The organism is Salinirussus salinus (genome assembly GCF_009831455.1).
GTDB classification, from domain to species: Archaea; Halobacteriota; Halobacteria; order Halobacteriales; family Haloarculaceae; genus Salinirussus; species Salinirussus salinus.
The window spans coordinates 272054-326110 of the sequence record NZ_WOWO01000003.1 but is presented as its reverse complement, the minus strand read 5'-3'; the positions used below and the strand labels follow the sequence as shown (position 1 = coordinate 326110).

The window sequence follows — 54057 nt, the reverse complement described above, 5'->3', positions numbered from 1 at the left end:
GGCAGGTCGCCGTCGCCGAGGTGGACGCCGTCGGCCTCGGCCGCGACGGCGATGTCGACGCGGTCGTTGACGATGAGGGGGACGCCCGCGGCACGGGTCTGCTCGCGGACCTCGCGGGCGACCGCCAGCCGCTCGCGGGCGGGCGTGTCCTTCTCGCGGACCTGGACGACGTCGACACCACCCTCGATGGCTGCCGCGACCACCTCGGGGGTCGACCGTCCCTCGGAGAGGGAGGCCTGCGTGACCAGATACGTGTCGAACTCCATACCCCGGCCTCGGCCGCTCGGAGCTTACGAGTGCCGGTCCCTGGTCAGCGGACGACCGTGACGGGCACCGGCGAGTGGCGGACGACCGACTCCGCGACGTTGCCGACGAACAGCCGGTCGGCCAGCGAGCCGCCGTGGCTCCCGACCACGACCACGTCGTACGCTCCGGCCCGGTCGAGGATCGTCCGCGCGGGGTGGCCGGCGGCGGCCTCGGTTGTCACCTCGGCGTCACACTCGGCGGCGACCGCCCGGACGCGCTCGAGCACCGGCTCGGCGTGTTCCTCGATGGAGCGGTCGGGGTCCTCCGAGAGGGCGATCGCCGTCGCCTCCCCGAACATCGCCGAGGGGACGCCCACGACAGTCAGCACCGTCACCTCGGCGTCGGGGTGTGCATCGAGCGCGTATCTGAGCGCCTGTTCGGCCACCTCGGAGCCGTCGACCGCGACGAGAACGCGCGAGACCATGTCCCGGCTACGCTGCCGGCCGACAAGTATGACACGACAGCACACGGTGGCCGGCGACGATGGCGGAACACCAACATACATTCGGCGGGAACCGGAGAAGCCGGTATGGTCGAGCCGCTGATCGTCGTCGGGCTCGGGGTTGCGGTGTTCGTCGGCTTCAACATCGGCGGCTCCTCGACCGGCGTGGCCTTCGGGCCGGCGGTCGGGAGCCGGATCGTCAGGAAGGTCACCGCGGGCGCGCTGTTCACCCTCTTTGCCTTCCTCGGGGCCTGGACGGTCGGGCGCAACGTCATCGAGACGATGAGCAGCGGGATCGTCGACGCGGCAGTGTTCACACCCGAAGCCAGCGTTGGCGTCCTCTTCTTTACGGGGCTCTCGCTGCTGGTCTCGAACATCTACGGCGTGCCCGCCTCGACGTCGATGACCGCCGTCGGCGCCATCGTCGGGCTCGGACTGGCGACCGGGACGCTCAACGCCGCGCTGATGTTCACCATCCTCTCGGCGTGGGTCGTCGCCCCGCTGCTGGCCTTCGGTGTCGGCGTCGTCGTCGGCCGGTATCTCTACCCGTATCTCGACGCGAAATTCGCCTTCGGACGCCTGGAAAACCCGCTGGTCGGCATCGACACGGACGGCCGGCTCCCCCGACCCCGGCTCGACGCCGACGTCGCCCCGCGTGACCTGCTCGGCTCCGCGCTGGTGGTCGCCATCGCCTGCTACATGGGCTTCAGCGCCGGCGCCTCCAACGCCGCCAACGCGGTCGCGCCGCTGGTCGGCAACGGGAGCGTCGAGGCCGACCCCGCCATCCTGCTGGCGGTCGCCTCGATCGGCCTCGGCGGGTTCACCATCGCCCGCCGGACGCTCGCGACCGTCGGCGACGACATCACCGACCTCCCGATCCTCGCAGCACTGATCGTCTCGACGGTCGGCGCGACGATCATCACTGTTCTCTCCTACCTCGGGATCCCCGCCAGTCTCGCGGTGAGCACGACCTGCTGCATCATCGGGCTGGGGTGGGGACGGGCCAGCCGCGCCCGGACGCTGGTCGAGATAGCGACGCCCGCCGAGTCCCCGGCGGGGACCGGCGCGGGTGCCGGCAGCGCCGGGGACGCCGGCGGCGGTGGCGGCGGGGCGGGCGCCGAGTCCCCCGAGTTCAGTACGGGCGCGCTGTCGGCGCCCCCGGGCACCGACCCCGAGGAGGGAGGTGCCGGCCCGACCGTCGGCGACCTCGCCGAGGGCGAGGTGCCCGAGGAGCCCGGCGCGGAGGTCGCACCGATCGGCGAGGAGCGCCCGGAGGAGTTGCCCGCCGAGAGCCTCTTCGACCCCGCGGCGACCGCCCGGATCGTCAGCCTCTGGGTGATCACGCCGGCGCTGTCGGTCACCGGTGCCTACCTGCTGTTCTCGCTCATCGCGTGAGCCGGCCCCGGCGGGTCACTGCTGGAGGACGGCCTCCAGCGGCCGGACGGCGTCGGCGGGCGGCCGGTCGAAGGCGTCGGGGTGGAGACACCACCCCAGAAATTCCAGGGTGTCGACCAGCCGCGGCCCCGGCCGGTTCACGTAGTGGTGGCCGTCGACGACGTAGACCCGCCCCTCCTCGACGGCGGTCAGGTCGTCCCACCCCTCGCGGTCGGTGAGCGCGGGCAGGTCCCGGACGGTCTGGTCGAGTCCGAACCCGCAGGGGGCGGCGACGAGCACCTCGGGGTCGTACGCGCGGACGTCGGCCCACTCGCGGGGCCGCGAGCGCGCGCCGTGGTCGGCCATCCCGTACGCGCCGCCCGCCAGGTCGACCATCCCCGGCACCCAGTGGCCCGCGACCATGGCGGGGTCGAGCCAGTCAAGCACCGCCGTCCGGGGCCGCTCTGCGCCCGCCGCCCGCTCCTCCACGCGGTCGACCCGCTGCTGGAGGTCGGCGACGAGTTCGGCCGCCCGCTCCTCCCGGTCCAGGGCGGCACCGACCCGCTCGATGTCGGCGAAGACGTCCGCCAGGCTGTGAGGGTCGGTCGTCAGCACCTCGCAGTCGAGCCCGAGGTCCTCGACGGCCTCCCGGACCCGGACCTCGTCGACGGCACAGACGTCACAGATCCCCTGGGAGATGACCAGGTCCGGGTCGAGCTCCGCGAGCGTCTCGCGGTCGATCTCGTAGACGCCGCCCGAGTCCTCGGCGTCCTGGACCTGGCGGTCGATCTCGGCGCTGGTGGCCTCGGGGTCGACCCGCGAGCGGTTGACCGCCGGCTTCTCGTTGGCCGCGGGCGGGTAGTCACACTCGTGGGAGACGCCGACGGGCTCGACCCCCAGGGCGTAGACGGTCTCGGTCGCGGAGGGCAGCAGGGAGACGACGCGCATACTCCTCGTAGGTGGGCCAGCGGCAAAAAGACGGGCCTCCAGCGCCCACAGCGGTCAGCAGATCGGCTTGGGGTCGAAGCCCATCGCCTCCAGCCGGTCGACGTAGGCGTCGTAGGCGGCGTCGACGACCGCGCCCGCCGCCCCGGCAGCCTCCTCGGCCGCCTCGCCGTCGAGGCCGAGGTCGGCGGCGGTGTCGAGCAGGTCGTCGGCCACCCCGCGGAGGTCCCGGAACAGGTCCGCGCGGGCGGTGTCGGCCTCGTTGACGAAGAAGCTCACACACTGCAGGAACACCCGGTCGAGCACGAGCCCGAGGCCGACCAGCCCCGCGCCGGCCCGGCCGGCGTCGGTGTCGGCGGCGAGCGAGACGAAGGGGCTGTCGCCGGGGAGCGCGGCGTCCAGCGACTCGGCGACGCGGTCGGCGGCGGCGCCGAGGTCCTCGGCGGCCGCCGCGAGCGCGTCGGCGACCGACCCGCCCGCGTCCGCCGCCCAGTCCGACAGCGTCGCTCGCGCGCTCGCCAGGGCGGCGCCGGCCGCCGAAAGCACCGCCGGCGTCTCCAGGCGGGCCTCCGTCAGCGCGAGCAGGCTCTTCTCGGAGCCGAGCCGGTCAAGCGCCGTGGCGTGGCTCTCGCGCACGCGCTCGGTGACGTCCATACACCCACGTAGCGCGTCCCGGACTAAATACGTCCGCCCGCCCGGACCCGCCGCGTCCGCCAGCGTCGGCCGCGCGGGTGCGGGACCGGCCCCGGGCGGCCTGGAGCCGCCGTTTATGTCCCTCGCGGGCATAGAGCGGGTATGAGCGACCCAGACGTGCCCGACACGCCGGAGCCGCCAGCGGAGCCCGACAGCGTCGAGCCGGCGGCGCTGGCGGAGGCGCTCGCGGCCGGCGAGCCGGTCCGGCTGCTCGACGTGCGCGACCGCGACGAGGTCGACCAGTGGCGCATCGAGGGGCCCGGCGTGGCCTTCACCCAGGTTCCCTACGCGAAGTTCATGGCCGCCCAAGTACGGGACGAGGTCGGCGACCTCGCGGCCGAGGTCGGGGGCGAGGGGCCTGTCACCGTCGTCTGTGGCCGGGGCGAGGCCAGCGACTACGTCGCGGGCGTGCTGACCGCGGCGGGCGTCGAGGCGCGCAACCTCGCCGGCGGGATGGACGCCTGGGGCCGGGTCCACCTCTCCCGGGTCGTCCGCGAGGAGCCCACGGTCGTCCAGTACGAGCGGCCGGCGACGGGCTGTCTGAGCTACGCGGTTCTCGACGGCGGCGAGGCGCTGCTGGTCGACCCGCTGCTCGCTGGCGTCGACGCCTACCGGAAGGACCTGGCCGAGCGCGGCGCCGAACTCGCCGCCGTCTTCGACACGCACCTCCACGCCGACCACCTCAGCGGGCTGCGCGAGGTGACGCCCGGGGGCGGCGACGCGGGGCCCGCGGGGAGCGCCAGCGACCCACCCAGACGGCTCCTGCCGGCGGGCATCGACCGCCGCGAGGTGACATACGGCGGCGAGGTGCTGGGCGACGGCGAGACCGTCGACGTCGGGGAGGCGGCCGTCGAGGCGGTCGCGCTGCCCGGCCACACGACGGAGATGACCGGGCTCGTGGTCGGGGACGTGTTGCTCGCCGGCGACTCCCTCTTTCTGGACAGCGTCGCCCGGCCGGACCTCCAGGAGGGCGTCGACCCGCGCGACCAGGCCGAACAGCTCTACGAGACCCTCCACGAGCGGCTGCCCGCGGCCGGCGAGGACCCGCTGGTCGCACCCGGCCACCGGCGACCGGAGACCGAACTGGTCGAGGGGACGTACACAGCCCGCCTCTCGGCGCTTCGCGAGCGGGTCGAGGCGCTCGGGCTGGACCGGGCGGCCTTCGTCGAGCACGTGCTGACCGACGCACCCCGGCCGGCCAACGTCGAGCGCATCCTCGCGATCAACCGTGGGGCGGAGACGCTCGGTTCCGGCGGCGACAGCGAGGGCGCCGGAGACGCCAGCGGCGAGGACGCCGGCGACAGCGAGGCGTGGGTCGAGCTGGAGCTCGGGCCGAACAACTGCGCTGTCTAGAGGGGTTAGAAGGGGAGGCGGTCGCGGATCCGGTCGAAGATGTCGGGTTCTTCCTCCTCGGAGTCGGCGGGGCCGACGGCGGCCTCGTCGGGGAGGATCACCGTCCGGTTGTCGCTCTCGCGGGCCTCGATGAGTCCGTCGTCTTTGAGCTCGCCGAGCGCCTCCTCCAGGGTGTCGATGTCCTCGTCGACGTGCGAGCGGAGTTCGAAGACGGTCATCCCCTCCTCGCGGCGGTCGGCGAGGGCGTCCAGCACCGCCACCTCCGTCCCGTCGCGGTCACGGTGCTCCGGCTTCGCTCGCATGTCCGGGTGTAAGGCCGTGACGGGTCTTATACTGTGCGCTCGTGGCGGCCGGCAGCGACCGACCGACGCCGGCCGGCAGCGCCGTCATCGACCCAAGCAGTACGCTTATGTGCGGCAGGCAGCCATCTCGTGACAATGAGTCTCAAGTGTTCCCTGTTCGGGCACGCGTTCGGCGACGGCGAGGTCGAACGCGAGCGCGAGGAGCAGGGGAGCGAGGTGGTCATCACCATCCGCGAGACCGAGACGTGCACCCGGTGTGGCGCCGAGCGCGTCGTCTCAGAGAACAAGGAGGTCACGACGCTGGAGACCCCCTCGGACATCGTCGGCGACGACCTCGCGGATGCGGACGGAACGACGACAGCGGCGGCAGAGGAGATGGAATCCGACCCCGACACCGCCGGCGGCGGGACCGACAGTCAGACGGGAACGGCAGCCGCGGGCGCCGAGGGCGGAGTCGCGTCGGGCGGCGTTTCGGGCGGGGACGCGGGAGCCGGGCCGTCGCCCGAACCGGGCCCGGCGTCCGACCCGGACCCCGACGAGGACGACGGCGTCATCCTCGACGCGGACGACGAGGAGCCCGACGAGGGACGTGCGCCCGGCGAATGGCCCGAGGAAGGCGAAGACGACACCGACGACGCGGGGACGGACGGACCCGCGGACGCGGTCCCGGAGTGGCCCGAAGAGGACGACGACGGGGACGAGGAGGACTGGGCCCCGGAGACCGACAGCGAGACTCCCACGGAGGTCGAGCCGACCAGCACGGCCGTGACGGTGCCCGAGGGGACCTTCCACTGTCCGGAGTGTGACTTCTCGACGCCGGTCGAGGACTCCTCGCTGCGGGCGGGCGATTTCTGCCCGGAGTGTCACCGCGGGTCACTGGAACACCGGACCTGACCCGGCCCGGCCTGCCCCGGTCTGACCTGCCCTGAACTGGCCCGCTGTCGTCGCCGGCGTGCGGGGTCGGGTAGCCGCATGTGGCGCCGGTTTCGGGGGGAGCGAAGCGTCGACGGCTGGCCGCGGGTGTGGCACGCACACACCCGCGGGCGCGTCCACGAAAGAGGTAAGACGCGCCCTCGCAAATGCCCGGCCATGCGCGAGTACAAGATGCGGCGCGGGGAGCACCTCGAGGACCGCGTCGAGGACATGGAGGCGTTCGTCGAGGAGTACTTCGGCGAGGTGACCGACGAGACCGAGTACAAAGACGGAACGTTGCTGGTCGTCGACGAGCCCGACAACCCCGTCTTCACCCGGGTCGTCGCCGGCGCCGTCGAGTACGGCAGCAAGAAGGACAAGCTCGCGCTCGACATCGAGGAGCGCCCCGCCGAGGAGGTCATCGCCGAGGGTCACGTCGACGCCGCGGAGGACGCGGTCTCGGCGAAAAACGAGTTCCTCAAGGAGGCCACCGGTCGGGACGCCAAGGCCCGCCGGGACTCGATGAAACGCGACGTCGAGGACGACGCCGAGACCCCCGACAACGTCTGAGGTGCTCCCTCCGCGGTCACCGCCCGCGGGCTACCGACTTGCGCGTTTGCGTTCCGCTCTCTCCGGACGTTGGCTCTGTTGAAACGCCGGGCAGACGAGAGCACGGCGTGCTGGCTACAGAGGGTCTGTTCGGCAGGGGTCGAGTGGTTCAATCACTACGTTCCGGAGCGGGATCCGGGCGGGCGTGGGCTACTGGCACGATACGGCCCGGTTCACTTACCCGACGCCCTAGATCAGCCGCTCGCCCGACACTCACGAGCGCAGGGGTGTCGGTGTTCCCGCCCGTGGTCGTCGGTGTGACCGGGCTGTCGATGGGTAGGTTGTCGGTCACTCGAAAGCGTCTGCAACGTACCTGTCCTCGATGTCGTCCAGCGGGGTAGACATGTGCTGGACGTGGTGCATGCCTGAGATGACACCCATCACGGAGTGGATGAAAGCGTAGAGCACCAGCCCATGCACCATCGTGAAGACCACGAGACCGATGTTCACCAGCGAGAACCCGAGAAAGAAGTTGGCCGCAAAGACGCGACCGAGCCTCCGCAGCATGTCAGGCCCCTCCCTTTCCCGCGATGGCTTCAACCCCGAGGTCGTCGCCGGCCTCCACGGAGTCGCCCCGCTCGGCCCGGGTTTTGTCCCGGCCGACGGCGGTCCTCTCGGGGGTACACACCGCCCCGTCGTGGGCGACTGGCCAGTCCGGCCGGAAGGGCGGGTCTTCGGCGGCTCCGGCCAGCCGGGTATTTCTGCCGACAACTCCACCGGCGGCGAGCGACCGATACTGACCGTCTTGGTCGGGCTGGAGCGTCGCCGGTTCGACGGTCGCATGAGTCGCCGGAATCGACTCCGCGAGCATTGTGGCGTCGAGGTCGGAACGGCCTGCGAGCGCGCCTGTCAGCCCGAAACGACAGGCGTCCCGGGGTTCACCTCTGTGGAGGGCAGAGTTCATACCTTGACCTTCGACGCTCCAGTATAAAATCCTGGAGCGGTGTTTCAGGGCCCGCAAAGCCACACCGGCGTGAGAAGACGTGGATGTCGTCTTCCTGTTTCTCGCTCCGAAGCACCCCTGCCGGGTTTAACACCTGCTCTACCGATTGCCGGGTGTGAACACGACTGAAGCTACCATAGCCGTACTATTTCTGTTGGGAGCTGTCTCTCCGGTCGTTCGTGGTTCCTCAAGCCAGGTAGCAGTCTGAACAGCGAGTGGCGGGGGTGAGAGGGACGCGACCTCCATCTCGCACAGACACCATCCACCTGACGACTGTCTGTCGAAATTGCCGTGACCGATACAGAGGCTGAATGCAGCACCGAGGAAAGCAACTATTTGCGGGGACCGAGTAGCCGTTATCCCCAAACAGAAAGCGTTCTTGTCATCCTAATATCAAAAAAAGATGGTACAGATACTAACGGTCACCTACAGAGTAGATCGGAGGAACAGCTAATATATTTCCAGACAGATCATACGCATGAACGAAACGATTCAGCGACGAGTGAATGCACGTTGGAAGAACGTGGTCATCTTCATTGCCGCGATGTTGGTAGGAATAATGGCGTATACTGGGGAGCTCGTTTACACTCCCATCGTACTCGCGCTGTTGCTGATCGCGGTCGGAATCGGTAGGTACGGTTCGGAGTAGTACTCAGCGGACCCTCACAGTAGGTATTTTGCGGTACGGGCTCTGTATACAGTGGTGCCATGACTGTCACCGGACTTTTGTTAGAGCGAAATCGGTGGATAGTTGAGCTCTCTCCATCGCTACTGTGCGAACTGTACCCAAAGGTCTAGAAAACGGTAGCAATTCCACTGGAGATCGGAGCTATCTGCGCGCTGAATACGCGCCCTCTATTCAGCGGCATCGTAGCTGGCTACCGACACACTGTCAAAAAGAGCGTGCTGGATGTGGAGGGTGCATGCAGCGGGTCGTCGAGATTCGAGTTCCAGGGTGGTATGTTCAACCCGGAGGGAGGGGGTTCAGATAGGCAGCCAGACGGACCAGTGCCTGTCCAGGGTCGGCGATAACGAGGTCACGTTCGTGATACCGGTCGTAGAAATATAAGCCGGCCGGGAGGACCCCGAGGCCGATCAAGAACCCAGTGGAGGCGACTATGCCGGGCAGTTCGATCCCGAGAACGTACACGCCAAGCGCAGGAATAGTTGTCACCACGGCGCCGATCCCGACTGCGTACGACGCCCGAACGACTTCGAATACAGGAGCGTGTTTCGGGAGACCGCGGTACGTCACGTCCGCTGAGTCCGGGTCTGTTCCTTCGCTCATCAATCACCGGATGTAACTGTAGTAGAATATGATTGTCGGACAGTTTCACACCGCAAGACTTGACCGACCCCTCTATCGGTCCCCTCACACACCCGCACTCTCTATTCAGCACGGCCGCTGAGACCTGTCACAAAGGCCCGCAACGGCACCCGGAAGTTCAGTCCTCCAGCCCGAGGTCCTCGGCCATCGAGTTGCCCGCGCGGGGAACGCCCTTGACGGTAACCGTCTCGCCGGTCATGAACGCGGCGGCGGGGCTGGCGAGGAACTGGACGACGTCGGCGATGTCCTCGGCGTAGCCGATCCGGCGGTCGACCCGCTCGCGGGGGGGCATCTCGTCGGCGTCGATCCCCAGCGTCTCCGCGACGCCGGGGGTCTGGATCAGCCCCGGCGCGACGCAGTTGACCGCGATCTCCTCTTCGGCCCACTCGACGGCCAGCGTCTCGGTCAGGTCGATGATCGCCGCCTTCGAGGCGCCGTAGTGGCTCTCGCCCGGGCAGGGGTGCTGGCCGTTCACGCTGGAGATGTTGATGACGTCGCCGCCCCCGTTCTCGCGCATGTACTCGCCGGCCGCCTGCGTGCAGTGGCGGGTGCCGTGGAGGTTGAGGTCGACGATGGCCTTCCAGCCGTTCTCGCTTATCTCCTCGAAGTCGGCGACGAACTCCCCGCCGGCGTTGTTCACGAGCAGGTCGACGCCGCCGAACTCCTCGACGGTCGCGTCGACGAACTCCTCGACGGCGTCGGCGTCCCGGACGTTACACTCCATGGCGAAGGCGGTCCCGCCCTCCTCCTCGATGGCCTCGGCGACGGGGTCGACCCGCTCCTGTGCCCGCGAGCAGATGGCGACGTTCGCGCCCGCCTCGGCGAGGCGTTCGGCGATCCCCTTCCCGATCCCCTGGCTTGCCCCCGTGACGATCGCGTTCCGGCCGTCGACGCTGAATCTCGACATGGGATCGACTGCCGGGCGCGGGACCGTATGTCTGTCGGGATCGGCGTGAAGAGAAACCGCCGGAGGTAGGGTTGCGGTCCGGAGCTACCGCCCGAGACGCTCGCGGCTGATCTGGACGCCGGCGGGCGTGATGATGAGCTGGTCGTCGTCCTTCTGGACGATGTCGCCGCCGACCTCGCGGGCGACCTGCTTGAGCTCGTCCGTGATGTGTTCCATCGTCCGGTCCTGGGTGGTGTGGCGGGTGATGTCCGCGATGACGACGTCACCGTCGTAGACGGCGTCCTTGATGTCCACGACGTCGGATTTGTCGCCGATGTCGGCGATGTGGACCAGCGTGTCCGCGCCCACGTCGGCCAGTTCGACGTCCCCGGCATCGAGCGTGACGTAGTCCTCGGTCCCGCGGGCCCCCCCGTTCTCGCCGAGGATCTTGCTCATAAGTCCCATACCGTGTGCCCCGGTCGCTGCCCGCTTAGGCTTTACGTCAGACACGCGCCTGCTGGCCAGTAACCCGCCACGTTCCGGCACGGATCCGGCGGGAACGCGACACCGTCACCCGCGGGCGCCTCACGCCGTCGGTCGGGTTCGGCGCCGGAGCCGCGCGAGCGTCAGCCCCACGAGCGAGCCGACAGTCGCGAAGCCGGCAAGCGTCAGAAACAGCGCGGTCGGGTCGGCAAAGGCCAGCAGCGCGCCGGCGATGCCGCCGCCGAGGGCGCCGACGCCGAACACGCCAAGGTAGGTGAAGCCATACGAGAGCCCGCGCGTGCCGGCCGGAGTGTACTCCGCGACCGTCGCCTGGTACATCGGCTGGACGACGAAGAGGAAGATACCGAGGACGGGGCCAAAGAGCAACAGCGGTCCCAGACCCATCGACGAGACGGGGACGAACAGCACTGCGAGGACGGCGAGGACCGCGAACGCCCCCGACAGCCCGTACTCGACGGGGATCCGGTCGCTGAGTTTCCCGCCGGCGTACTGCCCGACCACACCCATCAGCAGCAGCCCGGAGTAGAAGTAGTCGCCCGGGCTCAGGGTGCGCGAGCCCTCCGCGGAGACCCCCAGCAGCTCGCGCACCGGGCCGGGCAGAAGCGAGCCGACCGGCACCGGCTCGAAGCCGGGCAGGCCGCGCAGGAGTTCGGGCAGGAATGTCAGCACGCCCCGGTAGTACAGCCCCGAGCACATGACGACGACGAACACGAGCACGAACACGCCGGCGAACAGCCGTTTCGACTCGGCGAGAAACTCCCCCAGCGAGTCGACGCCGGCGTCGGCTTTCGATCCGCCAGCGTCGTCGGCGTCGCCCGTTTCCTGGCCCCCGTCAGCCACGGGTTCAACGGCGGCGGTCTCGTCGAAGTCCGCGCGGGCGGCGTAGAGGGCCGCCAGCAGCGCGGGCGCGCCGAGCACGAGCGCGACGGTCCGCCAGTCGACGACCACGAGCATGAGCGCGGCCACCAGCGGGCCCAGGCCGATCCCGAGGTTGCCCGCGATGCCGTGGTAGGCCAGGCCGGTGCCCCGCTCGCGGACGCCCTTGCTGATCAGCGAGAGGCCGGCGGGGTGGTAGACGCTGGCTGCGACGCCCCAGACCACCAGCGCGAGTCCGATGACCAGCATGTTCGGGGCGAGGCCGAGCAACAGGTAGGACAGGCCCATCCCGGCGAGGCAGGCGCTGATCAGCCGCCGGGAGCCCAGCCGGTCGACGAGCACCCCGCCCGGCAGTGCCCCGACGCCGAACAGGCCGTAGCTGACGGTCACCATGGCGCCGACGGTGGCGGTGTTGACCGGCAGCTGCGCGACGCCCAGCGAGATGACCTCGAACTGGTCGATCCAGGCGACCACGAAGATCGGGATGGCGAGCTCGTAGGTGTGGACCGCCCCGTGGGCGAGCATCACCAGCGCGGTGATCGCGCGGTCGTTCGCGTTCACTACCCCACCGTCGACGCGGCGAGCCCTTGATTTCGTCGTTCCCGTTTCTGACAGGCAGGCGGAACGTCGACGGCGGAGCGCAGGCGACGGACGGTCCGACCGCGCCGGGCCCGCGCGCCAGGGCGGCCGGCTTTTTGTCCGGCGCGGCCAACCATGCCACATGACGTTCAGCATCTGCGTCCGCGAGCCCTACGAGGACGAGGACGGCGAGCAGCAGACCCGCTACGGCGTGGCCGTCACGACCCGGCTCCCGTCCGTCGGGACGCTCTGCCCGTTCGCCAACGAGCACGGCGCGGTCGCGACCCAGAGTTTCGTCAACGTCTCGCTGGGTCGGCGCGGCGTCGAGTACCTGGCGGACGGGCTGGCCGTCGAGGACGCCCTCCAGTCGCTCCTGAACGCTGACGAGGAGGCCAGCCAGCGCCAGCTCCACGGCGTGGACAGCGACGGGGAGTTCGCCTTCTCCGGCGCCGAGTGCAGGGACTGGTTCGGCCACACCGTCGGCGACGGCTACACCGTCGCGGGTAACCTCCTGACCGGCGAGAGCGTCGTCGAGGAGACCGCGGCAGCCTACGAGGACAGCCGCGACGAGGACCGGCCGCTCGCGACCCGGCTGGTCGACGCGCTCGAAGCCGGCCACGCGGAGGGCGGGGACAAGCGCGAGGACCTGCACGTACAGAGCGCGGCGCTGCTGGTCCGGCGGACCGACGACCGCGGCCCCGAGGAGCGGCCCTTCTACGACGACCTCCGGGTCGACGCCACGGAGACACCGGTCGCGGACCTGCGAGAGACCTACGACCTGGCCCGCGAGGGCTACGAGATGGCGATGGAGCGGGCGGAAGAGCGCGAAGAGGGTGCAGAACCGGAGGAAAGCGGGGGCGACGGGAACTAAACGGTCAGCTCGAAGAGGTCGTCGCCGACGTGGTGCAGCGACTCGACGACCCGGCCCTCCTCGCCGAGCATGTCGGCGCCGTCAGTCAGCGCCCGGCCGACCGCGAGCACCTTCCCGTGGCTCTCCTCGTCGACGACGACCAGGTCCCCTTCGGCGATGGACTCGTCGGCGGCGACGATGCCGGGGCGCATGGCGTCGGCGCCGTCGGAGACGAACTGGACGGCGCCGGCGTCGACGGTGACGGTCCGCTTCTCGGGGGGGTGTCGGTTCGCGCCCTTGACCGTCAGGAACGGGTCGCCCGCGAAGTAACAGACCAGCGGCTCGCCGTCGACGAGGACGACCTCCCAGTCGGCGTCCTCGAGTTCGACCTTCTCGAAGGAGTCCGCCTCGAGGTCGACCCCGAGCTGGTCGGCGAGCGCCTCGCGGATCTCCCGGACGGCGTCCGAGCGGAGGTGGTGGCGCGATTTGACGTCCATACCGACGGGTGGCGCGGGCGGCGGATAAACGGCTCGTTCGCACGCGCACCCGGTGTGTTACCCGGGAGTGCTACCACCACCGGAGCGCTCCGGACGCGGGGCGGTGTCGCGGGCGCTCCGGGCGCCGGCAGGTCGCCGTCCCCGCCGGTTCCAACAAACCCATATACCGGCTGTTCGTAGCCGCAGTCATGTGGCGCTCGGGGTCGGACCGGACGGAGGTGACCTGCATCGCGTGCGGGGAATCCGTCCCCCGCTCGAAGGCACGCGAGTACGACAAGGACGGCAACCGGTGGGAGCGCCGCGGCAAGGAGTTCGAGTATCTCTGCAAGGAGTGTTACGGCGAGTACTGCCACCAGCCACGCCAGGGGCTGGAGGAGACGCTCACCGAGGCCGGCGCCGGCGAGGCCGACCGCGAGGAGTTTCTGGCGGCGTACACCGAACTCAGCGACGGGGCCGAGACCGGCGAACGCGAGCGGTAGGGAGGCGCGACCGCAGGGAGCGCCTCCGAAACGCGAGCGGCGACGGCAGGAGCCGCTCGCTTTCACGAGGCCCTCGCTGCGCTCGGACCTCGCCACGCCGACACCACTAACTGCCGGCTCCGCCTACCGGGTGACATGAGCGACACCGAGCAGGAAGAGCGCGACGACCAGGCGGCGGCCGGGACCATCGAGGGGCAGGGGCCGGTCGAGATAGACCCCGAGCTCGCCCGCCACATCGAGAACAAGCGCGAGGAACTCTTCGAGAAGTTCTCCATCCCGGACGGCTTCCCGGCGGAGGTTCTCGAGGAGGCGAAGGCCCGTACCGAGGAGGTCGGCGCGGAGATCGAGGCGGAGGTCGACGACCGGGAGGACCTGCGCGAGCTGACGACGTGGACGACCGACCCCGTCGACGCCCAGGATTTCGACGACGCCATCTCCGTCGAGCGCCGCGACGGGGAGTACGTCCTCTGGGTCCACATCGCGGACGTGACCCACTACGTGACCCCCGACACGGCGATGTGGGAGTCGGCCGTCGAGCGCGCCAATACCGTGTACCTGCCGGCCTACACCGTCCACATGCTCCCGCCGGTGCTGGCGGAGACGGTCTGTTCGCTCGTTCCAAACGAGGACCGGCTGGCACACACCGTGGAGATGCACCTCGACGAGGAGGACCTGGGCTACGAGTCCATCGACATCTACAAGTCCGTCATCAGAAGCGACGCGCGGCTGACCTACACGGAGGCCGAACGGCTGCTGGACGAGCCCGACACCGCGGGCGACCTGCTGGAAGACGAGTCGGTCGACCTGGCGGAGAAGACCGAACTGGTCTGGGAGCTGGCCGACCGGATGCACGAGCAGCGCAAGGAGGAGGGCTCTCTGGTGTTGAACCCCAAGCGGGACCGCGCGCACACCATCATCGAGGAGTGCATGCTGAAGGCCAACAAGGCGGTCACCCACGAGCTGATGTGGGACCGGGGGGTCGAGGCGATGTACCGGGTCCACCCCCAGCCGAGCCCCGAGGAGTGGGACGAGGCCCTCCAGGAGATCCAGGAGCTCGACGGCGTCTCGATCCCGGGCAGCGCCTGGGACGACCCCCGGAAGGCCGTCAACGCCACGCTCGAACAGGCCCCCGAGCGCCAGCTCGACAGCATCCAGTGGGCGGTGATGAAGGTGATGCCCCGCGCCCAGTACATGAACGACCCCTTCGGCGGCCACCACGCCCTGAACTTCGAGATCTACGGCCACTTCACCTCCCCAATCCGGCGGCTCTCGGACCTGATCAACCACTGGATCGTCCACACCAACGAGGTACCCGAGGACCTGGTGGCGCTGTGTGACCGGGCCAGCGACCGCCAGAAAGACGCCGAGCAGTGCGAGCGCGAGTACAAGCAGTTCCTCGAGGAGGTCGGACTCGACCCCGCGGCCGTGAACAACCGCGGGATCGAGGTCGTCGAGGAGTAGGGAGACCGCAGGGAGCGCAGCGACCGAGGCCTCCAATATGCGAGCGGCGACGGCAGGAGCCGCGAGCAGAGAGACGCCGAACGGAGTGAGGCGTCTCCAATAGCGAACGGCGAGCGTAGCGAGCCGTGAGCAGCGAGGGGGAGCGGAGTGAACCGCTCGCGTACCGCGCATGGGGGGCGTGAGCCCGAGGAGAGGTGAGGCCGGGGGTCGGGCCGGCGTTTATTACGCGGGCTCACGAACTGGTCTGGACATGTCACACCACGCGGAGGGGAGCCGATGAGCTACGAGCGGTCGGTCTCGGCCTCGCCCCACGAACTGGAGCCCGAAACCGTCTGGAACGTCCGGATGCCGGAGATCCGCGTCGGGGCGCGCGCCGTCGAGGAGCTTGGCCACCAGCTGCGGTCGCTGGGGGTCGGGGCCGGCGACCGGGGGCTGGTCGTCACCGACGGAACGCTCGTCGGCCTGGGCCACGCCGACCGGGTCACCGATGCCATCGAGGACGCGGGCTTCGACATCGACGTCTACGACGGGTGCACGCGCGAGCCATCGCTCGCGGACGTGGAGACGTGTCTCGCGTTCGTGCGCGAGGAAGGGGGCGCCGGCGACGGGGACGAGGGCGGAGACGGAGGCGGTGGGGGCGGCGGCTACGACTTCTACGTCGGACTGGGCGGGGGCAGTTGCATGGACACCGCGAAGGCGACGCGGGCGGTCGTGGCCAACGGCGGGTCGCCGCTCGATTACGTCGCGGAGCCGACCGGCGCGGGCGAAGACCTGACAGAGAGCGGCCCGCCGCTCGTGTTGTTGCCGACCACGGCGGGGACCGGCTCGGAGATCTCCCCGGTGGCGATCCTCTCCGTCGAGGAGAAAGAGATCAAGGAGGGGATCTCCAGCCCCAACGTCCGCGCGGACGCCGCCGTGCTGGACCCGACGCTGACCACGTCACTACCGCCCGACATCACCGCCCGGACCGCGATGGACGCGCTGGGCCACGCGATGGAGGGGTACACGACTCACGCCTTCGACGACCTGCTGCGGCCAGCGGACCCGGCGGACCGGCCGGTCTACGCCGGCCGGACCGGCTTCACCGAGCTGTTCAGCGAGCGCGCCATCGAGTTGCTCTCGGGCAACGTCCGGCGGGCGGTCAACAACGGCGACGACCTCGAGGCACGGACGGCGATGCTGAAGGGGGCGCTGTACGGCGCCATCGCGGGGCTGACCGCGGGGGCGAGCCTCTGTCACGCGATGGCCTACCCCGTCGGAAACAGGCATCACACCTACCACGGCGAGACCATCGCCGTCCTGACGCCGGCGAGCACGCTCGGCTACAACGTGGCCAGCGACCCCGAGCGGTTCGCGGCACTGGCGGAGCTGCTGGGTGCGAACACCGACGGGCTGGGGACCCGCGCGGCCGCCGACCGGGCCCGCGAGGAGTTCCTCCGGCTCCAGCAGGACCTGGGTGTCCTCCCGAGCGGGCTGCACGACCTCGCGGGCATCACGGAGGACGAGGTGAGGTGGCTGGCCGAGCAGACCGTCGACACCCAGCAGCGGCTGCTCCGGTGTAACCCCCGGCCCGTGACCGCCGACGACGTGGCGGCGGTCTTCCGGGACGCGTTACACAACTGGGAGTGAACCGGGAGGCGGGAGCCGGACACCGGCGTTCAGCCCGGCACCTTTATACGAAGTCCGGCCCCGATCCGTACAAGCCACGGTGCTGATATGATCCAGCAAGACTCCCTCGCCCGCCTCACTCTCGACACCCTGCCGTTTAACATCGCGGTGCTGGACCGGGAGGGGACGATCCTCTTCACCAACCGCGCGTGGCGGGAGTTCGCCGGGATCGGTGGACAGCCGGGGGAGATGGTCGGGACCAACTACTTCGACTCGATGGACGTCTCGACCGACGAGGACGCCGCGCGGGCGCTGGCGGGGCTGGAGGCGGTCATCGAGGGCGAGCAGGACGTCTTCACGCTGGAGTACCCCTGTCACTCCGAGGCGGAGAAACACTGGTTTCTGATGCGGGCAGCCGCACTGCCCGAGCACGAGACCGGCAGCGTCGTCGTCGCGCACATCGACATCACCCAGCGGAAGCTGGCGGAGCTGCGGGCCCGCGAGAAGCGCCGCGAACTCGAGCACCTGATGTCCCGGATCGACGGGCTGGTACACGCCGTCACGGAGGCAGTCCTGCAGGCAAACTCCAGAGAGGAGACCGAGCGGGCGGTCTGCGAGCGGCTGGCCGAGGTCGACGCCTACACCGGCGCCTGGGTCGGCCGGGTCGACCTGCGGACCGAGACGCTGGTGCCGGCGGCGGTCGGTGACGGCGTCGCCCTCCCGGAGAACGCGACCGCCGACCTCGATGGGTCCGACCCCGCGGTCCGGGCCGTCAGGACCGGAGACCTCCAGGTCGCCGACGCCCCGGACGGGGACGGACTGGCCGCCGTCCACCGCTGTGCGCTTTCCTCGGGGGGCGCGCTCGCGGCCTTCCCGCTCGTCTACGGCGACACCGAGTACGGTGTTCTGGTCGTCTACGCCGAGGACCCGAACGTCTTCGACGAGCGCGAACTCGCGGTGTTGCGGGTGCTGGCACAGTTCGCGTCGACGGCGATAAACGCCATCGAGGGCCGGCGCATCCTCGCGACCGACCGCGTCATCGAGATGGAGGTGTCGATGGCCGCCGACGAGCTCTTTTTCGGCGACGTCGCCCGCCGGCTGGACTGCACGCTTTCCTACGAGGGGACGCTGTACGAGGACGACGGCTCGGTCGTGATGCTGTTCGTGGCCGAGACCGCCGAGCCCGAGCGGGTGGTCGCGGCCGCCGAGTCGGCCGACCGCGTCGGGAACGCCAGCCACGTCAGCGACGGCGAGTCGGGCAGCGTCTTCGAGTTCGTCGTCGACTCCCCGCCGGTCGTCTCGGCGCTGGCCGAGCGCGGGGCCGAAACCGACGCCATCACGGCCAGCCCGACGGGCGTGCGGGTCACGCTCGAACTGCCCGCCAGCGCGGACCCGCGGACGGTCGTCGAACACCTGGCCGAGCGGTACCCCTCGACGGAGCTGGTCGCCCGCCGGGAACACGAGCGGCCCGAACAGACCAAACGGGATCTGGTCGCGGATATCGAGGAGTCGCTGACCGCCCGCCAGGAACTCGCCATCCGGAAGGCGTATCTCGGGGGCTTTTTCGACTGGCCGCGTGACGTCTCCGGGGAGGAGCTGGCCGAGTCGATGGACATCTCGCCGTCGACCTACCACCAGCACCTTCGGACCGCCGAGCGGAAGGTGCTCGCGGCGGTGTTCGAGGAGTAGGGAGGCCTGAGCGTAGCGAAGGCCTCCAGAACGCGAACGGCGACCAGCGGGAGCCGTGAGCAGGGAGACGCCGAACGGAGTGAGGCGTCTCCAAAAGCGAGCGGCGACGTCAGGAGCCGCGAGTAGGCAGACACCGAGCGTAGCGAGGTGTCTCCAGCATACGAACCCAAAAGCCCGCACTCAGGGCCACAGCCCGCGCTTTTCGTGGGCGTCCACGATCCGGGAGAGCGCGACGATGTACGTCGCGTCGCGCCAGGTGACCCCGCGGTCGTCGACTTCCCGGCGTACGTCGTTCCAGGCGTCGAGCATCTCGGCTTCGAGTTCCTCGTTGACCCGCTGGCGCGACCACGACCGGCGGTTGATGTCCTGGAGCCACTCGAAGTAGCTGACCGTCACGCCGCCGGCGTTCGCCAGGATATCGGGGACGACGGGAATCCCGCGCTCGGCCAGGACCGCGTCGGCGCCGAACGTGATGGGGCCGTTCGCCCCCTCGACGACCATGTCCGCGCGGACGTCGTCGACGTTGGCCTCGGTGATCACGTTGCCGACGGCCGCGGGGACCAGCAGGTCGACGTCCAGCTCAAGGATGTCGGCGTTGGTGAGCGTCTGCTCGCCGTAGTCGGTCACGGCCCCGGGCACCTCGTCGTGCAGCGGGATCGACGCCGTCTCGAGGCCGTCGGGGTCGTAGGCCGCGCCGTTGACGTCGCTGACGGCGACGACGTCGGCCCCCCACTCGTCGAGCAGGCGGGCGGCGTTGCCGCCGACGCTTCCGTAGCCCTGAACGGCGACGGTGGTGTCCGCGAGCGAGCGGTCCAGATACTCGCAGAGTTCGCGGCTGACGATGGCGACGCTCCGGCCCGGCGCCTCCTCGCGGCCCTCGCTGCCGCCGATGACCGGCGGCTTGCCCGTGACGACGCCGGGGATCGTCTCCGCCTCCTGGACGCTGTAGGCGTCCATGATCCAGGCCATCGTCTGGGCGTCGGTACCCATGTCCGGCGCGGGGATGTCGGTCATCGGCCCGATGAGGTTCCGGATCTCGTTGGCGAAGCGGCGGGTCAGCCGCTCCATCTCGGCGTCGCTGAGCTCCTTGGGGTCGACGACGACCCCGCCCTTCGCGCCGCCGAAGGGCAGGTCCATCACGGCACACTTCCAGGTCATCCACATCGCCAGCCCGATCGACTCCTCGCGGGTGACGTCGGGGTGGTACCGCAGCCCGCCCTTGTACGGGCCGCGGACGCCGTCGTGGTGGGCGCGGTACCCCCGGTACATCTCGACGGTCCCGTCGTCACGTTCCAGCGGGATCGTCACCTCGTGGACCGACGCCGGGTAGTTGAGTCGCCCGACGACGTTCGGGTCGGCGTCAATGAGCGAGGCAGCCTTGTTGAGCTGGCGGCGGGCGGTTTCGAGCGCGGATTCGGGCTCGTCAGCGACCTCGGCGTCCGTGCTCGCCGCTGTAGCGGTGTTCTCTGAAGCCATACTGTCTTGTCCGGCTACTCGAGCGATTTCGCCCGGTTCTGGTACTCCCCACCACAGTCGCAGGTGCCGGGGTGCGAGCGCGATTCGACGATGTCGCCACAGCGGAGACACTCGTATGTCGACAGCTCTTCGGGGTCGCCGTCGACGTCCATGCCATGCGGCATACCCGGACGGTGTCCCGCCTCGTGTAAATATTAATCGTAATAGGAATATAACCACATACTAGTCACACCGCGCCGGCCACGCGGCCCCGGCACAGCGACGTCACCGGACCGGGGTGGACGGAGACACCGCGGTGGTGATACACTCCATGTCACGATATCAAATCAGGTCCGGGGGACGAGACTGGCTTCGGAGCGACGTCGAAGACGGCAGCGTAGCCGGAGCTGGCTGCGGGGAAATCGGGGGAAAATCGGTCGGAGAGCGCCGAGAGCGGTTACTTCCCGCGGCCCTTGTTGCCGTGGACGCTGGGGCGGGTGTGTTCGGTGCCCTTGCCCCGCGAGCCCATGCCGCGGTTCTGCTTGCCGGCGCTGGTGAGCCCGCGCAGGGCCCGGCCGGAGTGGTCGTCGTCGCAGATCCACGAGAGGTCGTCGTCGTTCTCGATGGCGGGGTGGTTCGGGTCGACCAGGATGACCTCGTGCCACTTCTGGCGGCCGTCCTGGCCGACGGAGTAGCTGTTGAGCACCCGGAGGTTGGGGTAGACCCGGGCACACCGCTCCTCGGCGACGCGCTGGATGTTCTTCCGGCGGGTGATCCGGGTCACGCCCTGGCGCTTGGAGCGGCGGCCGGCCGTGAACCGTTGCTTGCGCGCACCGCCCTTCCGGACGGAGACGCGCGCGACGACCACGCCCTGTTTGGCCTTGTAGCCGAGCGACCGGGCCCGGTCCAGCCGGGTGGGGCGGTCGATGCGGACGACCGACCCCTGGTCGCGCCACTCCTGCTGTCGTTGCCACTGCAGTTCAGCGAGTTTGCCGTCGTCCGGGTCCTGCCAGGCTTCCCGGATGTGCGAGTATGCGCTGCGTGTCATGGTTGGCGTGCGGGCCTTGCGTGGTTCAACCCGGCGGCGGTCGCCGCCTCCACGAGACCGGAGGCCTCGCCGGTCACATCCCGACCTGCACAGGCAGGTGCCCGCTGGCGCCCGCGTCCCAGCGAGTTACCCTCCCTTCCCCGCTTTCGGGCAAAAGGGCTTCGGACTGTGTTCGCGAACGCTGTGCCCGCCGGCGCAGATTCGATATCGCGGCATGTGGTTTATCGCTACCGACGCCCCCGCGAGCAGGGAATAGCCGAAGTGAGTGAAATCGACCGCTTCAGGCCTCAAAGGCCCGGACCGAGGAGAAGTCGTCAGCAGCGAGTGCATCGGCCAGCGCCGCGGCGTCGACCTCGCCCAGCCGGGAAGGGTGTTTGCGCTGGAAGTAACCGACGATGTTCGCGACGTCGCGTTCGAGGAGTTCGTCGCTGTTCTCGTGGTCTGTGGGGACGGCCTGGGGCCAGTCGAAGACCGTGACCCCCTCTCTGTTGACGAAGACGTTGTACTCGCTCATGTCCGCGTGGACGTAACCGGCGTCGTATGCGGCGGCCATCTCCTCCAGAACGAGGTCCAGCACGGGGACGGCCTGGCCGGGCTCGAGGGCGGCGTTTGCCAGCTCCACGCCCTCGATCCGCTCCATCACGACGGCGTGGCGGTTATGGTCGACCGGCCGGGGGACCGACACCTCGGGGTAGACCGTCTCCAGCGCGTCGTACTCCCGCTCGGCGGCCTTGCGGGCGGTGTACAGCCAGGAGACGTGCTCGCGGTCGGCCGTGTACTCCCGCTCGCGCATCACCTCCCGGAAGTTGGTGTACCCCTCCCGGTGGAATTTGAGTGCGAGCGGCTTGTACGACCGGACCTCGTAGACGTCGCTCTCCTTGCCCACGCCCAGGGGGGCGCCGACGCCCTCGATGGTCTCGCGCTCGGCGAAGGTGTGGAGAGCGAGCGCGTCGTACCCCTCGAAGGTGAGCCGGAAGCCCTCATACTGGATGGTCTTGCGCTCGACCAGCCCGCGGCGCTCACACCGGTCCAGCCGGTAGTCGACGTCCTCGGCGGTGAGCCGGGAAAAGTTCGGCAGCTTCTCGCGGGCGACCCACTCCGAGAAGCGCATCCCCTGCTCGACCCCCGACAGCAGGTGGAAGTCCTCGGGCTCCAGCTCCGCCATCTCGCCCGCGACGTTCTCGACCATACCCGCCGTTTGCGACGGATTCGTATAAGCACGGCGCGTGGCGGGGTCGCGCACTCATAAATCGTATGTCGCGATACAGAACGCGAGCGGCCGGCGTCGCCGCGGCCGGCGGCGGCGTCCGGGCGGCCGCGTATCGCAGTTGGTATGTCGCTCAGTGTTCTGCGGTGGCATACGATGGGACACGTAAGCGTGATCGGCGTCGGAAACATGGGCGGAGCGTTCGTGACCGGGCTGGCAAGCGCCGGCCAGTACACCGTGACAGCGGTGGACGCGGACCCGGAGGCGCTGGCGGCAGTCGAGTCGGCGGCCGAGGAGACGACGACCGACCTCGCAGCGGCCCGGGAGGCGGACCTGGTGGTGCTGGCGGTCAAGCCGAGCGTGGTCGACGCGGTTCTGGAGGACTTAGAGTTGCGGCCGGAGCAGACGCTGCTCACCTTCGCGGCCGGGGTCGCCCGGGAGTACGTCGCGGCCCGGACAGACGCGACGGTGGTCCGCGTGATGCCCAACCTGGCAGCCGAGACCGGCCACATGGCGGCCGCCGTCGCGGGGCCGGTGACCGACGAGGTCCGGGCGCTGCTGGACGCCGTCGGTGAGTTCGTCGAGGTCGAGGAGTCGCTGATGGACACCGCCACGGCGGTCAACGGCTCCGGGCCGGCCTTTGTGTTCTACCTGGTCGAGGCGATGAAACAGGCGGGGGTCGACGGGGGACTCGACCCCGAAGAGGCCGAGCTGCTCGCGGCACAGACGTTCCGCGGGGCCGCCGAGACGGTGCTCCGGGACGACCGGTCGGTCGACGAGCTGATCGACGCGGTCTGCTCGCCCAACGGGACCACCATCGAGGGGATGGAGCTGCTGTGGGACAGCGACGTCCAGACGGAGTTCGCCGGCGCGGTCGAGGCCGCGGCCCGGCGCTCGCGGGAACTCGCGGAGGGGTTCGAGGATGAGTGAGGGGGCCGCAGCGGTCGAGTCGGTGCCCGAGCCGGTCGAGACCGCGGCCCGCGAGCGGGCGGCCGCCGCCGGACGGGTGGTGGTCAAGGCCGGCACGAACTCGCTGACCGACGGCGACTCCAAGCTCGACAGGGTGAAACTCGACAAGCTGGTCACCGACGTGATGGACCTGCGCGAGCGCGGCATCGAGGTCCTGCTGGTCTCCTCGGGCGCGGTCGGGGCGGGCCGGGGGCGGATCGACGAGCCGACCGACTCGGTGGTCGCCAGCCAGGCGCTGTCGACGGTCGGCCAGAGCGACCTGATGGCCGGCTACACCGCCAGCTTCGGCCGGTACGACCAGCGGGTCGCCCAGATGCTGCTGACCGAGGACGACCTGGAGACCCCCGAGCGGTTCCAGAACGTCCGCAACACGGTCGAGACGCTGTTCGAGTGGGGGGTCGTGCCGGTCGTCAACGAGAACGACGCCGTCGCGACCGACGAGATACGGATCGGCGACAACGACATGCTCTCGGCCTCGGTGGCCATCGGCGTCGACGCCGACCTGCTGGTGACGCTCACCGACGTCGGGGGCGTCTACACCAGCAACCCGAAGGAGGACCCGGACGCGGAGCTGATCACCGCGGTCGGCGACAACTACGACGCGGTCCAGCGAGCGGTCGGCGGGGACACCGACGCCGAGTTCGGCGGCATCCAGACGAAGGTGGAGGGGGCCAGAGACGTCAGCCAGAGCGGCGTCCCGGCAGTGATCGCCAGCTCCCAGGAGCGGGACGTACTGGAGCGGATCGTTGCGTCCAAGCCCGTCGGGACGGTATTCGTCCCCAAGGAGAGTGAGAGCGATGAATGACACCGACACCGAAACACAGGTCGACGCGGCCCAGCAGGCCGCGCTCAGGCTGGCCAACGTCGACGAGACCGCCCGCAACGAGGCGCTCCGGGCGGTCGCCGACGCGCTCCGGGCCAACGAGGAGGCGGTCCTGGCGGCCAACGAAGAGGACGTCGCGGAGGCCGAGACGCTGCTCGCCGAGGGCGAGTACACTCAGGCGCTGGTCGACCGGCTGAAACTCGACGGCGAGAAGCTCGAGGGGATCGCCGAGATGGTCGAGAGCGTCGCCGACCAGGCCGACCCGCTCGACCGCACCCTCACTGCGCGCCGGCTGGACGACGGGCTCGAGCTCTACCGGGTCTCGGTCCCCATCGGCGTCGTCGGAACCATCTTCGAGTCCCGGCCGGACGCGCTGGTCCAGATCGCCGCGCTCGCGCTGAAGTCGGGCAACGCGGTCATCCTCAAGGGTGGCAGCGAGGCCAGCGAGACGAACCGGGAGCTCTACCGGACCGTCGTCGAGGCGGTCGCGACGGTCGAGGCCATCCCCGAGGGGTGGGCACAGCTCATCGAGGCCCACGAGGCCGTCGACAGGGTGCTCGAGATGGACGACGCCGTCGACCTGGTGATGCCCCGTGGCTCCTCGGAGTTTGTCAGCTACGTCCAGGACAACACCCAGATCCCGGTGCTTGGACACACCGAGGGGGTCTGTCACGTCTACGTCGACGAGGCCGCCGACCTCGAGCTTGCCGGCGACGTGGCCCTCGACGCGAAGGTCCAGTACCCGGCGGTCTGCAACGCCGTCGAGACCCTGCTGGTCCACGAGGCCGTCGCCGAGGAGTTCCTCCCCGCTGTCGTCGACCGCTACGAGGCCGCCGGGGTGACCCTCCGGGGGGACGCGGCCACCCGCGAGGTCGTCGATATCGACCCCGTCACCGACGACGACTGGGCGACCGAGTACGGCGACCTCGAACTCGCCATCGGCGTCGTCGGTGACGTCTACGAGGCCATCGACCACGTCAACACCTACGGCTCGAAGCACACCGAGTCGGTCCTGACGGAGGACAGCGAGCGCGCCCGGGCGTTCATGCAGGGGGTCGACGCGGCGAGCGTCTTCCACAACGCCTCGACGCGGTTCGCCGACGGCTACCGGTACGGGCTGGGTGCCGAGGTCGGCATCTCCACCGGCAAGGTCCACGCCCGCGGCCCGGTCGGCCTGGAGGGGCTGACCACCGACAAGTACTATCTCGAGGGCGACGGCCAGTGTGTGGCGACCTACGCCGGCGCCGACGCCCGCGAGTTCATCCACGAGGAGTTCGACGGCGAGTGGGTGCCCGGCCGGCTCCAGCGGGACCGGTAGCCCGCCGGCCGGCGCCGGCGACGCACCCGGGTGTGACTTCCCCGGCGGGATAGCGCCGCTCCCCGCGTGGCCGCGCAGTCGCCACGGCCCTCAGCCGCCGTAGGAGCCGCTCACCGGACCGCTGAAGACGCCGTAGAGGAACTTGAAGTACCAGAGCACGAGCAGGAGCACCGGCAGCCCCATGACGGTGACGAGGTTGAGCGCGAGGGGGGAGACGACCGCCGCCCGGACGGTCAGGCCGGTCGGCGGGTAGACCTGCGGGTACAGCAACAGGCCGAGCAGGACGCTCAACAGCGCGGGCAGCGCCAGCGCGCTCGCGAGCCACCGGCGGTACTGGCCGCGGCGGGCCAGGACCACCCCGACCAGCCCCGCGAGCACGGAGAGCCCGACGACCGCGGCGGCCGGCGCCGAGAGCACCGTCCCGGCGGCCCCGCCGGCGTCGGTCGCGACGACGGTTGCCAGGAGCGCGACCACGCCGCCGAGGTAGCCAAGCGTGGCGAGGACGCCGTAGTCGCGCAGCTCGGCGGCGAGGGCCGGCTCGGTCTTCGCGGCCAGGAAGGCGGCGCCGGTGGCGACCGAGACGGCGACGAGCCCGACGCCGGTCAAAAGCGCCGGGGCCGACAGCGCCGGCACGTCGAAGACCCACCGGCCGGCGAGGACGCCGAACAGGAGCGGCGCGAGCGTACTCCCCGCGACGAACAGGCGGTCGAAGGCCCGCTGCCAGTCCTCGTCCTCGCGTTGCTCGCGTAGCTCCGGCGCGACGCCCCGGAACAGCAACGCCAGGACGAACCCGGTCACCAGGAGGTAGTTGTCGGCGAGCAGCCGGGAGTACACCGGCGGGAACGCCGCCAGCAGCATCGTCCCGAAGGCGACCAGCCACACCTCGTTGGCGTCCCAGACCGGGCCGAAGGCCGCGAGCAGCGTCTCCCGGTCCTCCTCCTCGCGGGTCGCGTACAACATGCCGATACCGAAGTCGAACCCGTCCAGCACGACGTACATCCCGAGCGCGAAGACGACGACAGCGAACCACACCTCCGGCAGCGACTCGACGAGGTAGCCGTCGACGGGGAGCAGGTCAGTCATCGCCACCCACCCAGGGGAGGTAGTCGCGGCCGGCGTTCGGCGGGTCGACGGCCCCCAGTTCGGCGAGTTCCTCCTCGACCAGCCACTTCAGGACGAGCAGGGCGGCGGCGATCAGGGCGACGTAGACGACGACGAAGCCGACGAGCGTCGCCGTCGCCTCGAACGACGTCAGCGACCGGGAGACCGCCTCGCTCGTCTTCAGCACGTCCTGGATCACCCACGGCTGGCGGCCGATCTCCGTGACGTACCAGCCGGTCAGCAGGGCGCCGTAGCCGAGTGGCGAGGTGACCATCATCGCCTTCAGGAACCGGTCGCTGTCGGCGAGCCGTCCCCTGTAGAGGCGCCAGGCCCCCCACAGCGCGAGCCCGATGAACAGGAAGCCGAGCCCGACCATGGCCCGGAACGACCAGAAGACGAGCGCGACCGGCGGGTTCTGCTCGTACTCGTTCAGCCCGAGGACCTCGGCGCTGGCGTCCCCGCCGCTGGCGAGAAACGACCCGAGCCCCGGGAGGCTGATAGTGAAGAGGTTCTCGGCACGCGGGTCGGTCAGCGCGCTCGGGTCGCGGGGGACGGCGAAGAGGTGGAGGTCGGCCTGCCCGGTCTCGTAGTGGGCCTCCATGGCGGCGAACTTCTGGGGCTGGGTGTCCTCGACGTGGCGGCCGTAGGCGTCGCCGTGGACCGCCTGCAGCGGCGCCGACACGACGAGGACGAGCACGGCGATCTTCAGGGCGGTGCGCCACGCCGCGGCGTCGCGTTTCTTCCAGACGACGTACGCCGAGACGCCCCCCACGAGCAGCGCGACGGAGATCACCGACGCGTTGACCATGTGGACGTACATCCAGGACAGCCGCGGGGTCAGGAAGGCGGCCACCGGGTCGGTCAGCACGGCGACGTCCATCCCGTTGCGCGCGACCAGTTCGAAGCCCTGCGGGGTCTGCATCCAGGCGTTGACCACCAGGATCCAGAAGCCGGACAGCCACGCGCCGACACCGACCAGCACCGCCGAGAGGACGTACGTCCGGTCGCTGACCCGCTCGCGTCCGAACAGCAACACCCCGAGGAAAACCGCCTCGAGGAAGAAGGCCATCTTCGCCTCGAAGGCCAGCGGCCCCCCGATCAGTTCCCCCGCGACCTCCGCGAACCGCGGGAAGTTCGTCCCGAACTGGAAGCTCATCGGGATGCCGGTGACCGTCCCCATGACGAACCCGACGGCGAAGACTTTCGTCCAGAACGAGCGCAGCCTGGCGAACCGCTCGTCGCCGGTCCTGACGGCCTTCCAGGTGAAGTAGACGATGAAGGGCGCGAGCCCGACCGACAGCGCCGCGAAGAGGATGTGTACGCTGATCGTCCAGCCGAACTGTGCGCGGCTCGCGAGCTCCGGCGGGAGCAACGCCACCCAGCCCGCGACGGCGAGTGAGACTGTGGCGGTCATGTATCAAGTACTAAAAACACACCACCGATAAGCCGTCGCACGGTTCTCACTTTCGAGGGCCGTACTACGGGGACTTATACGCGTCAGCGCCTAGTTTACGTAGCGCGAGACGGGTGCACGGGCGCTCCGGAGTCCGCCCGCTACCCGACGGATATGGACGCTCGTCCAGACGGGTTGGACTGGCCGATAGAAAACGGCGACCGCAGGGTGTGTGACGTGAGACGGTGTCGGTCCCGTTCGCTGCCGGCTGGCAGTGGTTGTGTGTGTATTGTGCAAAATAAAGCGGCCCAGCGTGAACTGTGGAGCGTTCACAACGGGACAGAGAGGCCGGAGAGGGAGACAGACAGTCGGCTCAGCTCTCGGCGGGCGGGGCGGAGCGCTCGCGTTGCCCGTATTTGGTCTCGAACTCCTGGATCAGCTGGCCCATCTTGGCGTACCAGTCGTTGAGCAGGCGCTGCATGTCGTCGGCGATCTTCTCGGGGTCGGTGGGCCGGTAGACGTGGTAGTAGCCGCCCTGGTCGTAGTTGACCTGTTCCTTCTGGATGAACCCCGCCTGAAGCAGCCGCTGGATGGCCCGGTAGGCGGTCGAGCGTTCGCGGTCGACCTGCTCGGCGACCTCGTCGACGGTCAGCGGGTCGTCGGCCTCCACGAGCGTCTCGAAACACTCCCTGTCGAGCTGTTTGAGCCCGTGGAAACACTCGAGAAGCCCCTCACACACCATGTCCCGCTGGAGTTGCTCTGACATCGAATCCGGCATTAACCCCGCGTACGGGGCGGGTCGTTAAAAGACTTGTGTGGAACCCGCACAATTGCGCCGGTTCCCGGCGGCCGAACGGTCAGTCGGGGGCGCGGGTCGGTGTGGTCGTCTCGGCCCGCAGTTCGCGGACGGAGCTGACGACGACGGCGCCGGAGACGAGCGCGGCCGCCCCGAGGATGATCACGAGCGAGACGAGCTGGAGGACGGGCGCGTCGATGAGCCCGCCTATCTCGCGGACGGCGACGGCCACTGCCCCGAGCAGGAGCATCACGCCGAAGTACACCTTGATCTCGTCCTCGTCGACGATACTGGTCGCGGCGGCACCCAGGCGGGCACCGAGCGCGCTCCCGGCCAGAAGCGGGACGACGATGGTGAGGTCGACCGCGCCGTCGATGGCGTACAGGAAGCTCCCGATCCCGCCCGAGAAGACGATCTCGAAGAGGTCGGTCCCGACCGCGATGGGGACCGGCACGCCGATGAGATAAAACAGCGCGGGCATCCGGATGAACCCGCCGCCGACCCCGAGGAAGCCGGAGAGCAGGCCCGTCGCGAACGCGACCCCGAGGATCATCCACAGGGAGACCCTGATCCCGCCACGGAGGCGCATCATCGGCGGGACCCGGTAGGACTGGATCGTCTTCGCGATGTCGGGGATGTCGTCGGCGTCGGCCTCCGCCTCGGCGTCGTGGCTGATGCCGCCACCGCCACCCCGCACCGCGGTGTAGGTGATGAACACGCCGATGCCGCCGAGCAGGCCGATGTAGACGACGCTGACGACGGTGTTCGCGAGCCCGAGCCCCTCGAGCCAGTGGAGCCCGACTTTCCCGACCTCGATCCCCGCGGTCGTCCCGGCGATCATGAGCACGCCGAGCTTGTAGTCGACCTGACCCAGATCCCGGTGTTTGAGCGTCGCGATCACCGACGTGGCGAACACGAACGCGAGCCCGGAGGCGACCGCGACGCTGGTGTCGTAGCCCATCACGATCAGTGCAGGCGTGACCAGGAACGAGCCCCCCATGCCGAAGAAGCCGAAGAGGAGCCCGATCAGCACGCCGAATCCGGCAAACAGCGCCAGCAACGAGAGCGCGACACCGAATAGCTCCATTGTCAGTCCCCTCTGAGTACGTCGACCAGCGCCGGCCCCAGCAGCCGTTCGAGGAGCCCGTACCCGACGTACAGGAGAACCGCCTCGGCCAGGACGACACCGATGACGAGGACCGCCCCCTCGACGCCGGTCGCGTTCTCAAGCCCGAACATCGGTCGATACCCCGTTCGATATTGTGTCGTTCATGGGTTTCTGCTCACGCATGGGTAATCCGGTGTACTGTTTAACGGTTTTGGATTTGCTATACAATATTATCGCTGCGGATGTGACGCCTAACCGACCGGGATACATCCATACGTTATCCGAATATAGCGGGTCCGGGGACGCGCCGACAGCCGGGGCTCGGGACCCGCCAGTGCTGCTCGCGCGCGCCGCCGCCGGCGCCGCCGGGCCGGGAGGAGAGCATCCGGCGCTGTCGGGTCGGGACCCGGAGCTGACACCCGCCCCGGGGCCGCGTCTGGACCGCCCTCTGTTGTACGATCCAAACAATATTATAGCTGTGTGACGAACCGTCGGGCATGAGGGCAGTGTACGCGACAGACCTCTCGGCGGCGAGTGAAGCGGCGATCGAGAACGAGACCTGCCTGGAGTGTCTCGAGCGGGTCGGCGTCGATACGGTCCACCTGGTGACGGTCGTTCCCTCGAACGTCCACGCGGGGATGCCGGGGATGGGGCTCGAGAAGCGCCGCCGGCAGGGGCTCGACCGCTACCGGAACGTGATGGAGGCGGCGGGCTTCGAGGTCGAGACCCACGTCGTCCGCGGGACGCCGTACCGCCGGATCAACGGGGTGGCGGGGACGGTCCACGCCGACATGACCATCGTCGGCTCCCGGGGGCAGAGCCCGCTCGCGAACCGCGTGATCGGCTCGACGGCTCGAAATCTCGCGCGGACGACCGTCGCGCCGCTTCTGGTCAACCGTGTCGAGCGCGACGTGGACGACCCCGAGCTGCTCCGGGAGCACCTGTTCCAGCGGATGCTGTACGCGACCGACTTCTCGGAGAACGCACAGCGGGCCTTCGACGCGTTCTCGTATCTCCGGCACGCCACCCAGGAGGCGACGCTGGTCCACGTCGAGTCGCCGAAAGACGACGCCGACGTGGACGCCGAGACCCGGCTCGGGGAGCTGGCCGACACCCTCGAAGGGTGGGACATCGACACCGACATCCGGGTCCGACAGGGGAGTCCCGCCGAGGAGATCCTCGCGGTCGAGGAGGCGGTCACACCCACGACGACGCTGGTGGGGTCACGCGGGCAGAGCCGGCTCCGGCGACTGATGCTCGGGAGCGTCTCCGAGGACCTGGTGGCGCGGGCACGGGGGAACGTCTACCTGGTCCCGCCGCCGCGGACGGCCTGACCGGCCGCGGCGGCCTACAGCGGTGAGAGCGCCACCGCGCCGTAGCCCAGCCCGAAGGCGAGGCCGAACGACCCCGCCCACGCCCCGACGGTCACGAGGAGTTTCCGGGCGCTGACCGCGCCGCTCCCGCCGACGGCGGCGCCGCTGCCGATGATCGCCGAGACGACGATCTCGTTGAACGAGACCGGCACGCCGAGCAGGACGGCGGTCTGGGCGATCAGAAACGAGGGGACCAGCGCGGCGATCGAGCGGCGCGGCCCCAGCGAGGAGTAGTCCCGGGCCAGCGCCTTGATCATGCGCGGGGCGCCGGTCCAGGAGCCGACCAGTATCCCGGCACCCCCGCCGGCGAGGACGACCGCCGGGGTGACGGCCCCGACCTCGTCCATCAGGGGGAGCAGGGGACCGACGGCGAGCCCGACCTGGCTCCCCCCCGCGGAGAAGGCCACGAGCGAGCCGAGCGCCAGGAGCACGCGCCGGAGCCCGCCGGCCTCGTCGCGGCTGACGTCCCAGTGGACGAGGACCGCGACCGCGAGCGCCAGCCCGAGGGTGACGGCGACGGGGACGAGTCCACTGCCGGGCGCGAGCAGCCGCCGGGCGGCCCCGGCGACCGACCCCGGTTCCCCGCCGGGGCCGAGGCCGGCGAAGTCGACGTTGGCGAGGACGGCCCCGACCAGCCCCGCGAGGGCGGGAACACAGACCCGCTCCGGGGCGTCCGCCCTGGGGAGGACGCTGGCGATGCCGTAGGCGAGTCCGCCGCCGACGACCGGCGTCAGGAGCCAGACAGCCCCCACCTGCTGGTACTTCGCCCAGACGGGCGTGCCCCCGAGCGCCAGGCCGACGCCGACGACGGCGCCGGTGACGGTGAAGGCGGTCGCGATCGGGTAACCGGTGTGGATCCCGACGGCCATGAGCCCGGCACCGATGAGCAACACGGCGATCACGCCCGCCGCCGGGAGCGTGACCCCGCCGACGAGCCCGCGGCCGACGGCCTCGGAGACGTTGCCACCCTGGACGACCGCGCCCAGGAAGCCGAAGACGCCGACGACAAAGGCCGCCCGCATCGTCGAGATGGCGTTCGCCCCGACCGCGGGCGCGAAGGGGGTCGCGCCGCTCGACCCGGCGCCGATCACCCACGCCATGAAGAGACTCGCGAGGCCGGCCGTCAGCAACAGGGCGAGGAGAGAGAGGTCCATGAGGGGAAAGCGGGAGTCAGTCGGCGCTCGTGGCCGCCGGGTCGGCGTCGGCCGTCCGGCTCCGCCAGTAGCCCTGGAGGTAGGCGCCGAGGAACATGCCCGCCAGCGCCCAGAGGATCGTGACGTTGCCGACCCCGAGGCTGGCGTAGGCGGCGCCGGGACAGATCCCCGACAGCCCCCAGCCGGCCCCGAAGATGGCGCCCCCGACCAGCACGTTCCGGTCGAAGGATTTGAGCCGGCGCTCGAAGCCGTCGCCGGTCAGCGGTGCGCGGTCGAGCAGCCGCGGGGCCAGGAAGAAGGTCACCCCGGTCACGGCGGCGCCGCCGAACATCACGAACACCAGCCCGAAGTCCTCGAACTGGAGGAAGTTCAGCACGACCTCCGGGCGGGCCATGTGGCTGTACGCGAGGCCGAACCCGAAGACGAGGCCGCCGACCAGGACCAGCGGCATGAACAGCGGGTGCCGGCCCTCGCCGTCTCGTGCGCCGGCCATCAGGGGCTCACCCCCAGGGCAGCGACGAGCTGGGCCGTCAGGATGGCGACCAGGATGAACGTGATGACGCCGGCGATCGACGTCTTCGACGCCGAGCCGACGCCACAGACCCCGTGGCCGGAGGTACAGCCCTTCCCGACGCGGGTACCGATGCCGACGAAGACGCCGCCGACCAGCAGCCGCCAGGGCTGGACGTCGGTCAGCCACGCGCCACCCTGGAAGGCGACGGCGTAGACGCCGGCGCCCAGGACGATCCCGAGGGTGAACACGAGCCGCCAGTCCCGCGAGCGGACGTACCGCTGGAACCGGGCCCGGCCGGAGACGTAGGACAGCGTCGACTCGAGGAAGGTGCTCGCGCCGGCGCTGATGCCGGTCCCGAGGTAGATGACCGCCGCCCCGAGCCCGACGAACAGCCCGCCGACCGCGTACCGGGCGATCCCGTTGGGAAAGAGGTCGGCGGCGGCCTGGAGCAGGACTGGGTCAGTCACGGTCGGCTCCCTCAGTCACCGGCCAGCGATTCCTGGCTGGCCGCGCAGTTGTTCGGGCCGAGTTCGAGGGTGAAGGCCTCCTCGTCGTCGACCGACTCCTGGCCGAGATTCGTGGCGATGATCTCCCCGTAGTTGGCCGGCCGGGGCGGCATGTCCGAGAGGATCAGGTCGACGAACTCGTCCTCGTCCATCGTGAGCGCGTCCATCTCCTCGACGAGCGCGCCAAGCGGTGCCGTGTAGGTGCCGTCGGCGGCGGGCTCGGCGGCGTCGCTGAAGTGGGCGCCACCCACCAGCGTCTCCTCTGGCAGCGGGAGGATCCGCTCCTGGATGGTTTCGTAGAGCTGGCGGGCGGCGTCGGGAGCGCCCTCGTCGCCCTCCTCGAGGTCGGGCCGGGCGACGCTCTCGACGAACAGCCCGTCACCCGTGGCGAGGAAGCTGTCGTCGACGAGGTAGGAGGTCATCCCGGTGGTGTGGCCGGGGGTGTGGACCGCCTCGATGGTCGCGTCGCCGACCGCGAAGGTCTCGCCGTCGGCGGCGGTCGTCAGCTCGTCGGCGTAGGTGACGCCGCGGTCGACCGCGGCCGCGGGGATGACTCCCTCCACGCCCTCGGCGTCCAGGTCGCGCACGCCCGAGATGTGGTCGGCGTGGATGTGGGTGTCCAGGGCGTAGACGAGGTCGACGCCCAGGTCGGCGGCGTCCTCGAGGTAGCGGTCGGCGAACGCGCGCAGCGGGTCGATGACCGCGGCCTCGTCGCCGTCGTACAGCAGGTAGCCCAGACAGCCCGAGGAGGGGCGCTGGTACTGCAGGAGCGTCCCCCTCCCCTCGTAGCCGGTGACCTCGACGGCGTCGTAGATGGTCGCCCAGCCGTTCATTCCCTCCGTGAGGTGCTCGACGTCGTAGCCGCGCTCGACGAGCCGGCCCGCGACGTACTCGCTGGCGCCGCCTTTCGCGCAGACGACGGTCACGGTGCGGTCCGCAGGGACCTGCTCGAGGGTCTCGTCGTCGATCTCCTCGTCGAGGAACTCGAAGTACGGGACGTTGACCGACTCGACGGTCTCGCCCTCGATGTGCCACTCCTCGTACTCGGAGTTCATCCGGGCGTCGAGGAGGAACACGTCCTCGCCGTTGTCGATGCGGTCTCGAAGCGCTTCCGGAGCGACCGTGTCGACCGGCACGTCCGGAGTCGGGAAATCCTCAGCGTCCATGTGTGCACTCCCACGTACTGCGGTGACCCACTAAAGCGTTTGCATAATAATTCGATTGTTGCACAATACAATTTGGCGGGGGTAGAGCGGACATCCCGGCTCTGAGGTGCGAACACGCGTTGTCTACAGGACGAACGCTACCACGTCGGGAGAGCAGTTGTTCGTGTCGTGCCCATGGATCAACATTCTTTTAACCGGTGGGAGTATATTGTGCGCTGACTCCAAGACAGACCAACGGAGTAGACCAACAATGAGTGCAGAATTCGACATCGCGGAGACGCTCGACGTGAAGGGTGCATCGTGTCCCATGCCAGTGGTGAAGACGAAGTCCGCCACGGACGGCCTCGCCGAGGGGGAGGTGCTGGAGGTGCTCGCGACCGACCCCGGCAGCATGAGCGACATCGACGGCTGGGCGTCCGGGACGGACGGCGTCAAGCTGCTCGACCAGGTGGAGGGCGAGGACGTGTACAAACACTACGTGCGCAAGACCGAGTGATGCCCATGGAGAAAATCGGGATCATCGTCGACAGCGACAGCCCGAAGAGCCTGGCGATGGCGATGAACCTCGGGCACACCGCGCTGGCCTCCGAGACCGACGTGCTCGTCTACTTCACCTTCGACGGGCTGACACACCTGCTGGAGGGCGAGAAGGACCGCTCGGAGATCCAGCCACTGCTGGACGAGGGGATGCCGGACCCCTACGACCTCCTCGAGGCGCTCGTCGCCGACGGGGGCGAGGGCGTCACGACCGTCGCCTGCACCACGACACTCGACATGCTCGCGTGGGACCAGGAGGCCATCGACGACTCCCTGACCACGAAGTTCGCCGGCGCCGCGACCTTCCTCGAGGAAGTCGAGGACGCCGACCAGGTGTTCAGCTTCTGACGATGAGTACCGACACCGAACCGGAGGCAGACGCCGACGCCGGCCCGGACGGGGACGCTCCCTCCCGGGCGGAGCTCGCCGCACGGGTCGAGGAACTCGAAGAGCAGCTCGCGGCCGCGACCGCCGACGACGGCGAGGACGGAAAGAAGATGGCGATCATCGCCACCAAGGGGACGCTGGACATGGCCTACCCGCCGCTCATCCTCGCCAGCACCGCCGCGGCCTTCGGCTACGACGTGACGGTCTTCCACACCTTCTGGGGGCTGGATATCCTCCACGAGGAGCGCTCGAAGGACCTGAAGCTGAGCTCGGTGGGCAACCCCAACATGCCCGTCCCGAACGTCGTCGGCGCGCTCCCCGGAATGGACCGGGTCACGACGAAGATGATGGAGCGGCGCATCGACGACAACGATACCGCCACCATCGAGGAGCTGATCGAGACCTCCCTGGAGATGGGTGTGGAGTTCCAGGCCTGCCAGATGACAATCGAGCTGATGGACTACGACGAGGAGAACTTCTTCGACGGCGTCAGGACCGGCGTCGGCGCGGCCACCGCCGTCCAGGACATGGCCGAGGCCGACATCCAGCTGCTTGTCTGAGGGGGAGTGCGGACGCCGGCCACGGCCCGGCGCCCGGCCGCGTTCCCACCCGTCAACCTGCGCGCCCGTCTCGACTTGTACCGTCGCCTACGCGCCCGTCTCGGTCGGCTCCGCGCGGGCGCGACCGAGCGCGCGGGCGAGCGAGAGAATGTACCCCAGGCCGTACTGGAGGTCGGGGTCCCGGGAGGCTTTCGCCAGCCCGATGAGCCCGACCCGCTCGGGGGGCTCGCGCTCGGCCTCGCCCAGCCCCGCGAGCAGCGTCTCGACGCCCGCCCGGGTGTCCTCGTCGGCGGCCGTGTCGGCGAGTTCGCCGAGGGAGGCGCCGGTCGACGCGAGTTCGCGGACCATCTCGTCGTCCAGCGCGGCGGTCGCGAGCGAGAGGACGTCCGCGATCTCGACCAGTTCCTCCAGCGTGCCGCTGCGCTGCAGGGCCAGAAGCGAGTCGAGCGCCGCCTGGAGCTCCGCGCCGTTCTCCCCGACGGCCTCGGCCAGCCCGACGGTCTCCTCGGTGGCGAGCCCGTCGGCGGACTCGGCGAGCGTGGCGGTCGTCCCGGCCAGCTCGCGGACCATCTCGTCGTCGAGCGCGCTCTCGCCGAGCGCGAGGACGTCGAGCAGTTCGTTGACCGCGTCGAGCCGGCGGACGAACGCGGCGACGGCCTCGGGGTTCTCGGCGATGGCCGCCTCCAGGTCCCCATCGAGGTCGGTCCCCTCGAGGGCGGGGTCGTTGCCGTCGTGAGCGTCCGTCTCGGCGTCGGGTCCGTCGGGCCCGGACATCTCAGAGCAACCCCCGTGCGGTGAGCCAGTAGGACTCGTTGTAGGCGAGTTTCGACCAGTGGAGCTTCTGTGAGGGGGGTGCCGGCGACGGCGGGTTCTCGTAGTCGAACTCCACGAAGGAGGCCGCGTCCATCCCGGTCTCGATGAAACACAGCGTCTTCCCGTCGTAGGTGGCCGTCGCCGGCCGCCCGCGGAGCTCGCTGGCGAGCCGTTGCCCGACCACGCCGGCCTGGTAGTGGGCGACGCTGCCGGCGTTCGGGACGCCGGTCGCCGCCGTGTCCCCCAGCGCGTAGACGTGCTCGGCGCCCTCGGCCTCGAGGGTGTGTTTGTCGACGTCGACCCAGCCGTCGTCGCCCAGCCCCGCCTCGGCGACGAGGTCGACGCCGGCGTGGGGCGGGATCCCCACCAGGAGGTCGTACTCGAGGTCGGTCCCCTCCATCGAGCTGACCGTCCGCGCCTCGGGGTCGACCGTCTCGGCGTTGAAGAAGGTCTCCACGGCGATGTCGCGGTCGTCCATCAGCGGGCGGGCCCACTCGGCGATGTGGGGGTTGCCGTGGACCCGCTGGATGGGATAGGTGTAGGTGATCTCGACGTCCTCGCGGAGCCCGCGCTCGCGGAACCAGTCGTCGGCCATGAACACGAACTCGAGCGGCGCGGCCGGACACATGTGTGGCGTGCCGATGACGCTCAACACGAGGTGGCCCTCGGTGAAGGAGAGCAGCTCCTCGCGGAGGGCGGTGGCGCCGGACTCGCTGTAGTAGTCGTGGCCCCCTTCGGCGAGGCCGGGGATCCGGTCGGGCGCCAGCGTCGACCCCGTCGCGAGCACGAGGTAGTCGTACGATTCCGGGGAGCCGTCGCGGTACTGCAGGCGCTGGGCGTCGGTGTCCAGCGCCGTCACCCGGTCGACCCGGAGGTCGACGGCGTCGTCGACCAGCTCCGAGAGCGGCCGCCGCCCGTCTTCGGGCTCGCGCTGGCCGAACGGGACGTACAGCCACACCGGCTTGTAGACGTGGTCGGGGTCGTCGTTGACCAGCGTGACCCGGACGTCGCCGGCCTCGAGTTCGGGGCCGAGCCGGTCGGCGAGGTCGTTGGCCAGGACCGTCCCGCCGGTCCCGCCGCCGACGATGACGACGTGCTCGGTCATGCCTTCTCCACGTAGAAGGCGTAGTGGTCCTCGCGCTGTTCGACCCCGAGCAGCTCGTTGCCGGCCTCCTCGATCCACTCCGGGACGTCGGTGAGCGACTGGTCGTTGTCGCTCAACAGCGCCACGACCGTCCCGGAGTCGACACCCCGGATCCGCCCGATGAGGTCCATCAGCGGGCCGGGACAGGCCGCCCCGCGGGCGTCGACGGTCTCGTCCGGCTCGGCATCCACGGCGTCGGTGAGTTCAGTCATTGTCACGTGTGGACCTCCGGCCGCCCCGTATTAATATTGTGTGTCGATTCCAAGATACAAGGAAACCGCCACGCGGCAAGTCGACTGTAAGTCCCATCCAAAGCCAGTTCGAGCCCGCTCGACGGATCGTTGACTCGTTTCAACAGTTTGTTCTTGCGCACCATACCCAAAACTTCAAACGGGTAGCCGCCCGACGGACGAACATGGACAAGAACGTCGGCGGTCTCGACAGAACGGTACGGCTCGTGGCGGGTCCGGTCCTGGTCGCAGTCGGCGTCGCCGCCGCGGCGGGGTATCTCGACATCGGGCTCGCCGGCACGGCCGGCCTGGCGGTGACGGCGCTGCTCCTCGTCGCAGGGCTGATCTTCCTGGTGACCGGGACGACCCAGAAGTGTCCCGCGAACCGGGTCGTCGGGCTCGACACCTACGACGGCGACTGAGCCACCCCTCGGTCTCTCACTGCGGCGCCGGCCGGGAGCCGGTCACTCCGGCCGTCTGCCGGTTCGCGCGGTCAGGCGTGGCTCTCGACGAGCGAGCGGAGGCGCGCCTCCTCCTGCATCCCGACGAGACGCTCGACCGGCTCGCCGTCCGCGAACAGGACGAGCGTGGGCACGCCGCGGACGCCGTACTCGGCCGCGAGCCCCTGGTTGGCGTCGACGTCGACCTTCGCGACGGCCGCGTCGGTCTCGGACGCGACCGACTCGACGACCGGCTCGAGCATCTTGCACGGCCCACACCAGTCCGCGTAGAAGTCCGCCAACACGACGCCGTGGTCGGCGACGAAGCCGTCCAGGTCCGCCTGCCCGTCGACGTGGACCGGCTCGGACGGGGACTGCTCGCCCGCCCCTCCGTCGCCGCTGTCGCCGCCGTCGCCTGCCCGGTTGCGGAGCTCCTCCATCTTCTGTCGGCGGATCTCCTCGATGTCCTCGGTCATCGGTTTCGAATTTCGGCCGCGAGGACTTAGTTGTTTTGTGTGCCTGGAGCAATATTGTCCCGGTCCGAGCGCGTGCACGACACCACTGACGGGACAGCGACGGGCGGGGGCGGCAGTCGGTGCGCGTGCCGACCGAAAGGGACTTTCTTGTCGCACCCAATATTTCACAGGATGACTCTTCCGATCGACCCGACGCAGATATCGCCCGACGACATCGGTACGAAGGAGACGACCCTGGAGATGGACCACGAGGCCGCCGTCGAACACGTCCGGGAGGCGTTCACCGACGCCGGCTTCGGCATCGCCGTCGAGTTCTCGGCCTCGGAGATGCTCAACGAGAAGGTCGACGCGGGCCGTGACCCCTACTACGTGCTCGGGGCGTGCAACCCCGCGGTCGCGGACCGCGCGCTCGACGCCACCGACAAGCGGATGGGCGGCCTGTTCCCCTGTAACGTCGTGGTCTGGGAGGAGGAGCCGGGCCGCCAGCGCGTCTACCACGTCTCGATCATGCGGATCGCCCGCCTGGTCGGGATGGCTCCCGACGACGAGGTCATGGCCGACATCATCGCCGACACCGGCGAACTCGTCGACGAGGCCTTCGCGAACCTCTAGGGGGCGGGCGCCCCCGCTTCCGCGAGAACGGACACAACTGGAGAGGGTATCGGCGTTGGACTGGGGGGCCAGCCTAACGAGGGAGGTACTTTTGTACGCTGACCGCGGAGAGGGGAGCATGGACGACGCCGGACACGATGGCACCGGGCCCGGTCACGGGCGGGCGGGGAGGGACCGGGAACGGGCCACGGACGGGGGCGCGAGCGCGGTCGAACACACCGAGGACCCCCTGGAGCGGATGACCGACGGCGTGGTTACGCTGGACGACGAGTGGACGGTGACCTACCTCAACGGGGCCGCCGCGGCGGCCCTGAACGCGGACGCCGAGCGGGCGGTCGGCAGACCCTTCGCCGAGGTCGCGCCCGGGGACGGGACGGTCTTCTGGCGGGCGGCCGAGGCGGCGACGACGGCCGGCGAGGCGGTGACCGTCGAGGACCACCACGACCTGTTGGACGCGTGGATGGAAGTGCGGGCATACCCCGACGAGGACGGCGTCTCGCTGTTCTTCCGGGACGTGACCGACCGCCGGCGGGCGCGCGAGGAACTCGCGGCGAGCGAGAGCGCGCTCCGGGAGCTACACGCCACCGTCTCGGACACGGAACTCGATGCGGCCGAGAAGCTGGAACGGATCCTGGCCGTCGGCCGCGAGCGGCTGGGCGTCGACGTGGGGATGTTGACGCGGGTCGAGGGTGACACCTGGCGCGTCGAGGCGGTCGCGGGCGAACACCCCGGCGTTGACCCGGGGGTCACGCTGCCGCTCTCGGAGACTGTCTGCCGGGAAGTCGTCGGCAGCGAGGGCGTGCTCGGCGTGACCGAGGTCGACGAGCGCTGGGCGGCGGGCGCCCGCGAGGTCGGCGTGGCCTGCTATCTGGGGACCGAACTCCACCTCGACGGCGAGCCCTACGGGACGGTCTGTTTCGCCGACCGGTCACCCCGCGAACGGGAATTCACCGAGAGCGAGACAGCGCTCGTGGAGGTGCTGGCCGACTGGGTGCGGTACGTGCTCGACCTGGAACACGAGCAGGCGTTCGTCGAGAGCATCCTCGACAGCCTGCCGGACCCGCTGTACGCCTTCGACGAGGAGGCGCGGCTGGTCCGCTGGAACGACCGGGTCGCGGCCGTGACGGGCTACGACGACGACGAGCTCGCGGGAATGTCCGCCGACGAGTTCATCGCCGAGCCCGACCGCGAGCGCGCGCTGCGGGCAGTCGAGCGCGTCAACGACGGCGAGCGGGTCTCCTTCGAGGCCGACCTGGAGACCAGGGCCGGCGACTATCTGCCCTACGAGCTCTCGGGGGCGCCGATCACCGAGGGTAGCGAGGTGGTCGGGGCGACCGGCGTCGCGCGGGACGTCAGCGACCAGCGCGCCCAGCGGGAGATGCTCTCCGGGTTGCTGGAGGCGACCGGCCAGCTGATGCAGGCCCGGGACCGCGAGGAGGTCGCCGAGGTCGCCGCCACCGCCGCCCAGTCGGTGCTCGGGTTCGACATCAACCTCGTGCGGCTGTACGACCGGGAGGCGGGGACGCTCGTCCCGGCTGCCCGCACCGAGAAGATGGCCCTCGAGATGGGCGAGCGCCCGGTCTACGAGGTCGGCGAGGGGAACCCCGGCGAGGTGTTCGCCAGCGGCGAGCCCCGCGTGGTCAACGACGTCACCGACGGCGACGTCGTCGGCCGGGGCGGGATCCGCTCGATCATGTACCACCCGATCGGCGTCCACGGGACGATAAGCGTCGGCGCGACCGAACCCGGCGCCTTCGACGAGACCGACCAGCAGGTGCTCGCCCTGCTGGCGACCTCGGCGGCCGCGGCCTGCACCCGCGCCAAGCGCGAGCAGGAGGTCAGGGAGGCCCAGCAACACACCGAGACCGTTCTCGACCGGGTCAACGGCCTCGTCGAGAACACCGTCGAGGTGCTGGTCCAGGCGGTCACCCGCGAGGAACTCTCGGAGGGCGTAGTCTCGGAACTCGCGGCCGCCGACCCCTACAGCTTCGCGTGGCTGGGGCGGCCGGACGTGGCCAGCGAGACCCTCTCGCCGTCGACCTGGGCCGGCCGCGGGGACGTCCCCGCGGGCGACCTGGAGTTCGACCTGAACGGCGACGGCCCCGTGGCGCGGGCCTACCGGACCGGCGAGGCACAGGTCGTCCAGGACATCGCCGCGAGCGTCGGCGACGTGCCCTGTGCGTCGGCGGTGCTGGGCGAGGACGTCCGCGCGAGCATCGTGGTCCCGCTGGTCTACAAGGAGACCACCTACGGCGTGCTGGCGGTGTTCGCCGACGAGGCCGGCGCCTTCGACGAGCGCGAGCAGGTCGTGCTGACGGCGATCGGCCGGGCCGTCGCCAACGCCATCAACGCCATCGAGCGCGGCCGGATCATGGACGCCACGGAGATCATCGAGCTGGAGTTCACCGTCGACGACGCCGACCTCCTGTTCTGTCGGCTCTCCCGGGGCGCGGACTGCCGGGTGGAGGCCGCGGGCACCGACTACCGCCCCGACGGCAGCATCCGGCTGTACGTCACCGCGGAGAGCGCCGACGGGGAGCGCCTGGCCGCGCTGGCCCGCGAGGACTCGGACGTGACCGCGGTCAAGCTCATCACCGACCACGAGGACGGCTGCCTGCTGGAACTCACCGTCGAGGACTCGCTTCTGGCGACGCTGACGGAGTTCGGCGCGGTCCCCCGCGAGGTGGTCGGGGAGGACGGGACGACCCGCTTCACCGTCGAACTCCCCTACGAGGGGGAGGCCCGGGAGGTGTTCGACCTCGTCGAGCGGCGGTACCCCTCGACGGATCTGGTGGGCTACCACGAGCGCGAGCGTCCCGTCGAGACCCGCCAGGAGTTCCGGGCGGCGCTCTCCGAGCGGTTCACCGACCGCCAGGAGACGGCCCTCCGGACGGCCTACCTCGGGGGCTTTTTCGAGTGGCCCCGCGACATCGACGGCAACGAGCTGGCGGAGGCGATGGACATCTCTCGGCCGACCTACCACCAGCACCTCCGGGCCGCACAGCGGAAGGTGTTCGAGGAGCTGTTCGAATAGGGAGGTGCGACCGCAGGGAGCACCTCCAAAAGCGAGCGGGGAGCACCAGCGACCCGCGAGCAGGGCGAGGTCGCAGGGAGCGAAGCGACCGAGACCTGGTAAATGCGAGCGGCGAACGAAGTGAGCCGCGAGCAGCGGGGAAGAGAGCGGTCGGGACCCTCGCCCACAGCCGCAGGAAAAGCCCTTTGCCGGTGCCCGAGAGAGCCGGAGGTATGCGAGACGCCTACGTCATCGGGGCTGGCCAGACGGACTTCGGGGCCATGCCCGAGGAGAGTTACCGTTCCCTGTTCGAGACGGCCTACGAGAACGCCGTCGACAGCGTCCCCGACGGCTTCGACGGCGAGGCCGTCGACGAAGCCGTGGTCGGGAACCTCGGGGTCGGCGGCCGCCAGCTGGGGCTGCCCGGCCCCGCCGTCACCGAGCACGTCGGCCTCCACGGCGTGCCCTGCTCGCGGGTCGAGAACGCCTGCGCCGCCTCGGGGTATGCCGTCCGCCAGGCCGTCCAGGCCGTCCGGAGCGGGATGGCCGACGTCGTCGTGGCGGGCGGCGTCGAGGTGATGAGCGACATGTCCAGCGACGTGACGAAGTACTGGCTGGGGGTCAGCGGCGAGACCGAGTGGGAGCGGCTGACCGGGACGACCTTCGCGGGCGTCTACGCCCAGATGGCCAGCGCGTACCTCGACCGCTACGACGACGCCACCGCCGACCACCTCTCGATGGCCGCCGTCAAGAACCACGCCAATGGCGCGAAGAACCCCCACGCCCACCTCGGCTTCGAGTGCTCGATGGACCAGGCGGTGGGCGCACCCATCGTCGCCGACCCGCTGAATCTCTACCACTGCTGTCCGACCTCAGACGGCGCCTCGGTCGCCCTGGTCGCCAGCGAGGACGTCGTCGGGGAGTACACCGACGACCCCGTGCGCATCGCCGGCGTGGGCGCGGCCAGCGACCGGGTGGGGCTGTTCCAGCGCGACGACTACACGGCAGTCGAGGCCTCCGCACGAGCGGGGGAGGCCGCCTACGAGATGGCCGGGGTCGGCCCCGACGAACTCGACTTCGCGGAGGTGCATGACTGCTTTGCCATCGCCGAGTTGCTCGCCTACGAGGACCTGGGATTCTGTGGCCGCGGCGAGGCGCCCTATCTGCTGGAGGAGGGGGAGACCGACCTGGACGGTGACCTGCCGGTCAACGCCTCCGGCGGGCTCAAATCGAAGGGGCACCCCATCGGCGCGACCGGCGCCGGCCAGGTCGCCGAGGCGTTCAAGCAGCTGACCGGACAGGCCGGCGAGCGCCAGGTCGAGGGCGCCGCGCGCGGGCTGACCCACAACGTCGGCGGCAGCGGGGGCGCGGCCGTCGTCCACGTCTTCGAGCGCGAGCGGGAGGTGGCACGATGAGCGCCGAGGAGACGCGGGTGGCGGCGCTGGGCGCCTACGCGCCGCGGCTGTACGTCACAAGCGAGACCGTCGAGGAGGCGCTCGGGCAGTTCGCCGCCTCGGGCGTCGAGCGGAAGGCCGTGCCGGAGGCCGACGAGGACACGGTCACGATGGCCGTCGAGGCCGCCCGGCGGGCGCTCGACGCGGGGGAGTATGAGGGGTCGGACGCCTCCTATCTCGCCTTCGCGACCACGACGCCGCCGATGGAGGAAGAGGACCTGACGGCACGGCTGGCGAGCGCGCTCGGCGCGCCCGCGGACGTCGACACGCGGACGCTCACGGGCTCGACGCGGGCGGGCGCGCAGGCGCTCGACGCGGCCGTCGACGCGAGACCCTGGGAGGGCGTTGGCGTCGTCGTGGCCAGCGACGCGCCGCGGGGCGCCCCCGACAGCGCGGTCGAGCAGGCCGCCGGCGCCGGCGCCGCCGCGGTCGTGCTCGGCGACGGTCCCGGGCGCGTCGAGGGACGGGGCTCGTACGTCGAGTCCTACCCCGGCACCCGGTTCCGGCCGGCGGGCGAGGCCGAGACCGACGGGCTCGACGTCACGAACTACGACCGCCGGGCGTTCTCGACGGCGCTGGCGGGCGCGGTCGAGGACCTGGAGACGGACGTCGACGCCGCGGCGGTCCAGTCGCCGGACGGGAAACTCCCCTACCGGGCGACCGGGGCGCTGGGCGTCGACGCCGGGACGATCGCCGCCGGCTCGACCGTCGAGGATCTCGGGGACACCGGGGCGGCGAGCACGCTGCTCGGGGCCGCTTCGGCGCGCAACGACGGCGCCGAGCGCGTCCTGCTCGCGGCCTTCGGCGGCGGTGCCGGGGCGACCGCACTGACGCTGGATCTGGCGGGCGTTCCGGCGGAGATTGCCCTCGAGGGAAACGTCGAGCTGAGTTACGCGGAGTACCTGCGCAGACGCGGCGAGATCACGAGCGGCGAGCCGGAGGGTGGGGGCGCCTACGTCTCGGTGCCCTCCTGGCAGCGCACCACCCCCCAGCGCCACCGGCTGGTCGCCGGCCGCTGCCCAGAGTGTGGCGCGCTCAACTTCCCGCCTGAGGGCGCCTGTTCGGACTGCACCGCCCGCGTCGACTACCACGCCGTCGAGCTTCCGGGGACCGGAACTGTCGAGGCGACGACGACCATCTCCCAGGGCGGCGCGCCGCCCGAGTTCGTCGAGCAGCAGGCCCGCTCGGGGCCGTTCGTGGCCGCGGTCGTCGCACTCGACGGTCCCGACGGCGGGGCCGCGAGCATCCCCACCCAGGTGCTGACCGGTGGCAAGGACGTCGAGATAGGCGACCCCATCGAGACCACCATCCGCCGGATCTACGAGCAGGAGGACGTCGTCCGCTACGGCTTCAAGGCGCAACTGCGCGACGCGAAGCGGTAGCGCGGGCCGGCGATGCGACCCCCGGCCTCTCAGCGTTGGCGCGCGCTGTCGCGCGTGCTCTCGCGCGACAGCAGCCGTGCGAGGGACGAGTAGCGCAGGCCGAAGGCCGAGCAACGCAGTCGGCTGGGGAGGGGTGTGGCCTGCGGTGGGCGGCCGGAAGGAGCGCACCACCGCGCGCTGCGAGCGGGACACGCCCGATGCCGCCCGGCCACCGGCCGACGGGAGCCAGTGACGGACCCCACGCGAGCCACAGAGGGGAACCTTTGTACCCACCGCAGGGCTAGGAGCCGACAGCATGGAAGGGCCACTCTGGACAGAGCGCCACCAGCCCGACATCGCGGACCTGCCCCAGGAGGGCGTCCGCGAGAACCTCCGGCGGGCCGTCCAGGAGCCGATGAACCTCGTCGTCCACGGGCCGAAAGGCGCGGGCAAGACCGCCGCCGTGCGGGCGCTGGCCCGCGAGACTCACGACAACGAGGCCGACCTCATCGAACTCAACGTCGCCGACTTCTTCGAGTCAACGAAGAAGGAGCTCGAAGAAGACGACCGCTTTGGCCGCTTTATCTCCACGAAGCGGCGCCGGGAGTCCTCGAAGGCCGACCTGGTCAACCACGTCCTCAAGGAGTCCGCGAGCTACGCGCCCGTCGCCGGCGAGTACAAGACCATCCTGCTGGACAACGCCGAAGGGATGCGCGAGGACTTCCAGCAGGCGCTGCGCCGGGTGATGGAGCAGTACTACGAGGCCACGCAGTTCGTCATCGCGACCCGCCAGCCCTCCGCGCTGATCCCGCCGATCCGCTCGCGGTGTTTCCCCGTCCCCGTCCGGGCGCCCGCCCAGGCCGAAGTCGTCGGCGTGCTCGAGTCCATCGCCGAGGCCGAGGAGGCCGACTACGACGAGGACGGCCTGGCCTACGTCGCCGAGGCCGCCGAGGGTGACCTCCGGCGGGCGGTCCTGAACGCCCAGACGACCTACGAGCAGGAGGGAGAGATCACGATGCAGGCGGCCTACGAGACCCTCCAGTCGGTCGGCGTCGACGAGCGGGTCGGCGAGATGCTCGCGGCCGCGGAGGCCGGGGAGTTCACCGACGCCCGCTCGACGCTGGACGACCTGCTGGTCGACGAGGGCTACAGCGGGAACGAAGTGCTCGAGGACGTGCTGACGGTCGCCCGCTCGCGGTACGGCGAGTCCAGGCTCGCCCGCCTCCACCGGCTCGCCGGCGGGATCGACATGGACCTGCACGAGGGGACGAACGACCGACTGCACATCTCGCACCTGCTCGCGGAGCTGGGCGAGGGCGCGGTCGGTCGTGAGTGAACGACCGCTTGCACCAGAGCCATCTCCTCGCGGAGGTGGGCGAACTCGCGGACGGCCAGTGAGCGGGCGGGCCGAGGCTACCAGTCGAAGTCCTCGTGGACGGCCCGGCCCTCCTCGTTCAGGACCGGGCCGACGACCTCGCAGTCGAGAATCCCGGCGGCCCGGGGCGGCGGGTCGCTCCCGGTGAACTCCCGGAGTTCGTCGCCGCCGACGCTGTAGACCACCCGACCCAGGCCGGCGTGGCGGATGCCGCCGGCGCACATCGGGCAGGGCTCGGTGCTGGTGTACATCACCGTTTCAGCGCGCTCCTCGGGACCGAGTTCGCGGCGGGCCCGGGCCGCGAGGTCGAGTTCGGGGTGGCGGCGGACGTCGTTCTCGGTGTTGACCCGGTTCAAGGCTTCCATGACGACCGCATCGTCGCGGACGAGCACGGAGCCGAAGGGGCGGTCCCCGCGGTCGACGGCCTCGCGGGCGAGGGTGATAGCGCGGCGGGTGTGTGACTCGTGGTCGAAATCGTCGAACGCCATGTCCCGGCTGGGGTCGGACGGCCCTTCAGGCCTCGGGCAGCGCGTACCGCGGGCCGGGCTCCTCGACGAGCCGGCCCTCCGCCGCGAGGGCGGAACAGGTCTCGCGGACCACGCTCGCGGCGACGTCGATGCCGTCGCGGGCGAGCAGCCGCTGGACCCGGCCGGTCGAAACCGGCCCGTCGGTGTCGGCGTCCCGGAGGACACGGACGATGCGGTCGGGGAGGTCATCGGGGGCGTCGGCCTCGGCCATGTCCTTCTCTTGGTCCGCGAGGTGGTTGAGTGTCCCGCCGGAGAGCCAGACCGGGTCCGGGCAGCGCTCGAAACTCATCGCTCACCCCCGTCGCGCCGGGTAGGCAGGGCGTTGTCAGTGGCCGGGACACTCAACTGTGTCATGTATGATCATACCAAGAATTGCCGCCGGCTTAAGTCTGTCGTGGACCGATGCGAGAGCGCGAGTGCGGTGCTCGGTGGAGACGCTGGCGGCCGGGTCCGGCCACCGCAACCGATTTACGGGGCCCCTGTCCAGGGATGTGCACACATGGCAAACGAACGGCGAGCGGGGAGTGCTCTCCAGCCCCGTGGGACGCGGCGGCGCTCGCTGCGGGGGCCGCGATGAGCGACGAGTCCTTCGACAGGCGAGAGCTCTCGACCGAAGAGCTCCGCGAGCGGCTGCGCGCGGCCAAGCGGGCGGTCGGCGACGAGGGGCGGGAGGAGGCCATCCGCCGACAGCACGACCACGGCAAGCTCACCGCGCGCGAGCGGGTGGAGTATCTCTGTGACGACGGCAGCTTCGACGAGTACGGCCGGCTCGCCGGGCCGGCGCCAACGACCCCCGAGACTCAGGACTGGGAGCGCGAGGACGCGCCGGCCGACGGCATCGTGACCGGGGTCGGCCGGGTCGACGGCCGGCCGGTGGCGGTCGCGGCCACCGACTTCACGGTCAAGGGCGGGTCGCTGGGCCACACCGGCGGCTCGAAGCTCCGGCGGGTCGGCGGGCTCGCGCTCCGGCGGGGGTTCCCGCTCGTGCTCCTCCACGACGGCGGCGGCCACCGGATCCAGGAGGGGCTCGACGCCCGGCCCTACGCCTCCGGGGGCGATTTCGTCTTCCAGACGAAGCTGTCGGGGTGGGCACCCCAGGTGTCGGCCATGATGGGGCCGGGATTCGCCGCCCCCACGAACTACGCCGCCTCGTGTGACTTCGTCCCGATGGTCGAGGGGACGTCGACGATGGGCGTCGCCGGCCCCGCGCTCGTGAAGGCGGCGCTTGGCGTCGACCTGAGCAAAGAGGAGATCGGCGGCGCCCAGTTCCAGACCGCCGCCACCGGGATGGCCGACGCCGCCTACCCGGACGACGAGGCCTGCCTGGACGCCGTCAAGGCTTTCCTGTCCTATCTGCCGACGAACGCCAACCAGTCGCCGCCCGTCGACAAAGGGTGGGAGCCGCCGCCCGAGGACGCGGTCGCGGGGCTGGCCGACCTCATCCCCACCGAGACCGACCGCGGCTACGACATCTATCGCGCCATCGAGGGAGTCGTCGACCGCGACTCCTTCTTCGAGCTCAAGGCGCAGTACGCCCGCAACATCGTCACCGGCTTCGCCCGCCTGGAGGGCGAGCCCGTGGGCGTCGTCGCCAACAACCCCCGGATCAAGGCCGGCACCTTCGACGTGCCCGCCTGCGACAAGGCCTCCCGCTTCATCAGCCTCTGTGACGCCTTCGGGCTCCCCCTGCTCTTTCTGATGGACGTCCCCGGCGTGCTCCCGGGGCCGGACGCCGAGCGCCAGGGGATCGCCCGCCACTCCGGGAAAGTGCTGTTCGAGGTCAACCGCGCGACCGTCCCGAAAATCAGCGTCGTGCTCCGGCGGGGGTACGGCTTCGGTTACGTACTGATGGCCGGCGGCCGGTCGACGGACAACGAGCTGACCGTCGTCTGGCCCACCGCCGAGGTGGCCGCGATGGGGATCGAAGGCGCTGTGGACATCGTCTACCGCGACGAGGTCGAGGCCGCTGACGACCCCGAAAAGCGCCGGGATGAGCTGGTCCGGGAGTTCATCAACCGGACCGGCGCGGTCCGCGCGGTCGAGGGGTTCGGCGTCGACGCTGCCATCGACCCGGCGGAGACCCGCCGGTGGGTCCGCAACACGTTACAGCGGTCCGGGACGGCCCACGAGGAGGAGTGGCCGCCGAAAAAGCACGGCATCAATCCGCTGTGACCGTGGCGGGGAACACCCACCCGGGCGACGGCGGGGGCGACGACGGGGCGGTGATGGCCGCCCGGAAGAGGACGAGATGGGTCGAAGAGGGCAGCAACGGCGTGACAGTCGCCGGGAACCCGACCACCCGGGAGCTGGCTGCGGTGCTGGCGGCCGTCGACGCCGCCCGCCGCCACCGGCTGGTCGCAAACAGCCCGGGCGAGTCGACCGGGGGCACGGCTCCCGGCAAGGAAGCGGGCTCCGGAGGTGTTGACGCGGCAGGCGCCGGCGCGGGCAGGACGGCCGAGGACGCTGGCGCGAACAGCCGCGAGCGGGTCGCCCACGAGCGGCGGTGTCCGGTCTGCCGGGAACGGTACGACTCGGCGCGGCCGCTGGAGGGGGCAACGAGCGTTCGGACCGCGGAGCGGGGGGCGTCGACGGTCTGTGTCGACCCCGGGTCGAAGCGGGTGTACGTCCACTCACCCCCGCCGCGGTGAGCGCCGGACCGGGCAACTCACCGGCTCCGGCAGCCCCACAGTCCGGGGGCCACTGGCCGGCGCAGGGAGCCGATTTCCGGCCGTGTGCGGCTTCGAAATCCTTTTAGGCGGTTCGCCGGGAACCTAGGACAACATGGATATCGACATCGTCGACGAGGACGAGAACCCGATGTTGCACCGGACCGACGTCCGGTTCGAGGTGACTCACGAGGACGCCACCCCCTCGCGGCTCTCGGTGCGGGACTCGCTGGCCGCGAAGCTCAACAAGGACGCCGAGGAGGTCGTCATCCGCAAGCTCGACACGAAGTTCGGGATGCGGACGACCGTCGGCCACGCGAAGGTCTACGAGACCCCCGAGCACGCCCAGGACGTCGAGCAGGACCACATGCTCGACCGCAACAAGATCAGAAGCGACGGCGCCGACGAGGACGCCGAGGCCGAGGAGGCGTAGCATGAGCCGCTACGAACTCTACGGCGAGGACGGCACCACCGACCGCGAGCGGTGTCCCCGGTGTGGTGACACCTTCCTCGCCGACCACGGCGACCGCCAGCACTGCGGGAAGTGCGGCTATACCGAGTGGAACTGACCGGGAATCCACGGAGCAGCGTTCCGTCGTCGCACTGTTTTACGGTGAGAGAGACCCCGGCCGTTTATGCGTCCCACCGGCGACTGTCCGGCCATGGACGGGTTCAGCATGCCCGGGTTCGCTCCGCTCTACCCGGAGGGACCCTACGAGTACGACGGCTTCACCGCCGTGCTGTTCGAGTATCCCGTCGAGCGGGAGCGGCTGGACGGGGTCGTTCCGGCCCCCCTCGACGTGCGGACGAACGCGATGGTGCTGGGGTTCTACGACTACGGCGTCGTCAACGGATTCGGCTCCTACGACGAGCTTGTCACCGGAGTTCCGGTCGCCCACGAGGGGCGGGAGATGCTCTACGCCCCGTATCTCCTGCTCGATGGGGATGCGCCCATGGCTGGCGGCCGGGAAGTGTGGGGGATCCCGAAGAAACTCGGGACCGTCGAGATCGACCCCGAGGGCGCGGCCGTCACCGCGAGCGCGTCCCGGGGTGGAGCCACGCTGGTCGAGGCGACACTCGACACCAGGAAACCGGCGAGAGACCACCCGCTCGCCGCCGACCGCTTCGAGAACGTCTACCGGAAGACCATCCCGGCTGCCGAGAAGGGTGCCGCCCCGGTAGTGGACCGGCTGGTGGTCGCCGAGACCAGCGACGTGCGCGCGGAGCGGGCGCTGACCGGCCCCGGAACGCTCGCGCTCGGCGGGTCGGCGGCCGACCCGCTGGAGGCCTTCGCGCCCGCCGGCGAACCGACGGGCTACCTCGTGGAGGGAAGCTGGACCCTCGGGCGCACGGACGACGCCGTCCTCCACCGGTTCGAGGAGTCGGCATAGGGAGCACCGCCGGCGGCCGACGGAAACAGCGCGGTGGTGGCGGTATCGCGGGTTTCAGCCACAAGTAGCACATTATTGTCATACAAGAAGAAGTTATACAGTCCCGGCACTGTCTGTCACAACTTTGTTTATTGCGGCGGTAGCAGGGGAAGACATGTCAAGCGGGGAATGCAGTTCCTGTGGGCAGCCGGTGCTCGCGGACTTCGACGTGTGCCCGAACTGCGGGACGGATCTTGGGGGTACGGAAGGCGGCGAGCCCGCGCCGGAACCGACGGAGTCCCGGACGCCGGCCGGGGATCCGTCCGAGGCGGCCACACCACCGGGGTCGGGAGGAGCCAAAGCGGCCGACACAGACCCGGAACGGTCCGGGACAGCCGACACAGGCCCGGGTGAGCCGGGCCAGCAGCCCGGGACGGCAGCCTCGTCACAGCCTGACTACACCGGGTGGCCCCAGGGTCGAAAGACGACCGTCTTCGGTGCAGTGGCCGCCGCGGTCGGCGCCTTCCTGCCCTGGTTCACCGCCGGGGCGGCCGAGGCCTCCGCGAGCGTGCCCGGGACTGACGCCGGCGGCTGGCTCACGCTCGGGGCCGCGGGCCTCCTCCTCGCCGTGAGCGTCTGGCACTGGGGGCCGGCACAGCGGGGCGTGTGTGCGCTCGTCGGGCTCGCCGTGTTCGGAGCGGCCATGTTCTACATCGCCGTGCCAGGCGCGGGCGCCGAGGGGCTCCTCGGGAGCCGGCAGCTTCAGGGGTCCCCCACGCCGGGGCTCGGGCTGTACGCGACGGCGTTCGGCGGGCTGGCGGCAGTCACGAGCGCCGTCTCCGACACGTGGTTCGACACGGACTGGAAACGGGCGTAGCGCGCCGGGAGACTCGACGGGACGGACCTCGGGACCGCCGAGTCGCTCGCCCCGGCCACGCGAGCCTCGGGCCGTTGGCCGGCAGTGTGCAGGCTGCCACCGGAGCCGCAAGCAGCACAGTTTTCTCCCCAGAATGCAACATTCTGCCGATGAGCAGCATCCGTCCGGCGGAGCTGGACGACCGCCTGGGAGCGGGCGAGGAGCCGTATCTGCTCGACATCCGCCCGGAACCGGCGTTCGACGCGGAGGCGATCGAGGGGAGCCACAACCTCCCCGTCTACGAGGACCTGCGCGCCGGGGACGAGTCGGCGCTGCGCGACCGGCTGGAGGAAGTACCGACCGACCGCGAGGTGGTCGTCGTCTGCAAGATGGGCATCGTCGCCAAGCGAGCCACGCGCGTGCTCGGAGGCGAGGGGTACGACGCGACGACGCTTCTCGGCGGGATGAGCGGCTGGCGAGGGTACCGGAACGGCACACTGGGGTACAAGCTCCGGTCGCTCGTCTGGCGGCTCCGGTAGCCCGTCGACGAGGCCAGCGACGCGCACGCGGAGCGGGCGCTGACCGGCCCCGGAACGCTCGCGTTCGGGGAGTCGGCGTAGCGGGGCCCGGGCAAACACCGAAGGGTGAGCCTCGCGTCGCGGGGCACATGCCCGACTACGACACCGTCGAGTACGACCGCGACAGCATCGAGGGTGCCGCCGTCCTCCGGCTGGACCGCCCGGAGACGCTCAACGCCCTGAGCGACCGGCTCGTGGAGGAGTTGACCGACGCCATCGAGCGCGCGGAGGGCGACGACGCAGTCCGGGTGCTCGTCCTGCGTGGCAACGGCAAGGCCTTCTCTGCGGGGTACGACATCGGAGGGGGAGACGGCGACGGCGATGACCCCGTCCCGCCCGTCGACGACCTGCTCGACGAGTTCGACGCCGGGACCGAACACGTCCACGCCGTCTGGGACTGCGACAAGCCCGTCGTCGCCGCGGTCCACGGCTACTGTCTCGCGGGCGGCTCGGACCTGGCGATGGCGTCCGACATCGTCATCGCCGCCGAGGGGACAGAACTGGGCTACCCGGGGCTCCGGATGGCCGGCGTGCCGCCGGCGCTGGTCTACCCGTTCGTGATGAACCTCCACGAGACCAAGGAACTCCTCCTCTCTGGCAAGACGGTCGACGCGGCCCGGGCCGCCGACATGGGGATGGTCAACCGCGTCGTCCCCGACGGCGAGGTGATGGATCAGGTCGTCGAGGAGGTCAACGAGATACGGAAGATGCCGGGCAACAACGTCCGCATCCTCAAACACGTCGTCAACGGCGTGGCGGAGATGCAGGGCGCGAAGCCGATGTTCAAGTTCTCGGAGCTGTTCGACTCGCTGGGCCACCACACCGAACACGGGAAGCGGTACTACGAGATCGCCGCCACGGAGGGGTTCGAGGCCGCCCTGGAGTACATGAACGAGGCCGACAAGGGGATGCGCGGGGACCGGGAGGAGCCGACGCGCGACCCAGAATCATAACCCAGGCGACACCCGTCGACAGGAACTTACCCCGGGCGCGGGAAGCGGGGCCATGTCACAGGACGGCATCCACGACCTGACGGCGGCGGGACTGGCGCGGCAGATCCGCGACGGCGACCGCTCGCCGGTCGAGGTGGTC

At 70.2% G+C, this 54057-nt stretch carries 63 protein-coding genes (2 of these 63 only partly in view); 32 read left to right on the top strand and 31 right to left on the bottom strand.

Annotated elements, in window-relative coordinates; translation table 11 throughout:
- Both thiE and GN153_RS11590 read right to left on the bottom strand, forming a co-directional pair.
- Positions 1-266, bottom strand: partial view of a thiamine phosphate synthase gene (gene thiE / locus GN153_RS11595; protein ID WP_159902919.1) — the start only. Its footprint begins 403 nt before the window's first position; 266 of the gene's 669 nt are visible here — the first part of the coding sequence; it begins with the start codon at positions 264-266; its stop codon lies off the left edge, out of view.
- A 44-nt stretch (positions 267-310) separates the two neighbouring features.
- Positions 311-730 (bottom strand): universal stress protein, encoded by a 420-nt coding sequence (locus GN153_RS11590; protein ID WP_159902917.1) that lies wholly within the window; start codon positions 728-730, stop codon positions 311-313.
- A 105-nt stretch (positions 731-835) separates the two neighbouring features.
- Here GN153_RS11590 and GN153_RS11585 point away from each other — a divergent pair, with 105 nt between their 5' ends.
- Positions 836-2143 carry an inorganic phosphate transporter gene (locus GN153_RS11585; RefSeq protein ID WP_159902915.1) on the top strand — a complete coding sequence of 436 codons (1308 nt, stop codon included), beginning with the start codon at positions 836-838 and terminating at the stop codon, positions 2141-2143.
- A 15-nt stretch (positions 2144-2158) separates the two neighbouring features.
- On the opposite strand, the gene GN153_RS11580 is transcribed toward GN153_RS11585, so the two are convergent.
- On the bottom strand, positions 2159-3070 hold the full coding sequence (locus GN153_RS11580; protein ID WP_159902913.1) for a cobalamin-binding protein: 912 nt from the start codon (positions 3068-3070) through the stop codon (positions 2159-2161).
- Positions 3071-3124: 54 nt separating this feature from the next.
- Positions 3125-3721: a transcription antitermination protein gene (locus tag GN153_RS11575; RefSeq protein ID WP_159902911.1), complete on the bottom strand. Its 597-nt coding sequence runs from the start codon at positions 3719-3721 to the stop codon at positions 3125-3127.
- A 141-nt stretch (positions 3722-3862) separates the two neighbouring features.
- Here GN153_RS11575 and GN153_RS11570 point away from each other — a divergent pair, with 141 nt between their 5' ends.
- Positions 3863-5113, top strand: a complete 1251-nt coding sequence (locus tag GN153_RS11570; RefSeq protein WP_159902909.1) for an MBL fold metallo-hydrolase — start codon at positions 3863-3865, stop codon at positions 5111-5113.
- A 5-nt stretch (positions 5114-5118) separates the two neighbouring features.
- On the opposite strand, the gene GN153_RS11565 is transcribed toward GN153_RS11570, so the two are convergent.
- Positions 5119-5415, bottom strand: a complete 297-nt coding sequence (locus tag GN153_RS11565) for a DUF6432 family protein (RefSeq protein ID WP_159902907.1) — start codon at positions 5413-5415, stop codon at positions 5119-5121.
- 135 nt (positions 5416-5550) lie between these two features.
- Between GN153_RS11565 and GN153_RS11560 the strand changes: the two genes are divergently transcribed.
- Together GN153_RS11560 and GN153_RS11555 are read left to right on the top strand one after the other, a co-directional pair.
- The gene (locus GN153_RS11560; RefSeq protein WP_159902905.1) at positions 5551-6309 is read left to right on the top strand and encodes a DUF7093 family protein; all 759 of its coding nucleotides are present in this window, start codon (positions 5551-5553) and stop codon (positions 6307-6309) included.
- 195 nt (positions 6310-6504) lie between these two features.
- Positions 6505-6897, top strand: a complete 393-nt coding sequence (locus GN153_RS11555) for a DUF5611 family protein (RefSeq protein ID WP_159902903.1) — start codon at positions 6505-6507, stop codon at positions 6895-6897.
- A 327-nt stretch (positions 6898-7224) separates the two neighbouring features.
- Here the strand turns inward: GN153_RS11555 and GN153_RS11550 are convergent, their stop codons facing one another.
- Together GN153_RS11550 and GN153_RS11545 are read right to left on the bottom strand one after the other, a co-directional pair.
- Complete coding sequence (locus GN153_RS11550) at positions 7225-7443, bottom strand: hypothetical protein (protein WP_159902901.1); 219 nt, start codon at positions 7441-7443, stop codon at positions 7225-7227.
- Position 7444: 1 nt separating this feature from the next.
- The gene (locus GN153_RS11545) at positions 7445-7840 is read right to left on the bottom strand and encodes a hypothetical protein (RefSeq protein WP_159902899.1); all 396 of its coding nucleotides are present in this window, start codon (positions 7838-7840) and stop codon (positions 7445-7447) included.
- Positions 7841-8357: 517 nt separating this feature from the next.
- Here GN153_RS11545 and GN153_RS11540 point away from each other — a divergent pair.
- The gene (locus GN153_RS11540) at positions 8358-8528 is read left to right on the top strand and encodes a hypothetical protein (RefSeq protein ID WP_159902897.1); all 171 of its coding nucleotides are present in this window, start codon (positions 8358-8360) and stop codon (positions 8526-8528) included.
- 315 nt (positions 8529-8843) lie between these two features.
- On the opposite strand, the gene GN153_RS11535 is transcribed toward GN153_RS11540, so the two are convergent.
- The 4 genes from GN153_RS11535 to GN153_RS11520 form a co-directional block, all read right to left on the bottom strand.
- The gene (locus GN153_RS11535; RefSeq protein WP_159902895.1) at positions 8844-9167 is read right to left on the bottom strand and encodes a hypothetical protein; all 324 of its coding nucleotides are present in this window, start codon (positions 9165-9167) and stop codon (positions 8844-8846) included.
- 157 nt (positions 9168-9324) lie between these two features.
- On the bottom strand, positions 9325-10113 hold the full coding sequence (locus tag GN153_RS11530) for an SDR family NAD(P)-dependent oxidoreductase (RefSeq protein WP_159902893.1): 789 nt from the start codon (positions 10111-10113) through the stop codon (positions 9325-9327).
- A gap of 84 nt (positions 10114-10197) precedes the next feature.
- On the bottom strand, positions 10198-10557 hold the full coding sequence (locus GN153_RS11525; protein WP_159902891.1) for a cell division protein SepF: 360 nt from the start codon (positions 10555-10557) through the stop codon (positions 10198-10200).
- A 120-nt stretch (positions 10558-10677) separates the two neighbouring features.
- Positions 10678-11997, bottom strand: a complete 1320-nt coding sequence (locus tag GN153_RS11520) for an MFS transporter (RefSeq protein ID WP_159903795.1) — start codon at positions 11995-11997, stop codon at positions 10678-10680.
- A gap of 196 nt (positions 11998-12193) precedes the next feature.
- On the opposite strand from GN153_RS11520, the gene GN153_RS11515 reads away from it, so the two are divergent.
- On the top strand, positions 12194-12922 hold the full coding sequence (locus GN153_RS11515) for a DUF1028 domain-containing protein (protein ID WP_159902889.1): 729 nt from the start codon (positions 12194-12196) through the stop codon (positions 12920-12922).
- Here the strand turns inward: GN153_RS11515 and GN153_RS11510 are convergent.
- Positions 12919-13398, bottom strand: coding sequence for an RNA-binding protein (locus GN153_RS11510; protein ID WP_159902887.1), 480 nt, complete (start codon positions 13396-13398; stop codon positions 12919-12921). The genes GN153_RS11515 and GN153_RS11510 overlap by 4 nt on opposite strands.
- 188 nt (positions 13399-13586) lie before the next feature.
- On the opposite strand from GN153_RS11510, the gene GN153_RS11505 reads away from it, so the two are divergent.
- From GN153_RS11505 to GN153_RS11490, 4 genes are all read left to right on the top strand, one after another.
- Positions 13587-13877 (top strand): DUF7562 family protein, encoded by a 291-nt coding sequence (locus GN153_RS11505; RefSeq protein ID WP_159902885.1) that lies wholly within the window; start codon positions 13587-13589, stop codon positions 13875-13877.
- 135 nt (positions 13878-14012) lie between these two features.
- On the top strand, positions 14013-15338 hold the full coding sequence (locus tag GN153_RS11500) for an RNB domain-containing ribonuclease (RefSeq protein WP_159902883.1): 1326 nt from the start codon (positions 14013-14015) through the stop codon (positions 15336-15338).
- Positions 15339-15614: 276 nt separating this feature from the next.
- On the top strand, positions 15615-16967 hold the full coding sequence (locus tag GN153_RS11495; protein WP_159902881.1) for a hydroxyacid-oxoacid transhydrogenase: 1353 nt from the start codon (positions 15615-15617) through the stop codon (positions 16965-16967).
- Between the two features lie 87 nt (positions 16968-17054).
- Entirely contained in the window at positions 17055-18635 is a 1581-nt protein-coding gene (locus GN153_RS11490) for a bacterio-opsin activator domain-containing protein (RefSeq protein ID WP_159902879.1), read from the top strand.
- 180 nt (positions 18636-18815) lie between these two features.
- Here the strand turns inward: GN153_RS11490 and gdhB are convergent, their stop codons facing one another.
- The 4 genes from gdhB to GN153_RS11470 all read right to left on the bottom strand — a co-directional run bounded on the left by gdhB (position 18816) and on the right by GN153_RS11470 (position 22327).
- Positions 18816-20111: a glutamate dehydrogenase GdhB gene (gdhB, locus tag GN153_RS11485; protein ID WP_159902877.1), complete on the bottom strand. Its 1296-nt coding sequence runs from the start codon at positions 20109-20111 to the stop codon at positions 18816-18818.
- Positions 20112-20125: 14 nt separating this feature from the next.
- Positions 20126-20275: a rubrerythrin-like domain-containing protein gene (locus GN153_RS11480; RefSeq protein ID WP_159902875.1), complete on the bottom strand. Its 150-nt coding sequence runs from the start codon at positions 20273-20275 to the stop codon at positions 20126-20128.
- Between the two features lie 272 nt (positions 20276-20547).
- Positions 20548-21138, bottom strand: a complete 591-nt coding sequence (locus tag GN153_RS11475) for a 50S ribosomal protein L15e (protein WP_159902873.1) — start codon at positions 21136-21138, stop codon at positions 20548-20550.
- Between the two features lie 280 nt (positions 21139-21418).
- On the bottom strand, positions 21419-22327 hold the full coding sequence (locus GN153_RS11470; protein ID WP_159902871.1) for a serine/threonine-protein kinase RIO2: 909 nt from the start codon (positions 22325-22327) through the stop codon (positions 21419-21421).
- A 174-nt stretch (positions 22328-22501) separates the two neighbouring features.
- On the opposite strand from GN153_RS11470, the gene proC reads away from it, so the two are divergent.
- From proC to GN153_RS11455, 3 genes are read left to right on the top strand one after another with little or no spacing between them, the layout of a single operon-like run.
- Positions 22502-23275, top strand: coding sequence for a pyrroline-5-carboxylate reductase (gene proC, locus GN153_RS11465; protein ID WP_159902869.1), 774 nt, complete (start codon positions 22502-22504; stop codon positions 23273-23275).
- Positions 23268-24119: a glutamate 5-kinase gene (gene proB, locus GN153_RS11460; protein ID WP_159902867.1), complete on the top strand. Its 852-nt coding sequence runs from the start codon at positions 23268-23270 to the stop codon at positions 24117-24119. The genes proC and proB overlap by 8 nt, the downstream gene beginning before the upstream one ends.
- Positions 24112-25455 carry a glutamate-5-semialdehyde dehydrogenase gene (locus GN153_RS11455; protein WP_159902865.1) on the top strand — a complete coding sequence of 448 codons (1344 nt, stop codon included), beginning with the start codon at positions 24112-24114 and terminating at the stop codon, positions 25453-25455. The genes proB and GN153_RS11455 overlap by 8 nt, the downstream gene beginning before the upstream one ends.
- A gap of 90 nt (positions 25456-25545) precedes the next feature.
- Here the strand turns inward: GN153_RS11455 and GN153_RS11450 are convergent, their stop codons facing one another.
- The 5 genes from GN153_RS11450 to GN153_RS17530 all read right to left on the bottom strand — a co-directional run bounded on the left by GN153_RS11450 (position 25546) and on the right by GN153_RS17530 (position 29984).
- Complete coding sequence (locus GN153_RS11450) at positions 25546-26538, bottom strand: cytochrome d ubiquinol oxidase subunit II (protein WP_159902863.1); 993 nt, start codon at positions 26536-26538, stop codon at positions 25546-25548.
- A complete protein-coding gene (locus GN153_RS11445; RefSeq protein WP_159902861.1) occupies positions 26531-27970 on the bottom strand; it encodes a cytochrome ubiquinol oxidase subunit I in 1440 nt (479 codons plus the stop codon). The genes GN153_RS11450 and GN153_RS11445 overlap by 8 nt, the downstream gene beginning before the upstream one ends.
- Positions 27971-28322: 352 nt before the next feature.
- Positions 28323-28727, bottom strand: a complete 405-nt coding sequence (locus tag GN153_RS11440; protein ID WP_159902859.1) for a helix-turn-helix domain-containing protein — start codon at positions 28725-28727, stop codon at positions 28323-28325.
- 79 nt (positions 28728-28806) lie between these two features.
- Positions 28807-29832: a sulfite exporter TauE/SafE family protein gene (locus GN153_RS11435; RefSeq protein WP_159902857.1), complete on the bottom strand. Its 1026-nt coding sequence runs from the start codon at positions 29830-29832 to the stop codon at positions 28807-28809.
- 2 nt (positions 29833-29834) lie between these two features.
- Positions 29835-29984, bottom strand: a complete 150-nt coding sequence (locus GN153_RS17530) for a DUF7512 family protein (RefSeq protein ID WP_201287881.1) — start codon at positions 29982-29984, stop codon at positions 29835-29837.
- 366 nt (positions 29985-30350) lie between these two features.
- Between GN153_RS17530 and GN153_RS11430 the strand changes: the two genes are divergently transcribed.
- On the top strand, positions 30351-31187 hold the full coding sequence (locus GN153_RS11430) for a universal stress protein (RefSeq protein ID WP_159902846.1): 837 nt from the start codon (positions 30351-30353) through the stop codon (positions 31185-31187).
- 14 nt (positions 31188-31201) lie between these two features.
- Here GN153_RS11430 and GN153_RS11425 read toward each other — a convergent pair whose 3' ends face one another.
- From GN153_RS11425 to GN153_RS11410, 4 genes are read right to left on the bottom strand one after another with little or no spacing between them, the layout of a single operon-like run.
- Positions 31202-32380: an inorganic phosphate transporter gene (locus tag GN153_RS11425; protein ID WP_159902844.1), complete on the bottom strand. Its 1179-nt coding sequence runs from the start codon at positions 32378-32380 to the stop codon at positions 31202-31204.
- Between the two features lie 16 nt (positions 32381-32396).
- Entirely contained in the window at positions 32397-32873 is a 477-nt protein-coding gene (locus GN153_RS11420) for a YeeE/YedE family protein (protein WP_159902842.1), read from the bottom strand.
- Positions 32873-33361, bottom strand: a complete 489-nt coding sequence (locus tag GN153_RS11415; RefSeq protein WP_159902840.1) for a YeeE/YedE family protein — start codon at positions 33359-33361, stop codon at positions 32873-32875. The genes GN153_RS11420 and GN153_RS11415 overlap by 1 nt, the downstream gene beginning before the upstream one ends.
- Positions 33362-33372: 11 nt before the next feature.
- Positions 33373-34566, bottom strand: a complete 1194-nt coding sequence (locus GN153_RS11410; RefSeq protein WP_159902838.1) for an MBL fold metallo-hydrolase — start codon at positions 34564-34566, stop codon at positions 33373-33375.
- A 250-nt stretch (positions 34567-34816) separates the two neighbouring features.
- On the opposite strand from GN153_RS11410, the gene GN153_RS11405 reads away from it, so the two are divergent.
- The 3 genes from GN153_RS11405 to GN153_RS11395 are packed head-to-tail and all read left to right on the top strand — an operon-like array spanning position 34817 to position 36050.
- Positions 34817-35062: a sulfurtransferase TusA family protein gene (locus GN153_RS11405; RefSeq protein WP_159902836.1), complete on the top strand. Its 246-nt coding sequence runs from the start codon at positions 34817-34819 to the stop codon at positions 35060-35062.
- 5 nt (positions 35063-35067) lie between these two features.
- Entirely contained in the window at positions 35068-35451 is a 384-nt protein-coding gene (locus GN153_RS11400; RefSeq protein ID WP_159902834.1) for a DsrE family protein, read from the top strand.
- Positions 35452-35453: 2 nt separating this feature from the next.
- On the top strand, positions 35454-36050 hold the full coding sequence (locus GN153_RS11395; RefSeq protein ID WP_159902832.1) for a DsrE/DsrF/DrsH-like family protein: 597 nt from the start codon (positions 35454-35456) through the stop codon (positions 36048-36050).
- Between the two features lie 87 nt (positions 36051-36137).
- Here the strand turns inward: GN153_RS11395 and GN153_RS11390 are convergent, their stop codons facing one another.
- The 3 genes from GN153_RS11390 to GN153_RS11380 are packed head-to-tail and all read right to left on the bottom strand — an operon-like array spanning position 36138 to position 38219.
- Positions 36138-36824, bottom strand: a complete 687-nt coding sequence (locus GN153_RS11390; protein ID WP_159902830.1) for a DUF1641 domain-containing protein — start codon at positions 36822-36824, stop codon at positions 36138-36140.
- A gap of 1 nt (position 36825) precedes the next feature.
- A complete protein-coding gene (locus GN153_RS11385) occupies positions 36826-37968 on the bottom strand; it encodes an NAD(P)/FAD-dependent oxidoreductase (protein ID WP_159902828.1) in 1143 nt (380 codons plus the stop codon).
- A complete protein-coding gene (locus GN153_RS11380; RefSeq protein ID WP_159902826.1) occupies positions 37965-38219 on the bottom strand; it encodes a sulfurtransferase TusA family protein in 255 nt (84 codons plus the stop codon). Before GN153_RS11380 ends, GN153_RS11385 begins: the two co-directional genes overlap by 4 nt.
- A 203-nt stretch (positions 38220-38422) precedes the next feature.
- On the opposite strand from GN153_RS11380, the gene GN153_RS11375 reads away from it, so the two are divergent.
- The gene (locus tag GN153_RS11375) at positions 38423-38659 is read left to right on the top strand and encodes a YgaP family membrane protein (RefSeq protein WP_159902824.1); all 237 of its coding nucleotides are present in this window, start codon (positions 38423-38425) and stop codon (positions 38657-38659) included.
- Between the two features lie 71 nt (positions 38660-38730).
- Here the strand turns inward: GN153_RS11375 and trxA are convergent, their stop codons facing one another.
- Positions 38731-39153 carry a thioredoxin gene (gene trxA, locus GN153_RS11370; RefSeq protein WP_159902822.1) on the bottom strand — a complete coding sequence of 141 codons (423 nt, stop codon included), beginning with the start codon at positions 39151-39153 and terminating at the stop codon, positions 38731-38733.
- 171 nt (positions 39154-39324) lie between these two features.
- Here trxA and GN153_RS11365 point away from each other — a divergent pair, with 171 nt between their 5' ends.
- The 5 genes from GN153_RS11365 to GN153_RS11345 all read left to right on the top strand — a co-directional run bounded on the left by GN153_RS11365 (position 39325) and on the right by GN153_RS11345 (position 46929).
- Positions 39325-39765, top strand: a complete 441-nt coding sequence (locus GN153_RS11365; RefSeq protein WP_159902820.1) for a DUF302 domain-containing protein — start codon at positions 39325-39327, stop codon at positions 39763-39765.
- Positions 39766-39883: 118 nt separating this feature from the next.
- Entirely contained in the window at positions 39884-42799 is a 2916-nt protein-coding gene (locus GN153_RS11360; RefSeq protein WP_159902818.1) for a bacterio-opsin activator domain-containing protein, read from the top strand.
- A 212-nt stretch (positions 42800-43011) separates the two neighbouring features.
- Positions 43012-44193, top strand: coding sequence for a thiolase domain-containing protein (locus GN153_RS11355; protein WP_159902816.1), 1182 nt, complete (start codon positions 43012-43014; stop codon positions 44191-44193).
- Complete coding sequence (locus GN153_RS11350; protein WP_159902814.1) at positions 44190-45614, top strand: zinc ribbon domain-containing protein; 1425 nt, start codon at positions 44190-44192, stop codon at positions 45612-45614. The genes GN153_RS11355 and GN153_RS11350 overlap by 4 nt, the downstream gene beginning before the upstream one ends.
- 295 nt (positions 45615-45909) lie before the next feature.
- On the top strand, positions 45910-46929 hold the full coding sequence (locus GN153_RS11345) for an AAA family ATPase (RefSeq protein WP_159902812.1): 1020 nt from the start codon (positions 45910-45912) through the stop codon (positions 46927-46929).
- Positions 46930-47006: 77 nt separating this feature from the next.
- On the opposite strand, the gene GN153_RS11340 is transcribed toward GN153_RS11345, so the two are convergent.
- Positions 47007-47456 (bottom strand): nucleoside deaminase, encoded by a 450-nt coding sequence (locus tag GN153_RS11340; protein ID WP_159902810.1) that lies wholly within the window; start codon positions 47454-47456, stop codon positions 47007-47009.
- A 25-nt stretch (positions 47457-47481) separates the two neighbouring features.
- Positions 47482-47784 (bottom strand): hypothetical protein, encoded by a 303-nt coding sequence (locus GN153_RS11335; RefSeq protein WP_159902808.1) that lies wholly within the window; start codon positions 47782-47784, stop codon positions 47482-47484.
- Between the two features lie 284 nt (positions 47785-48068).
- Here GN153_RS11335 and GN153_RS11330 point away from each other — a divergent pair, with 284 nt between their 5' ends.
- From GN153_RS11330 to GN153_RS11290, 9 genes are all read left to right on the top strand, one after another.
- The gene (locus GN153_RS11330; protein WP_159902806.1) at positions 48069-49667 is read left to right on the top strand and encodes an acyl-CoA carboxylase subunit beta; all 1599 of its coding nucleotides are present in this window, start codon (positions 48069-48071) and stop codon (positions 49665-49667) included.
- A 2-nt stretch (positions 49668-49669) separates the two neighbouring features.
- Positions 49670-50143, top strand: coding sequence for a hypothetical protein (locus tag GN153_RS11325; protein ID WP_159902804.1), 474 nt, complete (start codon positions 49670-49672; stop codon positions 50141-50143).
- Positions 50144-50276: 133 nt separating this feature from the next.
- Positions 50277-50594 (top strand): 30S ribosomal protein S24e, encoded by a 318-nt coding sequence (locus tag GN153_RS11320; protein ID WP_159902802.1) that lies wholly within the window; start codon positions 50277-50279, stop codon positions 50592-50594.
- A gap of 1 nt (position 50595) precedes the next feature.
- A complete protein-coding gene (locus tag GN153_RS11315) occupies positions 50596-50730 on the top strand; it encodes a 30S ribosomal protein S27ae (RefSeq protein ID WP_159902800.1) in 135 nt (44 codons plus the stop codon).
- Between the two features lie 93 nt (positions 50731-50823).
- Positions 50824-51552, top strand: a complete 729-nt coding sequence (locus GN153_RS11310) for an acetoacetate decarboxylase family protein (RefSeq protein WP_159902798.1) — start codon at positions 50824-50826, stop codon at positions 51550-51552.
- 481 nt (positions 51553-52033) lie between these two features.
- Entirely contained in the window at positions 52034-52408 is a 375-nt protein-coding gene (locus GN153_RS11305; RefSeq protein WP_159902796.1) for a hypothetical protein, read from the top strand.
- A 149-nt stretch (positions 52409-52557) separates the two neighbouring features.
- The gene (locus tag GN153_RS11300) at positions 52558-52926 is read left to right on the top strand and encodes a rhodanese-like domain-containing protein (protein WP_159902794.1); all 369 of its coding nucleotides are present in this window, start codon (positions 52558-52560) and stop codon (positions 52924-52926) included.
- A gap of 128 nt (positions 52927-53054) precedes the next feature.
- Positions 53055-53918, top strand: a complete 864-nt coding sequence (locus tag GN153_RS11295; protein WP_159902792.1) for an enoyl-CoA hydratase-related protein — start codon at positions 53055-53057, stop codon at positions 53916-53918.
- Positions 53919-53970: 52 nt separating this feature from the next.
- Positions 53971-54057, top strand: partial view of an amidase gene (locus tag GN153_RS11290; protein WP_159902790.1) — the 5' portion only. The gene runs 1356 nt beyond the window's last position; only the first 87 of its 1443 coding nucleotides appear in the window; it begins with the start codon at positions 53971-53973; the stop codon falls past the right edge of the window.

Bases quoted from the DNA above. Each gene is read 5' to 3' on its own strand.
- gdhB (WP_159902877.1), bottom strand. From the start codon at position 20,111: ATGGCTTCAGAGAACACCGCTACAGCGGCGAGCACGGACGCCGAGGTC.
- GN153_RS11320 (WP_159902802.1), top strand. From the start codon at position 50,277: ATGGATATCGACATCGTCGACGAGGACGAGAACCCGATGTTGCACCGG.
- GN153_RS11425 (WP_159902844.1), bottom strand. From the start codon at position 32,380: ATGGACCTCTCTCTCCTCGCCCTGTTGCTGACGGCCGGCCTCGCGAGT.
- GN153_RS11380 (WP_159902826.1), bottom strand. From the start codon at position 38,219: ATGACTGAACTCACCGACGCCGTGGATGCCGAGCCGGACGAGACCGTC.
- GN153_RS11405 (WP_159902836.1), top strand. From the start codon at position 34,817: ATGAGTGCAGAATTCGACATCGCGGAGACGCTCGACGTGAAGGGTGCA.
- GN153_RS11455 (WP_159902865.1), top strand. From the start codon at position 24,112: ATGAATGACACCGACACCGAAACACAGGTCGACGCGGCCCAGCAGGCC.
- GN153_RS11570 (WP_159902909.1), top strand. From the start codon at position 3,863: ATGAGCGACCCAGACGTGCCCGACACGCCGGAGCCGCCAGCGGAGCCC.
- GN153_RS11355 (WP_159902816.1), top strand. From the start codon at position 43,012: ATGCGAGACGCCTACGTCATCGGGGCTGGCCAGACGGACTTCGGGGCC.
- GN153_RS11545 (WP_159902899.1), bottom strand. From the start codon at position 7,840: ATGAACTCTGCCCTCCACAGAGGTGAACCCCGGGACGCCTGTCGTTTC.
- GN153_RS11335 (WP_159902808.1), bottom strand. From the start codon at position 47,784: ATGAGTTTCGAGCGCTGCCCGGACCCGGTCTGGCTCTCCGGCGGGACA.
- GN153_RS11505 (WP_159902885.1), top strand. From the start codon at position 13,587: ATGTGGCGCTCGGGGTCGGACCGGACGGAGGTGACCTGCATCGCGTGC.
- GN153_RS11550 (WP_159902901.1), bottom strand. From the start codon at position 7,443: ATGCTGCGGAGGCTCGGTCGCGTCTTTGCGGCCAACTTCTTTCTCGGG.
- GN153_RS11310 (WP_159902798.1), top strand. From the start codon at position 50,824: ATGGACGGGTTCAGCATGCCCGGGTTCGCTCCGCTCTACCCGGAGGGA.
- GN153_RS11490 (WP_159902879.1), top strand. From the start codon at position 17,055: ATGATCCAGCAAGACTCCCTCGCCCGCCTCACTCTCGACACCCTGCCG.
- trxA (WP_159902822.1), bottom strand. From the start codon at position 39,153: ATGACCGAGGACATCGAGGAGATCCGCCGACAGAAGATGGAGGAGCTC.
- GN153_RS11495 (WP_159902881.1), top strand. From the start codon at position 15,615: ATGAGCTACGAGCGGTCGGTCTCGGCCTCGCCCCACGAACTGGAGCCC.
- GN153_RS11560 (WP_159902905.1), top strand. From the start codon at position 5,551: ATGAGTCTCAAGTGTTCCCTGTTCGGGCACGCGTTCGGCGACGGCGAG.
- GN153_RS11390 (WP_159902830.1), bottom strand. From the start codon at position 36,824: ATGTCCGGGCCCGACGGACCCGACGCCGAGACGGACGCTCACGACGGC.
- GN153_RS11565 (WP_159902907.1), bottom strand. From the start codon at position 5,415: ATGCGAGCGAAGCCGGAGCACCGTGACCGCGACGGGACGGAGGTGGCG.
- GN153_RS11580 (WP_159902913.1), bottom strand. From the start codon at position 3,070: ATGCGCGTCGTCTCCCTGCTGCCCTCCGCGACCGAGACCGTCTACGCC.
- GN153_RS11480 (WP_159902875.1), bottom strand. From the start codon at position 20,275: ATGCCGCATGGCATGGACGTCGACGGCGACCCCGAAGAGCTGTCGACA.
- GN153_RS11410 (WP_159902838.1), bottom strand. From the start codon at position 34,566: ATGGACGCTGAGGATTTCCCGACTCCGGACGTGCCGGTCGACACGGTC.
- GN153_RS11420 (WP_159902842.1), bottom strand. From the start codon at position 32,873: ATGGCCGGCGCACGAGACGGCGAGGGCCGGCACCCGCTGTTCATGCCG.
- GN153_RS11530 (WP_159902893.1), bottom strand. From the start codon at position 10,113: ATGTCGAGATTCAGCGTCGACGGCCGGAACGCGATCGTCACGGGGGCA.
- proC (WP_159902869.1), top strand. From the start codon at position 22,502: ATGGGACACGTAAGCGTGATCGGCGTCGGAAACATGGGCGGAGCGTTC.
- GN153_RS11445 (WP_159902861.1), bottom strand. From the start codon at position 27,970: ATGACCGCCACAGTCTCACTCGCCGTCGCGGGCTGGGTGGCGTTGCTC.
- GN153_RS11395 (WP_159902832.1), top strand. From the start codon at position 35,454: ATGAGTACCGACACCGAACCGGAGGCAGACGCCGACGCCGGCCCGGAC.
- GN153_RS11375 (WP_159902824.1), top strand. From the start codon at position 38,423: ATGGACAAGAACGTCGGCGGTCTCGACAGAACGGTACGGCTCGTGGCG.
- GN153_RS11450 (WP_159902863.1), bottom strand. From the start codon at position 26,538: ATGACTGACCTGCTCCCCGTCGACGGCTACCTCGTCGAGTCGCTGCCG.
- GN153_RS11430 (WP_159902846.1), top strand. From the start codon at position 30,351: ATGAGGGCAGTGTACGCGACAGACCTCTCGGCGGCGAGTGAAGCGGCG.
- GN153_RS11400 (WP_159902834.1), top strand. From the start codon at position 35,068: ATGGAGAAAATCGGGATCATCGTCGACAGCGACAGCCCGAAGAGCCTG.
- GN153_RS11340 (WP_159902810.1), bottom strand. From the start codon at position 47,456: ATGGCGTTCGACGATTTCGACCACGAGTCACACACCCGCCGCGCTATC.
- GN153_RS11330 (WP_159902806.1), top strand. From the start codon at position 48,069: ATGAGCGACGAGTCCTTCGACAGGCGAGAGCTCTCGACCGAAGAGCTC.
- GN153_RS17530 (WP_201287881.1), bottom strand. From the start codon at position 29,984: ATGTTCGGGCTTGAGAACGCGACCGGCGTCGAGGGGGCGGTCCTCGTC.
- GN153_RS11475 (WP_159902873.1), bottom strand. From the start codon at position 21,138: ATGACACGCAGCGCATACTCGCACATCCGGGAAGCCTGGCAGGACCCG.
- GN153_RS11435 (WP_159902857.1), bottom strand. From the start codon at position 29,832: ATGGAGCTATTCGGTGTCGCGCTCTCGTTGCTGGCGCTGTTTGCCGGA.
- GN153_RS11585 (WP_159902915.1), top strand. From the start codon at position 836: ATGGTCGAGCCGCTGATCGTCGTCGGGCTCGGGGTTGCGGTGTTCGTC.
- GN153_RS11500 (WP_159902883.1), top strand. From the start codon at position 14,013: ATGAGCGACACCGAGCAGGAAGAGCGCGACGACCAGGCGGCGGCCGGG.
- GN153_RS11520 (WP_159903795.1), bottom strand. From the start codon at position 11,997: ATGCTCGCCCACGGGGCGGTCCACACCTACGAGCTCGCCATCCCGATC.
- GN153_RS11360 (WP_159902818.1), top strand. From the start codon at position 39,884: ATGGACGACGCCGGACACGATGGCACCGGGCCCGGTCACGGGCGGGCG.
- GN153_RS11555 (WP_159902903.1), top strand. From the start codon at position 6,505: ATGCGCGAGTACAAGATGCGGCGCGGGGAGCACCTCGAGGACCGCGTC.
- GN153_RS11365 (WP_159902820.1), top strand. From the start codon at position 39,325: ATGACTCTTCCGATCGACCCGACGCAGATATCGCCCGACGACATCGGT.
- GN153_RS11440 (WP_159902859.1), bottom strand. From the start codon at position 28,727: ATGCCGGATTCGATGTCAGAGCAACTCCAGCGGGACATGGTGTGTGAG.
- GN153_RS11535 (WP_159902895.1), bottom strand. From the start codon at position 9,167: ATGAGCGAAGGAACAGACCCGGACTCAGCGGACGTGACGTACCGCGGT.
- GN153_RS11540 (WP_159902897.1), top strand. From the start codon at position 8,358: ATGAACGAAACGATTCAGCGACGAGTGAATGCACGTTGGAAGAACGTG.
- GN153_RS11525 (WP_159902891.1), bottom strand. From the start codon at position 10,557: ATGGGACTTATGAGCAAGATCCTCGGCGAGAACGGGGGGGCCCGCGGG.
- GN153_RS11470 (WP_159902871.1), bottom strand. From the start codon at position 22,327: ATGGTCGAGAACGTCGCGGGCGAGATGGCGGAGCTGGAGCCCGAGGAC.
- GN153_RS11315 (WP_159902800.1), top strand. From the start codon at position 50,596: ATGAGCCGCTACGAACTCTACGGCGAGGACGGCACCACCGACCGCGAG.
- GN153_RS11345 (WP_159902812.1), top strand. From the start codon at position 45,910: ATGGAAGGGCCACTCTGGACAGAGCGCCACCAGCCCGACATCGCGGAC.
- GN153_RS11575 (WP_159902911.1), bottom strand. From the start codon at position 3,721: ATGGACGTCACCGAGCGCGTGCGCGAGAGCCACGCCACGGCGCTTGAC.
- proB (WP_159902867.1), top strand. From the start codon at position 23,268: ATGAGTGAGGGGGCCGCAGCGGTCGAGTCGGTGCCCGAGCCGGTCGAG.
- GN153_RS11510 (WP_159902887.1), bottom strand. From the start codon at position 13,398: ATGGACGTCAAATCGCGCCACCACCTCCGCTCGGACGCCGTCCGGGAG.
- GN153_RS11590 (WP_159902917.1), bottom strand. From the start codon at position 730: ATGGTCTCGCGCGTTCTCGTCGCGGTCGACGGCTCCGAGGTGGCCGAA.
- GN153_RS11350 (WP_159902814.1), top strand. From the start codon at position 44,190: ATGAGCGCCGAGGAGACGCGGGTGGCGGCGCTGGGCGCCTACGCGCCG.
- GN153_RS11295 (WP_159902792.1), top strand. From the start codon at position 53,055: ATGCCCGACTACGACACCGTCGAGTACGACCGCGACAGCATCGAGGGT.
- GN153_RS11385 (WP_159902828.1), bottom strand. From the start codon at position 37,968: ATGACCGAGCACGTCGTCATCGTCGGCGGCGGGACCGGCGGGACGGTC.
- GN153_RS11300 (WP_159902794.1), top strand. From the start codon at position 52,558: ATGAGCAGCATCCGTCCGGCGGAGCTGGACGACCGCCTGGGAGCGGGC.
- GN153_RS11515 (WP_159902889.1), top strand. From the start codon at position 12,194: ATGACGTTCAGCATCTGCGTCCGCGAGCCCTACGAGGACGAGGACGGC.